The organism is Teichococcus oryzae, from assembly GCF_008386565.1.
In the GTDB taxonomy this organism is placed as follows: Bacteria; Pseudomonadota; Alphaproteobacteria; order Acetobacterales; family Acetobacteraceae; genus Pseudoroseomonas; species Pseudoroseomonas oryzae.
This window is the reverse complement of record NZ_VUKA01000001.1, coordinates 997,923-1,053,795: the sequence shown is the minus strand read 5'-3', so window position 1 is coordinate 1,053,795 and position 55,873 is coordinate 997,923. Positions and strand designations below refer to the sequence as shown.

Sequence of the window (55,873 nt, the reverse complement as noted above, 5' to 3'; positions counted from 1 at the left end):
TGCGACATGCTGTTCAACAATGCCGGGCGTGGCAGCCCATCCGTGGATATCGGCGAAACCAGCCTGGAGGACTGGTATGGCGTGGTTGCCGCCAATCTCCACGGCGCCTTCCTGTGCGCCCGCGAGGCATTCCGGATGATGAAGCAGCAATCGCCGCAGGGCGGCCGCATCATCAACAACGGCTCGATCAGCGCGCATGCTCCCCGGCCGGGCTCCGCGCCCTACACGGCGACCAAGCACGCCATCACCGGCCTGACCAAGTCGATCAGCCTGGATGGCCGGAAATGGGACATCTGCTGCGGCCAGATCGACATCGGCAACGCCGCCACCGAGATGACGGAGCGCATGACCGGCGGCGTGCCCCAGGCCAACGGAACCACCATGGTGGAGCCCCGCATGGATGCACGGCATGTGGGCGAGGCCGTGCTGCACATGGCATCCCTTCCCCTGGATGCCAATGTGCAGTTCATGACGGTCATGGCCACCAAGATGCCGTTCATCGGCCGGGGCTGAGGCCCCCTTCGGACCTGGCGCTCAGTCCACCTGGGCGCCGGATTTGCGCACCACCTCGCCCCACCGCTCGATGTCGCGGATCTGCACGGCGCGGAATTCCTCCGGCGTGCGGATGGTGCTGGGCGTGATGCCCTGGGTTTCGATCAGCCACTTGCGGAAATCCGGCGCGGTGATGATGCGCTGGATCTCGGCGTTCATGCGCGTTTGGATCGCTTCCGGCAATCCCGGCGGCGCGAAGATGCCGTACCAGGTGGAACTGTCGAAGCCGGGAAGACCGCAGGCCTCGGCCACGGTTGGAACATCCGGCAAGGCCGGCAGGCGCTGCGCCGTGGTCACGGCCAGGCCCTTCACCTGCCCCTGCTGGATATAGCCGATGGCAGGGCCGGACTGGTTGAAGAACACGTCCACATCGCCCGCGAGCAAGGCCGTCTGCGCCCCGGGCTGGCCGCGAAACGGCACATGCACCATGTCGAGGCCCGCCACCTGGATGAACTGCGCCCCGGCCAGATGGGTGGAGGCGCCATTGCCGGTGGAAGCATAGTTCAGCCTGCCCGGCGCCGCCTTCGCGGCCGCGACCACGGCGGCGCAACTGTTGAACTGCGGCCGCTTCTCGGGACTGACCGTCATCACGTTCGGCACATCCCCAAGATGGGTGATGGCCGTGCTGTCCTTCACCGGGTCGAAGGGCAGGTTCCGGTACAGCGTCGCGTTGATGGCATGGGTGCCGGCCGTGCCGAACAGGAAAGTGTAGCCATCCGGCCGCGCCTTGGCCACGAAGTCGCTGGCGATGTTGCCGCCGGCGCCGCTGCGGTTATCCACCACCACCGGCACGCCCAGCACCCTCGACAGGGGCTCCGCCAGCTTGCGGGCGTAAATGTCCACGCCAGAACCGTTGGGGAAACCGCCCATCAGCGTGATGGGACGGTTGGGCCAGGAAGCGTCCTGCGCAAGGGCGGACAAGGGCGACAGCAATCCAGCCAGTGCCAGGGCAAGCAGCGGTCGGCGCATCATCAAGGTTTCCTCTCAGGTCAAGCAAGGATTCCAGCTTGGCCGCACCCGTCAACACGCCGCAACCGGGTTGCGCATGTCGCGCCGCCCGATCCGCCTTCCTCAGCCCGGCGACCTGCCGCCTGTCAGCAGGACGCCGCGCCAAGCCGCGTTCCGCAGGCCGGCAGCGTCCATTCCGGGGCACCGGCCGGCCTGTCGCAATCTGTCACGGCCGGGATATCCCGCAGGCAATCCGGCAGCAGGCGGGCGAGGCCCAGGGCCTGTCCATCCAGGCTTTGCCGCAATTGCAGCGCGCGCAGCCGGCCGGCTTCATGTTCCAGATCGGCGGCCGACAGGGAGGCGGGCAAATGGCCGATCCGGTCGATCGCCCCCTGTGCCAGGGCCAGCTGGCCGCGCAGCGACTCGCCGAGGCGGCGCAGCGCGCCGGCCGCCACCGCAAGGCGCGGGATCATCCCGGCTTCGCCGCCGGCGAGGGCGGCCCCGGCCTGATCCAGGGAATGCAGCACGCCCGACAGGCCCGGCCGGTCCGTGAGTTGGGTGGAACACAGGGCCCAGGCGGCCCGCCAAAGGGCTAGCGCCTCCGCCATGGCATGACGGGCACGGGCGGGGTGGCTGGTCCGCGGCAGGGTATCGTGCTCTTCCAGCCGCTCCATGGCCTGGCTCAACAGCCCGGCGGCCAGATCGGACAGCCGGGCCGCTTCGCGCAGCCGGCCACATTGGCTGACCGCCTCCGTGAGGCGGGCCGCCCCAGCTTGGGCATGGCCAGAGGACATGGTGCCGGGTGCGAACTGGGATAGCATGGAATTCTTCCCCTTCTGCCGGAATGCTGCCCGGTCTGTGCCAGCACTTTGCGGCAAAGGGATGAAGATCCGGCTAACAAAAAGCCCCGGCGCCTCGCGGTGCCGGGGCATGCTGCCCACCAGAAGTCTCGCCGGCGGGCGGGTCCGTTATTCGCCCTTCAGCACCACGGCCTGCCGGCCGCGCTGACCGTCACGAACCTCAAGGCTCAGCTTCTCGCCCTGCTGCACGTCCTGCTTGCCGGCGCGCTGCAACACGGAGGAATGCAGAAACACATCCTGGCCGCCATCGTCCGGCGTCACGAAGCCGAAGCCACGGACCTGGTCGAACCACTTGACGGTGCCGCCCACGGCATAGGTCGGCCCACCCTCATCGCGGCCACCACCGAAGTCGCGGCGCGGCGGGCGGTCACCGAAGGAGCGAGGGGCGCCAAAGCCGCCACCGCCACCACCGAAGTCGCGACGGGGGGGGCGATCGCCGAAGCCGCCACCACCGAAGCCACCGCCGCCACCGAAGTCGCGGCGCGGGGGACGATCGCCAAAGCCACCGCCACCACCGAAGCCACCACGATCGCCAAAGTCACGGCGCGGCGGACGGTCACCGAAGTCGCGGCGCGGCGGGCGGTCGCCAAAGCCACCGCCACCAAAGTCGCGGCGCGGCGGGCGGTCACCACCGGCAGGCGCGCCCGGGCCGAGCTTGCGCTCATGAATCCGGGTCACCAGGCGGCGGCCTTGCCGGTCCGAGCCAATCTCGCAAACCAGCTTGTCGCCGGTCTCAGGCGGCTCGATTCCCGCTTCAGTCAGGGCCGAGGCGTGAAAGAACACGTCCTGGCCATCAGGGCCGAGCACGAAGCCGAAACCCTTGCGGCCGTTGTACCACTTGACCTCGGCCTCGATCGGCTCATTGCCGCCCTGCGAATCACTATCCGGAAACACTGCGTCTCAAACCTGTAAGTTTACGCGGCCCGACGGGATGCAGGGCCGGCATGTTTCATCCTCGCACCCCCGCGCCCTGATTGCTAGTCGAAACAGAGCAGCCAGGACGGGGGAAATGATGGCTTTTCCGGCGCCTCAGCCAGCATCCGCCACGGCGCGCTTGGCCATCACCGTCACCAGATTGGCGCGGTAGGCGGCGCTGCCATGGATGTCGCTGTTCAGATCATCCGGCGATTGCTTCACATTGGCCACGGCATCAACCGACCAGTTCGCGCTCAGCGCCGCCTCCATCTCCGCCTGCCGGAAGGCGCAGGGACCGGCGCCGTTGACGCCGACGCCGACGCCGTGCGGCCCCTTGGCCACGAAAACGCCGGTCATGGAATAGCGGCTGGCCGGGTTGCGCAGCTTGGCATAGCCGGCCTTCTCCGGGATCGGGAAGGAGATGCCGGTGACCAGTTCATCGGCTTCCAGCGCCGTGGTGAACATGCCGAGGAAGAACTCGTCGGCCGGGATGCGGCGCCGATCGGTGATGATGGTGGCCCGCAGCGCCAGCGCCGCCGCCGGGTAGTCGGCCGCCGGATCGTTGTTGGCCAGGCTGCCGCCGATGGTGCCGCGGTTACGCACCTGGGTGTCGCCGATGGTGGCTGCCATGCGCGCCAGGGCCGGAATGGCGGCCAGGATCTGCGGATGGGTGGCGACCTCATAATGCGTGGTCATGCCGCCGATCACGATGGCATCCCCTTCGCGCCGCACACCGCGCAGCTCGGCGATTCCCGACAGGTCGATCAGCGAGGTGGGCTTGTTCAGCCGGTGCTTCAGGGCCGGCAGCAGAGTCATGCCGCCGGAAACCGGGCGGGCTTCCGGATCGGCGGCCAGCAGCTTCACCGCGTCCGCGATGGTGGCAGGCTTATGGTATTGGAAATCGTACATCGCGGCTCTCCCCTTATTCGGCGGCCTGGGGCAGCGCGTCGCCGCCCCCATGGATGATGGACCAGATCTTCAGCGGTGTCGCGGGCATCTCGACATGCCGCACGCCATAGTCGCGCAGCGCGTCCACCACGGCATTCATCACGGCGGGCGGAGAGCCGATGGCGCCGACCTCCCCGCAGCCCTTCACCCCCAACGGATTGTGGGTGCACAGCGTGGTGCTGGTCAGCACGGTGAAGTCCGGCACGGTGGCGGCGCGCGGCATGGCATAGTCGTTGAAGCTGGCGGTCAGCAGCTGCCCTTCCCCGTCATAAACGGTGTTCTCGATCAGCGCCTGGCCGATGCCCTGGGCGACGCCGCCCTGGATCTGGCCTTCAACGATCATCGGATTGATGACGCGGCCGACATCGTCGCAGGCGGTGAACTTCACCACCTCGACCCCGCCGGTTTCCGGGTCGATTTCCACCTCGCAGATGTGGCAACCGCCCGGATAGGTGAAGTTCTTGGGGTCGTAGAAGGCGGTTTCCTCCAGCCCCGGCTCCAGCTCCTCGATCGGGTAATCATGCGGGACATAGGCCGCCATGCTGATCTCGGCGAAGGCTTTGCTGCGGTCGGTGCCGGCGACGCGGAAGCGGCCATCGGCGAACTCGATGTCCTCCACCGAGGCTTCCATCAGATGCGCGGCGATCTTCTTGCCCTTGGCAATGATCTTGTCCATCGCGCGGACCATGGCGGAGCCGCCCACCGCGAGGGAGCGCGAGCCATAGGTTCCCATGCCGAACGGGATCTTGCCGGTGTCGCCATGGACGATCTCCACCATGTCGATCGGCACGCCGAGCTGCTCCGCCACAAGCTGCGCGAAGCTGGTCTCATGGCCCTGGCCATGGCTGTGGGTGCCGGTGAACACCGTCACGCTGCCGGTCGGATGCACGCGGATATTGGCGACCTCGTACAACCCCGCCCGGGCGCCGAGCTGGCCCACCAGCTTGGAAGGCGCGATGCCACAGGCTTCCAGATAGGTGGAAACACCGATACCGCGCAGCATCCCCCTCCCCTTCGCCTCGGCGCGGCGGGCCTCGAAGCCGGCATAGTCCGCCGCCTCCAGCGCCTGCCGCAGCGTCGCCTCGTAGTCGCCGCTGTCATATTGCAGGGCCACCGGCGTCTGGTACGGGAACTGGTCGGGCTGGATGAAATTGCGCCGGCGGATCTCCAGCCGGTCCATGCCCATCTCGCGGGCCGCGACATCCACCAGCCGCTCCAGCAGGTAGGTGGTTTCCGGACGGCCGGCCCCCCGATAGGCATCCACCGGCACGGTGGAGGTGAACACCGCCTTCACCTGCCCGTGGATCGCCGGCGTGGTATAGACCCCGGCCAACAGCGTGGCGGACAGATAGGTCGGCACGGCCGGCGCGAAGGTGGAGAGATAGGCGCCCATATTGGCCAGCGTCTCGACCCGCAGGCCCAGGAAGCGGCCATCCGAATCGAGCGCCAGCTCGGCCGTGGTGACGTGGTCCCGGCCATGCGCATCGGACAGGAAGCTTTCGCTCCGCTCGCAGGTCCAGCGCACCGGGCGCTTCAGCTGCGCCGCGGCCCAGGTGACGAGGGCCTCCTCCGCGTAATGGTAGATCTTGCTGCCGAAGCCACCGCCGACATCCGGCGCCACAACGCGCAGCTTGTGTTCCGGCACCTTCAGCACGAAGGCGCCCATCAGCAGCCGGATGACATGCGGGTTCTGGCTGGTGGTGAACAGCGTGTGCTCGCCGCTGTTCGGATCATAGTCGCCGATCGCCGCGCGCGGCTCCATGGCGTTGGGCACCAGGCGGTTGTTGGTGGTCTCGAACCGGACCACCTTGTGCGCCCGGGCGAAGGCGGCGTCGGTCGCCGCCTTGTCGCCGATCTCCCAGTCGAAGCAGATATTGTCCGGCGCCTCGTCATGCAGCGACGGAGCGCCCGGCGCCGTCGCCGCGCGAAGATCCGGCAGCGCGGGCAAGGACGTATAGCCGACTTCCACCGCTTCCGCCGCGTCCCGCGCCTGCGCCCGGGTTTCCGCCACGATAAAGGCGACCGGATCGCCCACATGGCGGACCTTGCCGCTGGCGAGCACCGGATGCGCGGGCTCGGCCATCACCTTGCCGCCCTTGCCCGTTACCTGCCAGCCGCAGGGAACGCCGCCCAGCCCAGCCGCCTCGATGTCGCGCGCCGTGTAGATGGCGACAACACCGGGCATGGCCATGGCGGCGGCGGTGTCGATCGAGTTGATGCGGGCATGCGCATGCGGGCTGCGCAGGATCCAGGAATGGAGCTGGTTCGGTCGCACCAGGTCATCGGTGTACTGGCCGCGCCCGGACAGGAAGCGAAGATCCTCCTTGCGGCGGACCCGCGCGCCGATGCCCCCGGAGGACACCGCAGAGGGTAGCGTGACGTTCATGGATGCTCGCCTCCCCGGCGACATTCTGCTTGTTGCGCCGGCCTGTTCCGGCCGGTCGTCCGTCAGCCTCCGGCCTTATTCGGCCGCGCGCGCCAGCTCAGTGCGCTTGCCGTTCATCACATCCGCCGCGGCGGCGATGGCCTTCACGATGTTGTGGTAGCCGGTGCAGCGGCAGATGTTGCCTTCCAGCCCTTCCCGGATCTCCTGCTCGGACAGGCCGGAAGGATGCTTCTTCACCAGGTCGATGGCGCTCATCACCATGCCCGGCGTGCAGAAGCCGCATTGCAGCGCGTGATATTCCCGGAAGGCTTCCTGCATCGGGTGCAGCGTGCCGTCGGCGGCGGCGATTCCCTCGATCGTGGTGATCTGCGCCCCGTCCGCCTGCACCGCCAGGATGGTGCAGGACTTCACGCTGTTCTCACCGATATGCACCACGCAGGCGCCGCACTGGCTGGTATCGCAGCCGACATGCGTGCCGGTCAGGCGCAGCTTTTCACGCAGCACTTCGACCAGCAGGGTGCGCCCTTCGACATCCACCGTGTGGGACTTGCCATTCACCGTCAGGCTGACTTGCGGCATGCCGTCTCTCCCCCATGCGCAGGAGGCGGCGCGCTGAAAACGGCCGCCCTTTGAGGAGCAAGCGTCATCCAAGCAAGCAGGAGCCGTCAAGCGGCGGAATGCAGGAGATTTTACGCAATTGAGAGGCATTTGCAAGTAACGGACTGAAGTGCCCCCTGTTTTCGGACGCGAAAGTCACAGAACCGGGCGATCCCCGCGGTCGGTGAAAAGACAAGGGCGCCCAGGGGAGCATTCCTCCCCTGGGCAGATCGGGAAGCGGCGCCTTTCCTCAGGCTGCCGCCGGCAGGCTCCGCGCCAGCGGATTGCTGGCTTCCGGCAGGTCATGCAGGTGGCAGGCCGCCCATTGACCTGGCTGGGTCTGCTTGAGTTCCGGCTCGTCCGTGCGGCAGCGATCAAAGGCGTAGGGGCAGCGCGTGTGGAAACGGCAGCCCTTGGGCGGATTGATCGGGCTTGGCACATCGCCCTTCAGCACGATGCGCTGGCGGCTTGCCCCCGGCTCCGGCACCGGCACGGCCGACAGCAGCGCCTCGGTGTAGGGATGCTTCGGCGCGCCGAACAGGGAGCGCCGCGGCGCGATCTCGACGATCTTGCCGAGATACATCACCGCCACGCGGTGCGTCATGTGCTCCACGATGGCGAGGTCATGGCTGATGAACAGCATCGCCAGGCCCAGCTGCGTCTGGAGGTCCTGCAGCAGGTTGACGATCTGCGCCTTCACCGAAACGTCGAGCGCCGAGACGGCCTCGTCGCAGATGATCAGGTCGGGCTCGCCGGCCAGAGCGCGGGCGATGCAGATTCGCTGCCGCTGGCCGCCGGAGAATTCATGCGGCCAGCGCGTCACGGCATCGCGCGGCAGCCGCACCAGATCCATCAGCTTGGCCAGCCGCTCATCCAGCTCGGCGCCGTTCTTCGCCAGCCCATAGTTCCGAATCGGCTCCGCCAGCAGATCCTTGACCCGCATGCGCGGATTGAGGCTGCTGAATGGGTCCTGGAACACCACGCCGACGCGGCGGCGGATGGGGCGCAACTGCCCCTGGGAAAGGTCGTCGATGCGCTTGCCATCCAGCACCACCTGCCCGGCGGTCGGCGGGAACAACCGCAGCAGGGCCTTGCCGACCGTGGACTTTCCGCAGCCGGATTCGCCCACCAGCGACAGGGTCTCGCCCTTCTCGATGTGGAAGGACACGCCGTCCACGGCATAAACATGGCCGGTGGTGTTGCCGAAGAAGCCGGCCTTGATGGGGAAGTGCTTCTTGAGGTCGTTCACCTCCAGAAGCGGTGGCAGGCCGCGATGGGCGGATCTGTCCGTCATGCTCGTGCTCATGCCGCGATAGCCTCCCGCTCCGCATAGTGGCAGGCCGCGACATGGCGCGGGGCCTTCTCCTCCAGGGCTGGCGCCACCTCGCGGCACAGCTCGGTCACCTTGGGGCAGCGACTGGCGAACACGCAGCCCTGGATCTTCTGCTTCAGGCTCGGGACAAGGCCCGGGATCTCGGCCAGCCGCTCGGTCTCGCCTTCCAGCGAGGAGCCGAGCTTCGGCACCGCGCCCAGCAGGCCCTGGGTGTAGGGATGCCTGGGGTTGCGGAACAGGTCAGCCACATTGGCTTCCTCGACCTTGCGGCCGGCATACATGACGATCACCCGCTCCGCGACCTCGGCCACCACGCCGAGGTCATGGGTGATCAGCACGATGGCGGCGCCGACGCGGTGCTTCAGGTCCCGCATCAGGTCCAGGATCTGCGCCTGGATCGTCACGTCGAGCGCGGTGGTCGGCTCGTCGGCGATCAGCAGCTTCGGGTTGCAGGCCAGCGCGATGGCGATCATGACGCGCTGCCGCATGCCGCCGGAAAGCTGGTGCGGGTATTCCTTCACCCGCTTGTCCGGCGCCGGGATGCCGACGAGTGTCAGCATCTCGACCGCTTTGGCTTCCGCCTGCTGCTTGGACAGACCCTGATGCAGCCGCAGCGCCTCGCCGATCTGCTGGCCAATGGACAGCACCGGGTTCAACGAGGTCATCGGCTCCTGGAAGATCATGCTGATCTCGTTGCCGCGGATAGCGCGCATCTCGCGCTCCGTCAGCTTCAGCAGGTCCTTGCCCTGGAACCGGATGGAGCCGGCCAGCTGCCCGGGCGGCTCGGGGATCAGCCGCAGGATCGACATGGAGGTGACCGACTTGCCGCAGCCGGACTCCCCCACGATGGCGACGGTCTCGCCCGCCTCGACGCTGAAGCTCAGGCCATCGACGGCGCGGTTCACGCCGCCATCCGGGGTGCGGAAATGCGTTTGCAGGTTTTCGACTTCGAGCAATGCCATGCGCTTACACCCGCTTCGCGGCGCGCGGGTCGAGCGAATCCCGCAGGCCGTCGCCCAGCAGGTTCACCGCCAGCACGGTGATGGAAAGAAAGATCGCCGGGAAGAAGACGATATAGGGCTTCACCTGCCACAGCGCCCGCCCCTCGGCCATGATGTTGCCCCAGGACGGAATGATCGGCGGGGTGCCCGCGCCGATGAAGCTCAGGCCGGCCTCGATCAGCATGGCGGCGGCGCAGATATAGGTCGCCTGCACGGTCATTGGCGCGAGGGTGTTGGGCAGGATGTGGCGCCAGATGATCACCGGGGTGCTCGTGCCGGAGGCGATGGCCGCATCCACATAGGGCTGCTCGCGCAGCGACAGCACGACGCCGCGCACCAGGCGCGACACGCGCGGGATCTCGGCGATGGTGATGGCCAGGATGACGTTGCCGACGGAGCCGCGGGTCAGCGCCATGAGGGCGATGGCCAGCAGGATCGACGGGATCGACATCAGCCCGTCCATGATGCGCATGATGATGCTGTCAGCCCAGCGCACGAAGCCGGACACCAGCCCGATCGCCAGGCCAATGACGGAGGCGAAGAAGGCGACGCCGAAGCCCACCATCAGCGAAACGCGGGTACCATACAGCACGCGCGAATACACGTCGCGCCCCAGCATGTCCGTGCCGAACCAGGCGGCGGCGGACGGGTTGCGCGTGCGCATGACCGGAGCCAGGGCCGTCGGGTCCTTGGTCCAGAGAAAAGGCGCGAAGATGGCGATGGCGAAGATGATCAGCAGCAGGAAGCCGCCGATCGCGATCGTCGGATGACGGAGCATGTAGCCGATGGCGCCCTTGCGGCGTGTCTTGGGCTGCATGACATCCGGCAAGGGCGCCGCCGCAGCGACGTCCTTTGCGGTGAGCGCGGCGCGCCCAGCCAGGGGGGCTGTGGTGGAGCTCAATACCGGATCCTCGGGTCGAACAGTGTGTAGCTGAGATCAATCAGGAGGTTGACCAGCACGTAAACGAAGGAGAACAGCAGCACGACGCCCTGGATCACCGGGTAGTCGCGCCGCAGGATGGCATCGATGGTCAGGCGGCCCAGGCCGGGAATGGCGAAGACGCTTTCGGTGATCACCGCGCCGCCGATCAGCAGTGCGATGCCGATGCCGATCACCGTCACGATGGGAACCGCCGCGTTCTTCAGCGCATGCAGGAACAGGATGGTGCGCTGCCCGGCGCCCTTGGCGCGTGCGGTGCGGATGTAATCCTGCTGCAGCACCTCCAGCATGGTGGCGCGGGTGATGCGGGCGATCAGCGCAATATAGGCGGAGGACAGCGCCACGGCCGGCAGGACCAGGTTGGACAGCCACGGCCCGAAGCCCTGCGACAGCGGCGTGTAACCCTGCACCGGAAACCAATCGAGACCCAGCGCGAAGTAATAGGCCAGCACATAGCCCACCACGAAGACGGGCACGGAGAAGCCGAGAACGGCGAAGGCCATTACCGCCCGGTCAATCCAGGAACCGGCCTTCCACGCCGCCACCACGCCCATCGGCACGGCGATGACCACCGCCAGCACCAGCGTGACCACCATCAGGGACAGGGTCGGCTCGATGCGCTGCGCGATCATTCGCGACACCGGCAGGTTGGTGAAGATGGATATGCCCAGGTCACCCCGGATGATGTGCCAGGCCCATTCGCTGAAGCGCACAACGAAGGGACGGTCCAGGCCGAGGCTGGCGCGGATGCGCTCCACATCGGCTGGCGTTGCCTGATCGCCCGCGATAACCGCCGCCGGATCGCCCGGTGCGAGATAAAGCAGACTGAACACGAAGAGGGCAACGACCACCATCACGGGGATCGTCGCCAGGACGCGGCGTATGATATAAGCGAACATAGATCTCGATCAGCTCTTGGTGACGTTCCAGAAGAACGGAATCGGCGCCTTGACAACGCCGTCCACGTTCTTCCGCCATGCCTGATAAGACATGAAAAATCCGGTCGGGCCCCAGATTGCATCTTCCATGGCGAGGCGGTTCATCTCTGCCATGGCAGCCCTTTCGGCGGCTAGGTCGGGGGCAGCAAACCACTTGTCGCGCGCTGCCTCCACCGCACTGTTGTTGGGCCAGCCGAACCACGCCTGATCACCATTGGTGCGCATCGCGGTGTAGCTGGCCGGGTTCACGCAGTCGGCGCCGGCATGCCAGCTGTGGAAGATGTGCCAGCCGCCTTGCGAGGGCGGCGCCTTGCTGGCGCGCCGGCTGCCCACCGTGCCCCAGTCCGTGGCCACGAAATCCACATTCATGCCGATCCGCTTCAGCAGATCCGCGCTGACATCGCCGAATGCCTTGGTGATGGCCTGGTCCTGCGCGACCACAAGGGTGATCGGCTCCCCGGCATAGCCGGCTTCCTTCAACAGGCGCTTGGCACCGTCATAGTCCCGCTTGCCCTTCAGGATGTCGCCGCCCTCCTCGGTGTAGAGCGGCGTGCCGGGCGTGAAGAAGGAAGGCAGCAGCTTGTACAGGTCGGCTTCATCGCCCACCAGCGCGCGCATGTAATCCTCCTGGCTCATCGCCATCAACACCGCGCGGCGGGCCCGCCGGTCGTTGAACGGCTTGTGCAGGTGGTTCATGCGGAAGGTGCCGATATTGCCCAGCGGATCGGCGATATCCACGTTCAGGTTGCGGTTCGACTTCAGGACCGGCACCAGATCGCTGATCGGGTTCTCCCACCAGTCAACCTCGCCATTCTGCAGCGCGGCGGCGGCGGTCGCGGGGTCGGGCATCACCACCCATTCGACGCGGTCCACCATCACGCGCTTGCCGCCCGACATCCAGTCGGGCTTCTCATCGCGGGACACATAGCCGTCGAACTTCGCGAAGACGGCGCGCGCGCCGGGGATCCACTCGTCGCGCACGAAGCGGAACGGTCCGGAGCCGACGAACTCGGTGATCTGGGTGAAGGGGTCGGTCTTGGCGATGCGCTCCGGCATGATGAAGGAGCAGGGCGAGTTGGTCTTCGCTAGCGCCAGCAGCATCTTCGAGTAAGGCTGCTTCAGGGACCAGCGGAAGGTGGCGTCGTCCACGGCCACCAGCTCGTTCTGGATGGCGCGGATCATCTGGCCCATCGGGTCGCGCACGGCCCAGCGATTGAGGCTGGCAACCACATCCTTCGCGAGGACGGGGCTGTTGTCATGAAACTTCAGGCCCGGCCGCAGCTTGAAGGTCCAAACTAATCCGTCGCTTGATACCTCTTCGCTTTCAACCATCTGGCGCCGAGGCTCGAATTTCGAATCCACGCCATAAAGCGTGTCCCACACCAGCATCCCGGCGTTGCGGACCACGTACTGGGTGCCCCAGATCGGGTCGAAATTGGCCAGGTTCGCCTGCGGCACGAAGCGCAGCGTGCGTGCCGCGCCCTGCGCGAGGGCCGGCCGGCCAAGGGCGGGCAATGAAAGAACTCCGCCAGCGGTGCCGGCGGCGAGCGTCAACAAGGAACGGCGGTGCAGCATGGTCACCCTTTCTCCTCATCCGGCGCTGGGCCGGCCCTGCCTGAAACCGGCCTGTGCCGGCATTCAAGGAACATGCCCCCGAATACCGGCCATTTTGGCCGTCAGCGGTGGCGATGAAGGCAAAGCCTAAGCACGGAATGTGCCAATGCCGGTCGGGCGACGGTTGTCGCCCGATCGGTCACCGGCCGCTGATCCGGCCTGCTCATTTCAGCAGCATTCGCTGGTTTCATCGCCACTGCAAGCAGGAACCCGCAACCGGACGTCAGCTGCGTTGAACGTTCCAGAAGATCGGCAGTCCCTTGACGATGCCGGTCAGGCCCCGCCGATAAGCCCAAGCCTGGAAATACTGGCCGAGCGGCAGGTAGGGAACGTCCTGGAAAGCCTGCAACTGGATCTGCTTCGCGATCTCCTGCTGCGCTGCCAGATCCGGCGCCGAGAACCAGGCATTGCGCAGTTCCTCCAGCTTCGGCGCGGTGGGCCAGCCGAACCATGCAGCCTGACCATGCCCGCGGAGCGCCTGCTGCACCCCCGGATTGACCATGTCCACGCCGGCAAAGAACGTGAAGAACATGCTCCAGCCGCCCTTCTCCGGCGCTTCCTTGCTGGCGCGGCGCTGTACCACGGTCCCCCAGTCGGCCGACACGAACTCAACGTTCAGGCCGCATTTCCGCAGCATGTCATGCCCGACCTGCGCCAGCGCGTTCAGGTTGGCGAAGTCGGAGGCGGCGATCAGCACCACCTTCTCGCCCTTGTAGCCGGCGGCCTGCAGGTCTCGCTTGACCTTGTCGTAATCGCGCGGAGAGGTCAGCACCTCCATCCCCGCTTCATTCGCCAGCGGCGTCTCGGGCGTGAAGATGCCGACCCGGTCGCGCCACAGGCTCTTGTCGGTGCCAATCACCGCGGTCATGAAGTCGGACTGGTTGATGGCGCCGAGCAGGGCGCGGCGGATCGCCGGGTTGTTGAAGGGCGGATGCAGGTGGTTGAACCGGGCCATCGCCACCAGCCCGGTCGGGTCCTGGATTTCCAGCGTCAGGTTGCGGTTGCGGCGCAGCAGGTCCTGCAGGTCGCCGGGCGGCTGCTCATACCAGTCGGCCTCGCCATTCTGCATGGCATTCGCCGCCGTGGCGGCATCGGGCATGACGTTCCACTCGATCCGGTCGAAATGCACCCGCTTCGGACCGGCGGTCCAGCTCACCGGGCCATCGGCGCGCGGCACGTAATCGGCGTTGCGCTCGTAAACGAGGCGGGCTCCGGGAACGCGCTCATCCGCCTTCCAGCGGAACGGGCCGGAGCCGATCATCTCCTTCACCGCGACGGCAGGATCGGTTTTCGCAAGCCGTTCCGGCATGATGAAGCAGACCGGCGTGGCCGGCTTGCCCAGCGCCTCGAACAGCAGTGGGAAAGGCTGCTTGAAACGGAACAGGATCGTCTTGTCGTCGGGCGCGGACAATTCGTCCACCACCGTCATCATCACCTGGCCAAGCGCGTCCCGTGTCGCCCAGCGGCGGATCGAGGCCACGCAATCCAGCGCCCGCACCGGCTCACCATCGTGGAATTTCAGGCCATCGCGCAGCACCAGAGTGACGCGCCGGCCATCCTCCTCAACACGATGGCCTTCCACCATCTGCGGCTGCGGCCGGTAATCCTGGTCGAAGCCGTAGAGCGTGTCCCAGATCATGTAGCCATGGTTGCGGCTGACATAGGCCGTGGTGATGATCGGGTCGGCAACGGCGAGGTCGGCTTGCGGGATGAATTTCAGCACGCGCGAGGAGCTGCCGCCCGTCCCCTGGGCGATGGCGAAACGCGGCAACGCGGCGGCACCGGCGATGCCCGCGGCACCCCCGAGCCATTGACGGCGGTTGATCATGCTTGGTCTCCCGTAGAGGCCTTCCTGGTGCGCAGAGGGAAGCCGAGCCTTCGGCATAGCGCAAGGGGGCAGCCGGGGATTGGCAGCAGGCAGGCCGCGGCCTATTGCCTCCCGCATGCTGTCCCATGCCCGTCATTGTTCCGGACCGTTAACAAACCAACGGCCCCTGCTGGGCCAGCTGATGCGGTTCGGCACCGTTGGCGGCATCGGCTTCCTGGTGGACACTGCGGTGCTTTACACCGCGCTGGGGCTGGGCAGCGGCCTTTATGCCGGGCGCGTGCTGTCCTATCTGGTGGCGGCGAGCGGCAACTGGTTCCTGAACCGCCTCTGGACCTTCCGCGACGCCAGCCCGGAACGCCCCGGCCGGCAATGGGCACTGTTTCTCGTGGTAAATATTTGTGGCTTCGTCATCAACTATGGGGTTTATGCCGCGTTGGTATCAAGCGTTGCCATTGTTGCAGCCCACCCGGTTCTGGGGGTCGCGGCAGGAGCATTGGCCGGCATGACCGGGAACTTCTTCTTGAACCGCTCACTGGTATTTCGGCAAGACAACAGAACAGATACGACCACGCTGTAATCAACTTCAAGTCGGGCCATCAGGGGCGATGAATTCTGCTGGCCTCCAGCTCGGCCGTGATGCCCGCGTCAAATCGACGAATACGTATCAAAAGACTGAACGGTAAATTTCCTGTGCTTTCTTTCGTCAGATCATTATGGTGCGGAGCCACAACCTTCGCTTTCGTCATCGTTCATGGAGTTTCGGCCATTATGACCGCAACGCCCGTTCCGAGGCTTCCGGCGCCGCCATGTGCCTGGCCGGCGCTGTTCGGCGATGCCGATTGCATTTCTTCGGCCCGGCGCCCCCAGCCCGGCCCGAACCGTCCTTCCCCGAAACTTCCGGGCTGATCGTCTATGTTCTTCACATCGCGCGTCCCAGGTGCCGAGCGGGCCTCTGACACCCCCCTTGCCCGCGCCATGGCCACCTGCCGCCGCGACTTTGTCGCCGTTGGTTTGTTTTCCGGCGTGGTCAACCTGCTTCAGCTGACCGTCTCGCTGTACATGATGCAGGTGTTCGACCGGGTGCTCGCCACCCGCAGCACCGACACGCTGTTGTTCCTGACCCTGATCGCCGTCAGCGCCCTCCTGCTTCTCGCCATCCTGGAGGCGGTCCGCGGCAGCGTGATGCAGCGCGCCGCGGGCTGGATCGAGGCGCGCGTGGCGCCCGAAGGGTTCGAGCGCGCCCTGGAAGCGCAGCTGCGCGGCCGCCCTTACCGCATGGAAGCGCTGCGGGACCTCGGTTTCTGCCGCTCCTGGCTTGGCTCCCCGGGGGCCCTCGCCGTTTACGACGTGCCTTGGGTGCCGATCTATCTCGCCGCGATCTTCCTGCTGCATCCGGTGATGGGCTTCATCGCCCTTGGCGGCGCGGTGCTGCTGTTCATCCTGACCATGCTGAACGAGTACACCACCTCCGCCCTGCTGAAGCAGGCCAGCAACGCGGTGATGATGAGCCAGCGGCGTGCCGATGCGGTGGCCCGCAATGCCGAGGTCATCGACAGCATGGGCATGACGCCGGCTGTTATGACCCGCTGGCGCCGCAGCGTGGCCGAAACGATGGTGCCGCAGGAAAAGGCTGCGGCGCGCGCCGCGGTGCTGCTTTCGCTCACCAAGTTCCTGCGCCTCGTGGTGCAGATCGCCATTCTCGGCGCCGGCGCCTATCTGGTGCTGAACCAGCAGTTGACCGCCGGCGCCTCCATTGCCGGCTCCATCATCATGGGCCGCGCCCTGGCCCCGGTGGAACAGCTGATCGGCGGCTGGAAGGGGCTGGTGCAGGCGCGCCAGGCGCTGAAGCGGCTGCAGGTGTTCCTGGCGCTGCCGCGGCTGCGCCCCCCTGGCCTTCCGCTGCCGACGCCGACCGGCCTCCTGACCGCCGAGCGCGTGTCCTACGCCCTCCCCGGCCAGAACGTGCCGATCATCAAGGGCGTCGCCTTTGGCCTCAAGCCCGGCGAAAGCCTGGCCGTCATTGGCCCCTCGGCCGCCGGCAAGACCACGCTGATCCGGCTGCTGATCGGCACGCTGCAGCCCACCGCCGGCTCCGTCCGGCTCGATGGGGCGGATGTCTATACCTGGAAGCGCGACGATTTCGGCCGCCATGTCGGCTACCTGCCGCAGGATGTGGAATTGTTCGACGGCACCGTGTTCTCGAACATCGCCCGCATGGGCGAGGCCGAACCGGAGGCGGTGTTCGCCGCCGCCAAGCTGGCCGGCTGCCATGACATGATCCTGCGGCTGCGGGATGGCTACGACACCGAGATCGGCGATGGCGGCCAGCACCTGTCCGGCGGCCAGCGCCAGATGATCGGCCTGGCGCGCGCCCTGTTCGGCGAGCCGAAGCTGGTTGTGCTGGATGAGCCCAACTCTAACCTGGACGGGGATTCCGAGGCCGCGCTGCAACGCGCCCTGGAGGGGCTGAAGGCGCGTGGCTGCACCGTGGTGCTGGTGTCGCACCGGCCACAACTGGTGCAGGGCGTGGACAAGGTGCTGTTGCTCAAGGACGGCGCGGTGGAAATGTTCGGCCCCCGCGCCGAGGTGCTGAAGCGGCTGATGGGTCCGCGCCCGGCGCCGGAACCGGCCAAGGTGGCTGCCGCGGCCGCGCCGCCACGACTTGACAACACCCAGCCGGGAGATGCGGCATGAGCGTTACGACCCTTTCTTCCGGCGGCGCCCTCGACAAGATGCGCGATGCCGGCCTGCCGCCGCTGACCCCGCCCGAGGCGGCGCTCGACACGCCCCGGCCGCGCACCAGCCGGGCCCTCGCGCTGGGCATGATCTCGATCGGCGTTTTCTTCGGCGGCTTCACCGCGTGGTCGCTCATGGCCCCACTGGCGGAGGCGGCCATCGCGCCCGGCGAGATCCGCGCCGAAGGCCAGCGCCGCGTCATCCAGCACCTGGAAGGCGGCATCGTGAGCGAGATCGTGGCGCGGGACGGCGACAAGGTGAAGGCCGGGCAAGTCCTGATGCGCCTCGACGAGGTGCAGTCGGATGTCGGCCTGGGCACCATCCGCGCGCAGCGCTGGGCCTTGATGGCGCAGGATGCCCGGCTCGCGGCCGAGGCCAAGGGCGCCACCGGCATCACCTTCCCCGACGAGTTGCTGAACAGCGACGACCCGCGTGCCCTTGAGGCCATGACGGGGCAGCGCACCCTGTTCGCGGCGCGCCAGACCAGCCTGAACAGCCAGATCCAGGTTCTGGAAGCACGCATCGCCCAGCATGAGGCGACGGCGGCCTCCGCCCATGGTCAGATCGCCAGCCAGCAAAGGCAGCTGGAGCTGATCCAGCGCGAAGCGCGCGATGTCGAGACGCTGGTGCGCCAGGGCCTGGAACGCATGCCGCGCCTGCTCGGCCTGCAGCGCAACATGGCGTCGCTTGAAGGCAACATGGTCGATCTGCGCGGCCAAGTGGAGCGTGCCGAGGCCTCTGTGGCCGAGGCCCGCAACCAGATCCGCCAGACCCAGCACCAGCGCCTGGCGGAAATCTCCACCGAGGCGCGCGAGGTGCGCGGCCGCCTGAACGAGGCCGAGGAAAAGCTGCGCGGCGCCCGCGACATGGTGACGCGGCGCGAGATCCTGGCGCCCGAGGACGGCACGATCGTCGCCAGCAAGTTCTTCAACGTCGGCGCCGTGGTCCGGCCGGGCGAGCCGGTGATGGAACTGGTGCCCGCCGCCGACCGGCTGGTGGCCGAGGTGCATCTGGCGGCCCATGACATCGACGTGGTGTATCCGGGCCTGCAATCCGAGATCCGGCTGCCGGCCTTCAAGCAGCGGCTGGTGCCCTATGTGCATGGTCACGTCACCTATGTCGCCAGCGACGTGTCGATGGATGAGCGGACGCGGCAGAGCTATTACCGCGTGCAGATCCTGGTGGACCAGGACCAGCTGGCGAAGCTGGAGAATGTGCGGCTTGTTCCCGGCATGCCGGTGGAAGCCCAGATCCAGATCGGTGAGCGGTCCTTCTTCCACTACATGATGCAGCCGCTTATCGACAGCTTCCACCGCGCCTTCCGCGAACAATAAGACCTGCGCGCTTCAGGAGAATACCAAGCATGAGTCATTCCGTTCTGTTCGCCGATGGGGTGCTGGAGGCTGCGGTGCATGCGGGCGTCGCCCGCCTCACGCTGGGCCAGACCGGCGCCGACGGGCAGCCGGTGGCCGCGGGCCAGTTGGTCATTCCCGTGATGCAGCTTGCCGCCTTCACCAGGAGCCTGCATTCCCTGTTGCAGCAATTCGAGGCCAAGCGGCAGCAGGCGCAGCAGCAGGAGGCACCGGCCCAGCCCGCGGATGCGTTCCGCTTCTCCGGCTGAGGCGGGCCGCCCGGGTCCGCGCCGCCGCGCGGGCTCAGGCGCCCTGCCGCATCCGCAGCGCCAGGACCGGGTCGTCCGTGGCCATCATGTCCACGCGCAGGGAAAGCGCCTTGCCGATCTCCGCGGCATGGTTGGCGCCCCACACGCCGACCCGCAGGCCGGCCCGGCGCAGCCCGCCCAGCAACTCGGCATCCAGGGCGCCGATCTCGGTTTCCACGGTGTCGAGGCCATGCGCCTGCGCCACGCCCACGACGCCGGCGGCGCCGATCATGCGCAGCGTGTCGCGGCCGAACAGCCAGACCGTGCCGGCCAGCCCGCCCGCCGCCCTGGCAGCCGCCGCCAGATCGGCCTCGAAGGCGATGATGCGGGCCCGGCGGCGCAGGCCGGCCGCATCCAGCACGGCGAGGCTCCTTTCCAAGAGAACCGGGTCCGGCATCCGGCCCGGCGCCGCCTTCAGCTCGACCTGCAATTCCTGCGGCATGTCGCGCAGCAGCGCCGCCAGATCGGACAACAACGGCAGGCGCTGCTCCCCGGCCCCGCGCAGCCGCAGCCGCGCCAGCTCCGCCGCCTCCCGTTCAGCCACCGGCCCCTGTCCCTCGGTGGTGCGTTCGAGCCGCGCGTCATGGATCACCACTGGAACGCCATCGGCACTCAGGTGGACATCGCATTCCAGTTGCTCGATCGCCAGCTTGCCGCTGTTGCGGAAGGCCAGCAGGCTGTTTTCCGGCCACAGAAAGGCACCGCCGCGGTGGCTGACGATGGCGGTGTGCTGGGAAGCGGCATGCATGGCTCTTGCCTTGCCGTGGAAACGCCGCTGGCGCAAGCTGCGCCGAGGTTCCGTGCCGTCCCTGCCCCGGGGGCGACTTGCTTGATGAGGTTGCGACATGTCGTTGCTCTTGGTTTCCCACGACCAGGATACCCCGGGCGCCCAGCTTCTCGAGGATGCGGTCTGGCAACTGGCCGAATCCCACCTGACGCTGCCGGGCTCGCTGATCGTGGAAAGCGCGGTTTCCGCCCATTACCTGCTGGAGCACCTGCGGGGCGCGCTGCGCCGGGCCGGCCGCGAGGGCACGCTGCTGATCACGCCGATCGCCTCGGCCGAATGGGCAGGCTTGTCGGCCGAGGCGGAAGCCTGGATCCGCAGCCGCATCGCGTGACCCAGGCACATTGCGGCGGGGCTGGCCACGTGGCGGGGCCGGCCTGATGTTCCGGTCCCGGCCCAGCCCGAAAGCCCTGCTCCCCAAAGCCCTGCTTCCGCTGCTGGCCCTCTTGTTTTCCGGACCGGGGCTGGCCGGGAACACGGAAAGCCCGATCGAGTTGAAGGTGGTCGGCGGGCTTGGCGGCGTGTCCCAGTACACCCGCTACGAGGAACCCTTCTGGCGCCGCCGCGTCGGGGAGCTGACCGATGGGCGGGTCCGGGCCGAGATCGCACCCTTCGACCGCGCGGGGCTGCGGGCCGAGGAGATCCTGCCGCTGATGCGCCTGGGTGTCGTGCCCTTCGGGACCGCCCTGCTCGCCGTGGTGTCCAGCGAGGAGCCGGAGTTCAACGCCGTCGACCTGCCGGCCCTGAACCCCGATATCGGCACATTGCGCGACACGGTGCAGCGCTACCGGCCGCATCTGCGGAACCTCCTGCTGGAGCGCTACAATGTGGAGCTGCTGTCGGTGTACACCTATCCGGCGCAGGTGATCTGGTGCTCGCGGCCCTTCACCGGGCTGGGCGATCTGGCGGGCCGCCGGATCCGCACCTCCTCGGTCGGGCAGGCGGAGATGGTGGAGGCGTTGGGGGCAACCTCGGTGGTGATCCCCTTCGCGGAAATCGTCAATGCGATGCGCGCGGGCGTGGTGGAATGCGCCATCACCGGGACGATGTCCGGCAACAGCATCGGCCTGACCGCCGTCACCACCCATGTGCATGCCATGGCCATCACCTGGGGCGTGTCGGTGTTCGGCGCCAACGCCCAGGCCTGGCACGCCTTGCCGGAAGCGGTGCGGAGCGGCATCCGTTCCGGGCTGGCGGAGCTGGAAACGGCCATCTGGAACGGTGCCGACCGCGAAACCGGGGATGGCCTTCGCTGCAGCGCCGGCCATGCCGATTGCAGCGATGGCCGCCCCGGCCACATGACGGTGGTGCCGGTCAGTCCCGGCGACATCCAGCGGCGACGCCAGCTTCTGACCTCTACCGTGCTGCCACGCTGGGTCGAGCGCTGCGGCGATGAATGCGCCGATGCCTGGAATGCCTATCTGGGGCCCTCGCTTGGCATTTCGGCGCGGCATCCGTGAGATGACGCAGTTCCGCCGCATCCGCATCGCGATCCTGCTGGCCGCCGCGGCGCTGCTCGGCGCCCAGTGGCTGGCCATGTCAATGCTGCTGGGCCGCGCGCGGAGCGCCGCGCTTGAAACGGCGTCCGACACGGTGCAGCGGGCGGCACGGGCCGTGGAAGCATCGTTGAACCGCAATTTCGTCCAGCTGGACGCCATGCTGGTCGGCCTGCCGGGCATCCTCGCTCCCATGGCGGAGGGCGGGCCGATGTCGGCGGCGCAGATCAACCGGGTGCTGCGCGAGCTGAACAACCAGAACTTCACCTTCCGCGACGTCCTGTTGATCGGGGAAAACAACATGCCGGTTGCCACCGGCCTCCCCCTGTCACGCAGGCGGCCCTTCTCCGAGGCGGTGCTGCGGTCCTTCTTTGAGGGCACGCCGCAGGCCGGCGCCATGCTGATCGGTGGCCCGCTGCGCAACCCGGCCAGTGGCGAATGGTCGCTCTACGCGGCGCGCCGCATCTCCCTGCCCGGGTTCGGCGCGTTGCTGGCCGTGGCCGAAATGCCGATACCGGTGCTGTCCACGCTGCTGTCGGTGGGCGCGGACGGCGCCGGGCTGCGCATTTCCCTGGAACGCTCCGACGGCACGCTGCTGGCCAGCCAGCCGCATGACGAGGCCCGCATCGGCACCCGCTTCCCCGTCCTCGCCAGCGGACCGGCCAGCGGCACAGCCGGCGGCACAGCGGCAGGCACGGACGATTCGCAGAACCCGGTCAGCGTCTTCGACGGCAGGCCGGTGATCGCCTTCAAGCGGCCGCTGCTTTATCCGGCCCTGGCGCTGACGGCCAGCATGGACCGGGATCTCGCGCTGCGGGACTGGGAACAGGAACGTATCCGCGCCCTTGTGGTCTCCACCGGCTTCGCCCTTCTGGTGGCCGCCCTTGCCGGGGCGCTGATGCTGGCGATGCGACAGCGCGAGCGGGTGGAAACCGAGCGCAACCGGTGGCGCGCCATGCTGGAGAACGCGCTGGATTCCATGACGGATGGCTTCGTCATGTGGGATGCGCAGGACCGCCTCGTCGCCTGCAATGCGCGCTACAAGGATTTCTACCAGGTCAGCGCGCCCTTCATCCAGCCGGGCGCGCATTTCGACGACATCATGCGCGAAGGCTTCATCCGCGGGCAGTATCCGCAGGCCGGGACGGATCTGGACACGTTCCTCGCGGAGATGCGCCGCTGGCATCGGGGCAACAGCCCGCCGATGGAGCGGCTGCTGCCGGATGGCCGCTGGATGCTGGTGACGGAACGGGCGACGCCCGGCGGCGGCACCGTCGGCATCCGCACCGACATCACCGAGCTGAAGCGGACAATGGATGAGCTGGCGGAGGCGCGCGACGCCGCCGCCGCGGCGGCCGAGGCGAAAAGCCAGTTCCTGGCCCGCATGAGCCACGAGTTGCGCACCCCGCTGAACGGCATTCTGGGGTTTGCCCAGGTGCTGATGGATGACCAGCGCATGGCATCCGATCAGCGCGAGCAGCTGCGCATCCTGCACGAGGCGGCGCGCCACCTGCTGGAACTGGTGAACGGGCTGCTCGATCTGTCCAAGATCGCGGCCGGCCGGCTGGAGTTGCGCCCGGAGCCCGTCGCCCTAACCCCGCTGCTGGAACGCGCCGCGGCGCTGCTGGCGCCCGAGATCAGCCGCAAGGCCCTGCGCTTCACGCTGGATGTACAGCCCGGCACGCCGGATGCGGTGCAGGCTGACCCCACGCGGCTGCTGCAGCTGCTGCTCAACCTGTTGTCCAACGCGGTGAAGTTCACGCCTCCTGCCGGCCAGATTTCGCTGCGGGCGCAGCCGGCCCTGATCGGCCAGGGGCTGCGGCTGGAAGTGCAGGATAGCGGGCCCGGCATCGCGCCGGAGCAGCGCCACCTGTTGTTCCGCGATTTCGTCCAACTGGCCACGCCGGGCGGCGGGGGCGGGGAAATCCCCTTCGGGACCGGGCTCGGCCTGTCCATCGCCGCGCAGCTCGCGGAACTGATGGGGGGCCGCATCGGCTGCGAAAGCCATCCCGGCAATGGCGCGCTGTTCTGGGTCGAATTGCCGCTGCCGCTGGCAGGGCCGCAGACGCGGGCGGCCGCGCCAGGGCCGGATGCGGTGTCGGCCGCGGCGGTTCCGGCCAGGCCCATGCGCATCCTGGTCGCGGACGACGTGCCGGCCAACCGGCTGGTGGCCCGGGCGATGTTGACCAGCGCCGGGCATCACGTCACCTGCGTCGAGGATGGCGCCATGGCGTTGCAGGCCATGCGACAAGGCGATTTCGACCTGGTGCTGATGGATCTGCAGATGCCGGTGATGGATGGGCTGCAGGCGACCCGCGCGATCCGCGCCCTGGAGGCGCCGCGCAACAAGGTGCCGGTGATCGCCGTCACCGCCTCGGTCATGCCGGAACAGGTCGAGGCCTGCCGGGAGGCAGGGATGGATTCGCATCTGGCGAAGCCGATCGACCGCGACACGCTGTTGAACATGGTGGCGCATTTCGCCCACCTTTCGCATCCGGACCACGATGCCGCGCCGCCCCCTGCCCCAAAGGCCGATCCCGGCATGGCCCGCGAAGCCGAAATGCCGCTGCTTGACCGATCCGCCCTGCACGCCTTGCTCACCGATCTCGGCCAGTCCGCCCCTTCCGTGCTGGACGAGTTCTGCCGCGAGCTAGAGCAGGGAGCCGAGACGCTGTTGGCGCTGGAAGCCGGCTCCGCGGCGCCGATGGAGCCGTTGCGCGCCGTCACCCACCGGCTTCAGGGTGTCAGCCGCACCCTCGGCGCCCGCGCGCTGAGCGAGGCGCTGGAATGGCTGCAGGCCAGCCTCGCCCAGGGCGCCGATCCCATGCCGGCGCTGCGCGGCGTGCATGGGTGCCTGACGCAGACGCTTCCCCTGCTGCGCGCGGTGGCCGACGACACCCGCGACCTTTCGGCGAGCCTCCGCCACCCGAGCTGACTCCGGCGGGCAGCCCTGGCTGCGCCATGCCGCGGCAACTCCCGCCGATCCGGTGACGTTTGCCCGCCGAAGTTGCGCCGGCGAGGCCTTTTCTGCCCTTCGGCGTCCCATGAAGGGAGTGATGCCGGATGCCCAACGAACAACGCCAGGCGGAAAGGCGGGATGCGGATGCCGGCCCGCCTCCCGCGTCGAAGCGCTGGAAGATGGTCGGGCCTGGGATCGTGGTGGCGGTGACCGGCGTCGGGGCGGGAGATCTTGTCGCCACGCTGATCGCCGGCAACCGCTTCGGCTACACGCTGCTCTGGGCCGCCGTGCTCGGCTGCGTGGTGAAGATCGCGCTGTCGGAGGCGGTCGGGCGCTGGCACCTCGCCACCGGCCGGACGATGTTCGAGGGCTGGCGGGACCTGGGTTCGTGGACCTCGGTTTATTTCCTGATCTATGTCGTCATCTGGGGCTTCGTTTACGGCGCCACGGTGATGTCTTCCACCGGCCTCGCCATGTCGGCCCTGGTGCCGGTCATGGACACCACCGGCTGGGGCATCGTCGCGGGCCTGATCGGCTTTGTTTTCGTCGCCTTCAACCGCTACGCCCTGTTCGAGCGGGTGATGAAGTTCTTCATCGCCCTGATGTTCGTCACGGTGGTGACGCTGGCCTTCCTGGTGGCGCCCAATCTCGGCAATGCGATGGGCGGGCTGGTGCCCCGCCTGCCGGAAGGCTCGGCCATCTACACGCTGGGGCTGATCGGCGGCGTCGGCGGCACCATCACCCTCGCCTCCTATGGCTACTGGGTCAACGCCAAGGGCTGGCGCACCCCGGCCTGGATGCCGATGATGCGCTTCGACAACACGGTGGGTTATGTCACCACCGGCATCTTCGTCATCGCCATGATGATCGTGGGCGCCGAGCTGCTGTTCAACAGCGGCGTCGTGCTGGCTGGCGGTGATCGTGGCCTGCTCGACCTCGACGCCGTGCTGCGGGAGCGCCTGGGCGATTTCGTTGCCACCCTGTTCCTGGTGGGCTTCGCCGCCACCACCTTTTCCTCCCTCCTGGGCGTCTGGCACGGCGTCAGCATGCTGTTCGCCGATTTCGTCACCCGGATGCGGGGGCAGGACATCGACCGGGACGGCCTGGAAGGCAGCATGGCCTTCCGCTTCTACCTGTTCTGGCTCACCTTTCCGCCGATCTCCCTGTTGTTCCTGGGCCGCCCCTTCGCCCTGGTCGTGGCCTTCGGCGCGCTCGGGGCGCTGTTCATGCCCTTCCTGGCCATCACCCTGCTCTGGCTGCTGAACTCGAAGCGCGTGGCACAGGAATGGCGCAGCGGCTGGCTGAGCAACTGCCTGCTGATCGCTTCGGCGGCGATGTTCGCCGTGCTGGCCTTCAGCGAGCTGATGAACCTGCTCGGCTGATCCGCCCCGCCGGCATGGGCCGCTTGACGCCATCATGACGCACGGCCTAACTCGTCCTATGACCCGACGGCGCTGAGCGCGGAAGGCCGAGGGAGGACCCCGACTGATGGACGGACGCAATAGTGGCGCCATGCCGCACGGCATCGAACTGGCGCCACTCGCCCCGCCGGCCAACCTGACCGCCGAGCTGGTGCGCCGGCTGGCCGCCGAGATCCGGGCCGGCCGGCTGAAGCCCGGCGACCGCCTGCCCACCGAACAGGCGCTGATGCGGCAGGCCGGCGTTTCCCGGACCGTGGTGCGGGAAGCGGTGGCGGCGCTGCGGGCGGAAGGGCTGGTGCTGACACGCCAGGGGGTCGGTGCCTTCGTGGCGGACCCGTCGGGGCGTGGCCAGGTGCGCATCGACCCTGGCGAGATGCGCTCCCTGCAGGATGTGCTGCAGGTCATCGAGCTCCGTATCGCGCTGGAAACGGAAGCGGCGGGCCTTGCCGCCGAGCGACGCGACGCGGAAGCGCTGCAGCGCGTCCAGCAGGCGGCGGCGGATTTCGATGCCGCGGTGGAGGCCGGCGAAGCGGCCGTGACGCAGGATCTCGACTTCCACCGCGCCATCTTCGCCGCCACCGGCAACAGCTTCTTTCCCCGTTTCCTGGAATTCCTCGGGCCGATGCTGATCCCGCGGCAGACCGTGCGCCCGCCCCTGGAAGACCCCGAGGCGCGCACGGCCTATCTGCGCCGGGTGCGGGAAGAACATGCCCGCATCACCGCGGCGATCACCGCGGCGAACGCGGCTGCGGCGCGGGATGCGATGCGGCGGCATCTGAGCGCCAGCCGCGACCGTTATGCCGGGCTGGCCGGCAGGCTGGAAGCGCTCGACGCCGCAGCCTCCGCCTCCGGGCGCTGAACAACGATCCCCACCCCGGGGGAACATCGTTCCTCAGGTGTAGTCGGGGATCTGCGGCACATCGGCCAGATAGGCGAGGATGGCCCGCGAAAGGGCTTCCACATCCTCGACCGTGGTGTGCTCGTCCGGGCTGTGCAGGCGCTGGCCGCGCCGCAGCAGGCCGCCCGCCAGGATCTCGCGGATGCCCGCCTGCTGCATGAAGCCGATGGCCGAGCCGCCGGCGCCGCCCCAGCGGCGGAAGCTGGTGGGGGCGAATCCGAAGCCCCAGCTCAAGGCCCGCAGCCAGCGTGACCAGTTCGGGCCATGGTCGGGGTCCACCACCGGCTCCAGCCGCCGCGCCACGCAGCTTTCCACCTTGCAGCCCGGCACCTCCCCCGCCGCGCTGGCCACGGCCGCGCGCAGTTCCGCCAAGGCCGAGGCATAGCCTTCCTCCGCCGTGAAGCTGCGCTGGAGCAGCAGGGTGCAGCCCGGCAACTCGTCGCCCTCGGCCGGGGCACGCACCGACACCACGGACAGGCGCGGCCGCAACATGCCGCCGCCCGCTTCCGGCGGCGCCGGCAGGCGGGACGTGCGGCGGCGCAGATCCGTCTGCAGCCGGGCAAGGGAGGACAGGATCGGCTTGGCCACGGCGGCGGCGTTGGCGCCGCACTGGCCGGAGCAACCGGTGACCCGGACCTCCAGCTCGAAGCTGCCCAGGCTGCCGGCCCAGATGCGGGGTGCCACCGGTCCGTTCAGCCAAAGGACATGCCCTTCGGCCACGCGCTGCTCCGCAAGGTGGCGCAGGCCTGGCCAACGGCGCGCCGCGCCGTCGGTGGTGAACAACAGCAGCGGGTCGAAACGCAGCTTCAGCCCCACCGCGTCCGCCGCGCGCAGCGCGGCCCAGACGGCGGCGATGGCGCCCTTCATGCTGACCGTGCCGAGGCCGTACAAACGGTTGCCCTGCCGCGTCAGCGTCAGCGGCGGGCGGGTCCAGTGCGGGTTGGCGGGGGCCGTGTCCATCAACAGAGGAATGGTGCAGACGGGCCGGCCATTGCGGCGCGCCGCGATCAGGTGCAGGCGCGGCCCATCCACCGGGCCAGCTTCCAGCGGAATGCGGCGCATGTCGAAGCCAAGGGGGGCGAACTGATCCTGCAACAGCGCCGCCAGGGCGTCGCACCCCTTCACTTCTGGCCCCGATGTGTCCACCGCGACCAGTTGCGCCAGCTCATCGATCCAGCCGGTCGCCCCCAAGAGAGGGCCTGCCATGCTCAGCCGGTCGATCGACGCCTCCGCATAGGGCGCCAACGCTTCCTGCTCATCCCATGGCATGACAACCAACCCCTCCGCCCGTGCTGATCGGGCCGCCTTTTTCTCGGCCACCATTCGCACCTTCAAGCTTGCAAAGGGGCCATAACAGTCAATGTCATGGCCCGCAGCGCACGAGCGCGCTGCCCACAGCATCTTGAAGGCGGCGGGACGGAGAGGTCGAGGAAGCCGCCCTCGTTTCACGCCATGCGTTGGCGGGGCGCTTCCCGTCGGGGGCGCGCGCCGGGAGGCGGCCCGGAACGGCCACCGCCCGTGACCGGCTCCACCCGGATGTTCGGATCATCCGCGTCGGGGCGCCGGGCGGCGACGGCGAAGCGGCTGGCGGCGCCGGGCGCAACCTCGAACTGGGTTTCACGGCCCAGGATGCGGATGCGGCCGATCTCGTCCCGCCGCACCTGGCCCCGCCGGCACAGCAAAGGCAGGATCCAGCGCGGGTCCGCGCGGCCGTCACGGCCGACATTGATGCGGAACCACACGCCCTCGCCCTCGCCGGACGCCCGCTCATAGGTTGGGCGACGCGGCGGCGCGGCCTCGACCGGCGCCAGATCCTCCGGCGCCGGCAGGGGCGCGCGCAGCACCTTCACCAGAACCGCGGCCAGGTCCTCGGCACCATGGCTGGCGGCCAGGATGCGCGCCACGGCGCGGTCCTCGGCTTCCGGGTCCTCCTCCAGCAGCGCCCTGGCCTGGGCGGCGAGGCGCTCGGCATCGCGGGCGCGAATCGCATCGGCGGTGGGCGGCACACCCCATTCCGCCTGCACGCGGGCGCCCATCAGCAAGCGCTCCGCCATGCGACGGCGGTTCATCGGCACCACCAGCACCGACACGCCCTTGCGGCCCGCGCGGCCGGTGCGGCCGGAACGGTGCAGCATCACCTCCGGCTCCTTCGGCAGCTCGGCATGGATGACGAGGCCGAGGTCGGGCAGGTCGATGCCGCGCGCTGCCACATCGGTGGCGACGCAGACCTGGGCGCGGCCATCGCGCAATGCCTGCAAGGCGCGGGAACGCTCGGACTGCGTCAGCTCGCCCGAGATGGCGACGGCGGAGAAGCCGCGCTCCGTCAGGTTGCCATGCAGGCGCGCCACCGCCGCGCGGGTCGAACAGAACACAATGGCGCGCGGGCTGTCGGACGCACGCAGCAGGTTCACCACCGCGCGCTCGATTCCCTGCGGCGCGACCACCACGGCGCGATGCTCGATGTCGCCATGCTGCCCGCCCTCGCCCTTCGCCTCGATGCGCAGCGCATCGGTCTGGAAGGAACGCGCCAGGCGTTCGATCTCGCGCGGCACGGTGGCGGAGAACAGCAGGGTGCGGCGATCCTCGGGCGCGGCGCCGAGAATGGCTTCCAGCTCCTCGCGGAAGCCGAGGTCGAGCATCTCGTCCGCCTCGTCCAGCACCACGGCGCGCAGCGCCTCGGGGCGCAGGTTACCACGCTCCAGATGATCCCGCAGGCGTCCGGGGGTGCCCACCACGATATGCGCGCCGCCGCCCAGGGCGCGGCGCTCGGCCAGCGGGTCCATGCCGCCGACACAGCTGACGACACGGCCGCCGATCTGCGCGTAAAGCCAAGACAATTCGGCCTTGACCTGCAGCGCCAGCTCGCGCGTGGGCGCCACCACCAGGGCGAGGGGCGCGCCGGCCTGCGGCAGCCGCTCGGCATCGCCCACCAGTTCCGGCGCGATCGCAAGGCCGAAGGCCACCGTCTTGCCGGAGCCGGTCTGGGCGGAGACCAGCAGGTCGCGGCCCCTCGTCTCGGGCTCCAGCACCGCCGCCTGCACAGCGGTCGGCTCGGTGTAGCCACGCTCGGTCAGGGCGCGCAGCAGGGCTTCGGGTATCATAGGAAAAGGCATGTGTCGGGAAAGTTCCGCCGTGTTCGGGTGGGGGGCGCCCATCATGCGGGCGTCGCCAAAGGCAGTTCGCCCTCACGACGGAGCATCCAGGCTCCAGGACGGCGGTTCTGCTGATCGGGGGTCCCTTTAGCTGATCTGTGGATGAATTGCACGAGATCCGCAGCGCTGGTGGGTAGCCATGCGCCAAGCGCATAGATCATGGGAAGGGAACGGTGGTTGCGGAAATGTTGTGGTTTGTCCATTCTCCGCTTCGGAAGGGGATAATGCCTTCCCGCGGGGATTTGACGGATGCAGCTTGCGCCGCGACACCAAGGGCTAAAGCGCCGGGAAGCCGGGCAGCGGAAGGGCTCAGTTCAGCCTGCGGGGCACAGCTCCGCCGCCGGTCGCTTCGTGGGTCATCCGACCATGTTGGGGATCTGCCGAGGACCGATGACCTGCCGAATGCGAAGCCGCTAAACCCATATTCCGTTCCGCCGCGTCCCGAGCGGCGTGCCCTTCCCGTTGTTGCACGGAACCGCCATGTCCCAGACCACCTCCCACCGGCCCGCTCCGGCCGCGCCCGATTGTGCCATCCGCCTGTCAGGCCTCCATCGCCGCTTTCCCGGACGTGGCGGGGTTTCCACGAAGGCCCTGGATGGCGTTTCGCTGGACGTGGCGGCGGGCGAGATCTTCGGGATTGTCGGCCGGTCGGGCGCCGGGAAGTCGACCCTGATCCGCTGCGTCAACCTGCTTGAACGGCCGGACAGCGGCGAGGTGTTCGTGCTGGGCGAGGACATGCTCATGCTGGGCGACCGCGCGCTGCGCGAGCGGCGGCGTGGCATCGGCATGGTGTTCCAGCACTTCAACCTGCTGTCTTCCCGCACCGTGGCCGACAACGTGGCCTATCCGCTGGAAATCGCGGGCATCCCCGCCGCCGAGCGCGCGCCGCGCGTGGCGGAGGCGCTGTCCCTGGTCGGGCTGTCGGAAAAGGCCGGCGCCTATCCGGCGCAGCTTTCGGGCGGGCAGAAGCAGCGCGTCGGCATCGCCCGCGCCCTCGCCCCCCGGCCCCGCATCCTGTTGTGCGACGAGGCGACCAGCGCGCTCGATCCCGAGACGACGCAGGAGATCCTCGGCCTGATCAAGCGCCTGCGCGACAAGCTGGACCTGACGGTGCTGCTGATCACCCATGAGATGGCGGTGGTGAAGGAGATCTGCGACCAGGTGGCGGTGATGGAGGCCGGCCAGGTCGTGGAACAGGGCCGGGTGTTCGAGGTGTTCACCCGCCCTCAGCATCCGACGACGCGCCGCTTCATCGCCGACACCATCGGCTATGCCGTGCCGCCCGGCACCGTGTCCCGCCTGCCCGCCGCCCGCCCGGGCGAGGAGCGGCGGCTGTTGCAGGTGCTGTTCGCCGGCCCCAACAGCACGCGCGCCGTGATCAGCGAGGCATCACGCCGCTTCGAGCTGGATCTCGACATCATCTCCGGCCGCATCGACGCCATCGGGGAGGAGCCTTTCGGCCTGATGGCGCTGGCGGCCTATGGCGCGACCGCGCAGATCGATGCCGCCATTGCCTGGTTCGGCGAGCTGGGCCTCACCGTGACGCCCGTGAATGAAGGGGCCTGAGCCATGATCCCCTGGATGACCCCGATGCTGCAGCAGCTTTTCATCGAATCGGCGCTCGAAACGCTGATGATGGTCAGCGGCGCCGCCGTGATCGCCATCGTGATCGGCCTGCCGCTGGCGGTGCTGCTGCACGCCACCGACCGTGGCGGGCTGGCGCAGAACGGCCTGGTGAACCGCCCGCTCGGGCTGCTGATCAACGCCGTGCGCTCGACGCCCTTCATCATCCTGATGGTGGCCATCGTGCCCTTCACGCGCCTCGTCGCGGGGACATCGATCGGCACGGGCGCCGCCATCGTGCCGCTGGCGCTGGCTTCCACCGCCTTCATCGCCCGCCTGTTCGAAACCGCCTTCCGCGAGGTGGATCGCGGCGTCGTGGAAGCGGCGCGCGCCATGGGCTCCACCCGCATGCAGATCCTGTGGAAGGTGATCGTGCCCGAGGCGTTGCCGGGGCTGATCGCCGCCGTCACCGTGACCCTGGTCAGCCTGGTCGGCTATTCCGCCATGGCCGGCGCCGTGGGCGGCGGCGGGCTGGGCGACCTCGGCATCCGCTTCGGCTACCAGCGCTTCATGCCCGAGGTGATGGCCAGCGTCGTCATCGTGCTGATCCTGTTCGTGCAGGGGCTGCAATCCTTCGGCGACTGGCTGGTCCGCCGCGTCCGCCGCCGCTGATCCCGATCCGAACCCACGCCAAGCAAGGGAACATGCCAATGTCCGCCAATCGCCGCCTGCTGCTGGGCAGCATCCTCGCCCTGCCCTTCGCCGCCACCCTGCCCGCCATCCCCGCCGCCCTGGCGCAGGATGCCGCCATCGGCACGGAAGCGCGCCCGATCACCGTCGGCGCCACGGCCGGCCCGCACAGCGAGGTGATGGAGAAGGTCCAGGAGATCGCCCGCAAGAACGGGCTGTTCATCCGCGTCGTGCCCTTCACCGACTACATCACGCCCAACGCCGCCCTGGCGGCGAAGGATCTCGACGCCAATTCCTACCAGCACCTGCCCTTCCTGGAGCAGACGCTGAAGGATCGCGGCTACAAGCTCGCCGTGGCGGGCAAGACGCTGGTCTTCCCGATGGGCGTGTATTCGCGCAAGCACAAGGCGATCGGCGACATCCCGAACGGCGCCCGGATCGCCATCCCCAACGATCCCACCAATGGCGGCCGCGCGCTGGCGCTGCTGGCGGCGAACGGCGCCTTCAAGCTGACCGAGGGGGCCGATTTCCGCGCCACCATCGCCGATGTGGTTGAGAACCCGAAGCGGCTGCGCATCCTGGAACTGGAAGCGCCTCAGATCCCCCGCGTGCTGGACGAGGTCGAGGCCGCGGCGATCAACACCAACTTCGCCATTCCCGCCGGGCTGAACCCGGTGCGCGACGCCATCGCGCTGGAAAGCGCCGACAGCCCCTACGCCAACCTGATCGTGGTCCACCAGGACAACAAGGACGCGCCCTGGGTGAAGCGCCTTGTCGCCGCCTACCAGAATGACGAGATCAAGGCCTTCGTGAAGGAGACCTTCCAGGGCTCCGTCGTTCCCGCCTTCTGAGGAGCAAGCGCACCATGCTGACGCGGCGTTCCCTGATCCTGGCCGGCGGCGCCCTGCTGGTTCCGGCGATGCTCCGCTCCCCCGCCCTGGCGCAGGGCGCGGAGATCGGCACGGCGGCGCGGCCCTTGCGCGCCGGCGTCACCTCGGGCGTGCACGCCCAGGTGCTGGAGGTGGTCCGCGACGTGCTGGCGAAGGAGAACTTCGCCGTGCGCATCACGGAATTCGCCGATTTCATCCAGCCCAACGCGGCACTGGCGGCGGGTGAGATCGACATCAACACCTACCAGCACCTGCCCTTCCTGGAGACGCAGAAGCAGCAGCGGGGCTACGACTTCGTGCCTGTCGGCAAGACGGTGCTGACGGTGATGGGCGTGTTCAGCCGCAAGCACAAATCGCTGTCGGACCTGCCGAATGGCGCCCGGATCGCCATCCCCAACGACCCGACCAATGGCGGCCGCGCCTTGCTGCTGCTCGCCAAGGCCGGGGTGATCGGGCTGACGCCGGGCGCCGACTACCGCGCCACCGTCGCCGACATCACGGAGAACCCGAAGCGCATCCGCATCATCGAGCTGGAAGCGGCCTCCATCGCGCGCGGCCTCGATGACGTGGACGCGGCGGCGATCACCGGCAACTACGCCGTGCCGGCCGGGCTCAATCCCCTGAAGGACGGCATCGCGGTGGAAGGCACCGACAGCGCCTACACCGTGCTGGTGGTGGCGCGGCGCGGCGACGAGAACAAGCCCTGGGCGCGGAAGCTGGCGCGCGCCTATGCCGACCCGTCGGTGAAGGCCTTTGTCGAGCAGACCTTCGGCGGCGCGGTGATCGTCGGCGCCTGAGGCGGGGTCAACCCGCCGCGGGCAGGACGCCGAACGCGGTCCAGGCGTGCCGCGTGTCGCGCGACCAAGCCGCCACCGCCGGGCGAAGCGCCTCGGGCATGGCGGCCAGCAGCGCGTCGTCCCGCAGGTCCGGGGCACGCAGCACGGCGCGGGCGGCCAGCATGCCCGCTTCGTCCGCGGCCACCGCGCTGCCCAGCGCCGGCGCGGCGAGCCAGCCCGGCGTGCAGGCTTCCGCCAGATGCCGGTTCAGCGCCCATGACGTTTGCGGCGCCGCCGGGGCCGCCGCGACCGGATGCGCGCATGCGCTCCAGATCAGCATCTGCACCGCCTGGTTCAGCATGGCCGGATGCGGCGCGCCGCCATGCAGGGCAGCCAGTTCGGCCACGCGGCGGGGCCGGCCACGCAATCCCCGCAACAACGGATCGAACAGCGCGGCGTCGCCTTCCACCTCGCCACCCGGGGTGCCGAAGCGCAGCCCGCCCGAGGCCGGCGCGCCCGGCAGCGCGGCCAGCCGCAGGGCAGCCACCGCGTCCCGGTGCGCGGATGGCGGCAGGGCGGGAACGCCGCGGCCATAAAGATCGCGCCGGAGGGACTGGTTGCGCGCCAGGTCGCGAACCGTCTCGGCCTCGGCCGGGTCGTCGAGGCCTTCCAGCAGCGGGCGCACCCCGGCGGGCAACGAAACGGCATCGATGTTGTCGATCGGCGTGGCGCTGCCGAGATAGCCACATCCAGCGCCGGCGAAATCCCGCATCATCTCGCCGACATGGAAGGGCTGCCAATGCGCCGGCAGCAGCTCATGCGCCAACGCGGCCGGTGCTTGGCGCGACGCCCATTCGAGCCGCTGGCGCTCCTGCGGATGCGCCACGAACACCCCCGCGCCCCCTTCCGCCAGCTGCCGCAGGAAGCCCAGCGCCTCGCTCGCCCGCCGCGCCGCGTCGCCCTGCCCCCTCGCCGCGCGGCGGCGCAGCAATTGCTGGCTGGCGGCCGCGGCGGAAAGGCCTGGATGCGTCATGTAATGGGCGTAGGCGATGCCGCCCGGCTTCAGGAAGCGGCGGATGAAATCCAGCATGGCGGCGCGCTGTTCGTCCGGCACCCAGGACAGCACGCCATGCGTCACGATGACGTCGAAGGGCTCCCACGCTTCCCCGTCAAGCGCCGCGAAATCCGCGCGCCGCAGGAGCAGGTTGCCGAGGCCGCCGGCGCTGGCCATGGCTCCCGCCTCGGCCAGATGCGCCGCGCTCAGGTCGATGCCGGTGAAGTGGCCCTGCGGATGCGTCGCCGCCGAGATGGCGAGGTTCAGCCCGGGACCGCAGCCCAGTTCGCACCACCGGAACGGCCGCGCGAAATCCGGCCCCTGGCGGCCCAGCCCGCGCAGCACGGCATCCAGCCAGGGCGGCGTCATCTCCCTGTGGAACACCGGCGGGTATGAAATGTCGGCTGGATACGGGTCCAGGGTCATGCGCGGCTTATCCGGATCAGGGCTGGCGCGCCGGATGCGATCCGGCGCGCTAGCAAAAGCGGCTGTTCAGAAGAACGCCGTCAGGCTGACAAAGTAGGCCCGGCCGGGCTCGTTATAGGTGTTGGCGCCGGCCTGGCTCGACACCGCCTCGCGGAACAGTTGCTCGTCGAACAGGTTGCTGATGCCGGCGGTCAGGCGCGTGTTCTCGTTGATGTCGTAGGTGGCGCTGATATCGACCACCGAATAAGGCTCGCGGTCCCACAGGGCGCGGCCGCTTTGCGGATTGCCAGTGATGGAGGTGCTGCGCGCCTCCTGCTTCCCGTAATGGGTCAGGCCCAGCAACACGGAAAGCTGCTCGGTCGGGAACCAGCTCAGGCTGGAGTTGATGGTGTATTCCGGGATGATCGACAGCGGCTCGCCGGTGGACTTGTCCTCGCTGGTGATCATGTAGGTGAAGTTGGTGTTCCACGACCAGCGCTCCGCCAGCGGCACCAGCAGGTTGCCCTCGATGCCTTCGACCAGCGCTTCCGGCGTGTTCTCCCAGCGGAAGACGCGGCCATTCGCGCCTGTCTGGCTGCGCTGGATCAGCCCAGCCTGGATCTTGTCCTTATAGTCGTTGTGGAAATAGGTCAGGCTGGCATTCCAGCCATTCTTGTCATAGACGACGCCGATTTCCTTGTTCAGGCTGGTTTCCGGCTTCAGGTCGGGGTTGCCCTGCACATAGCAGCCGGCACCGAGGCTCGGGAAACCGATCGGGCAGCCATTGCCCATGGTGAAGTACAGGTAGTTCGGGTTGGACTGGTACAGGTTCGGCGCCTTGTACGCCTTGGCGATGCCGCCCTTGATCGAGAAGCCGTCGAACAGCTCATAGGACGCGTTCAGCGACGGGCTGGCATTGCCGCCATACTTGCTGTGCTGGTCGAAGCGGATGCCGGGCGTCAGGGTGAAGCGGTCGGTGACGTAGATGTTGTCCTCGACAAAGGCGGCATAGGTTTCCGCCTGCGCCTTTCCGGTGCGGTTGCTCGGATCGAGGCCGGAGGGCACGCCCCCGATGCCTGTGCTCTGCGTCACCGCGAAGGGGTCGCTGAGGTTTTCCTTCAGGTACTCGGCACCCAGCGTGATGCGCTGCTGCGCCAGCCAGTCGAGCGGCACCGAGATCTCGCCGCTGACGGAATAATTGTTCAGCACCGAGGTGGAGCGTGCGCCCGCCGTGTTGATGCTGCCCTCGGTGCTGCCGGCCAGCCCCTCGTTCAGCCGCTTATTCTCCGTGCCCTCGTAGTAGAACAACAGGCTGGACTCGATCCCGTCCCATTCGCCGCGGTGCTGCAACGAGACGGTGTTGCGGTCGAGCACATTGGTTTCGGCGCCCTCATTCGCCAGCTGCTCCAGCAGGGCCGAGCCTTCGGAGGACACCGCGCGGTCGCCGGCATAGATGTTGCCCTGGCGGCTGTAGCCGAGTTCCAGCTCCAGCACCTGCTGCGGCGTCACGTCCCAGCGCAGCAGGCCGCTGATGTCGCGGTTCTCCACGCCTTCCCGGCCGGCCGGCGGAACAGCGTCCGGACCGCTGCCGGCAGCCTCCCGGTTCAGGTCCAGGCTGTCGGCATCGGTGCGGGCGAAGTTACCGTAAAGGCGGAAGGCGAAATCCTGCGCCAGCGGGCCGGACAGGGTGAAGCCCACGCGCTTGGTGTCGCCCTCGTCCCGGTCCTCGGGCTGGTTGGTGTAGAGGGTGACGGAGCCGCTGACCTCGTCGGTCGGCGCCTTGGTGATGATGTTCACCACGCCGCCCGCGGCACCCGAGCCGTAACGCGCGGCGGCCGGGCCCCGGATCACCTCGATGCGATCGATGGCGTTGGCCGGCACCCAGTTCGAATCGCCGCGCGTGTTGCGCTCGCCACTGCGGCCCATGCGAGTCGAGTTGCGGGAGCGCACCGGCTTGCCGTCGATCAGGATCAGCGTGTTCTCCGGCCCCATGCCGCGCAGGTCGATCTGCCGGTTGTTGCCATACTGGCCGGAGGAGGAATTGCCGGTGAGGTTCACGCCCGGCATCTGCCGCACGATCTCGGCGATGTCGTTGGCGGGCGGCTGGCGCTCGATATCCTGGCGCGTGATCACCGAAACGCCGGGTGCCTGCTTCAGTTCCTGCTCCGCCGTCGCCACCACGTTGACGTCGGGCAGCACGATGGCGTCCCCGCTCTGCGCCCGCAGCGGCGTGGGCATCAACCCGACCAGGGCACCACCCAGCAGAATGGCGAAGGGCGATGTGGTCGCGACAAGGAAAGAACGTCTGCTCACGGCATGTCTCGGATGATATTAAGAATAATTCGCATTCCTAGCGCGAAGTTACAGCTTGGCAACCCTTGGACAGGAATGTTCCTCCTCAGTTACGAAATGCCGTGCCCCCGGAACGCCGAACGCCCGGCGGTGGCCGGGCGTGGGGTCAGGGTGGGAAGCTTGTCAGCGTCTGCCCTAGTCGCGTCCGCGCCGCCTCAGGCGGCGTAGCGGGACAGCGCCAGGTCGGCATGCTCGATGTTGGGGCGGTTGCCGGTGACCAGGTCGGCGGCCAGCCGGCCGCTGCCGCAGGACATGGTCCAGCCCAGCGTGCCATGACCGGTGTTCAGGAACAGGCGCGGGAACTTCGTCGGGCCGATGATGGGCGGGCCGTCCGGCGTCATCGGCCGCAATCCGCACCAGAACACGGCGCGGGCTGGATCGCCGCCGCCAGGGTAAAGGTCCATCACCGAATGCAGCAGGGTCTGCCGGCGCTCCTCATGCAGGCGCGTGTCATAGCCGGCGATCTCCGCCGTGCCGCCAACCCGGATGCGGTCGCCGAGGCGCGTTATGGCGATCTTGTAGGTCTCGTCCATCACCGTCGAGACCGGGGCGGCGGCGTCATCCGTGACCGGCAGGGTGAGCGAATAGCCCTTCACCGGGAACACCGGGATGTTCAGGCCGAGCGGGCCCAGCAGCTTCGGCGAGTAGCTGCCCAGCGCCAGCAGGTAACGATCCGCCGTCAGGATGCCCGCGCTGGTGGCGACGCCGCTGATGTCGCCGCCCTCGGTCAGCACGCGGTCGATGCTGGTGTCGTAGCGGAAGGCGACGCCCATCGCCTCGCAGATGGCGGCCAGCCGCTGGGTGAACAGGTGCGCGTCGCCCGTCTCGTCCTGCGGCAGGCGCAGGCCGCCGACGAACTTTTCCCGCACGGCGGCAAGCGCCGGCTCGGCGGCGACGCAGCCCTCCCGGTCCAGCACCTCGAACGGCACCTCGTATTGGCGGAGCACCTTCAGGTCGCCTTCGATGCCGTCGAGCTGCGCCTGGGTGCGGAACAGCTGCAGCGTGCCGCGTTCCCGACCGTCATACTCGATGCCGGTTTCGGCGCGCAGGTCGGCCAGGGCGGTGCGGCTGTAATCGGCCACGCGCACCATGCGGGACTTGTTGATGCGGTAGGCATCCTCCGTGCAGTTCCGCAGCATCTGCCACATCCAGGACCATTGCACGGGGTCGAGGCGCGGCCGCACCACCAGCGGGCTGTGCTTCTGGAACATCCACTTGACGGCCTTGAGCGGAATGCCGGGGCCGGCCCAGGGCGAGGAATAGCCAAAGGAAACCTGGCCGGCATTGGCGAAGCTGGTTTCCAGCCCGGCGCCGTTCTGGCGGTCCACCACCTCCACCTCATGTCCGGCGCGGGCCAGATAATACGCCGAGGTGACGCCGACCACGCCGGCGCCGAGAATGAGGACCTTCATCGCAGCACGCACTCCGACAGGCCGCGGCAAAGGCGGCGGCACCGCTTGATGCTAGGCTGGATCGCGGCGCAGGTGCTTGCGATTGGCGCATGAACATAGGATTGATGGGCAGGATCCTCGAATTTCCTGCGAAAGCTTGGTTGATCATGCCGCTCGCCACCCTGGACGCGCTGGACCGCAAGATGCTGCGCCTGTTGCGGGCCGATGGCCGCATGAGCAACGCCGACCTGGCCGCCGCCATCGGCCTGTCGCCCTCCGCCTGCCTGCGCCGCCTGCGGCTGCTGGAAGCCAGCGGCGCCATCCGCGGCTACACCGCGATCCTGGCCGATCCAGGCCCGCAATCGCGCACGGTGGTGATCGTGCAGATCACCCTGGAGAAGCAGACCGAGGATGCCTTCAACCGGTTCGAGGCGGCGGTGCAGCAATGCCCGGAAGTCTGCGAATGCTACCTGATGACCGGCGCATCGGATTACCTGATCCGCGTGGAGGCGCGCGACGCGGCGGATTACGAGCGCATCCACAAGGAGCAGCTGTCCCGCATGCCGGGGGTCGCGCGCATCCACTCGGCCTTCGCCATCCGCACCGTGGTGCGGGGAACCTCACCGGCCTGGGTCGAGGAATAGGCCGTCCCGGCGACCGTGGCACGCCCGCGACAGGGTCAGCCCCGCCAGCCCGCCCACATCACCGCCAGCCGGTCGCCCAGCCCACGCTCCGGCGGCGGCTGCCCCGGATTCCAGCCAGGCGAGGCCATCCGTCGCAGGTCCCGCCGCGCCAGCACCGCCGGCAGCGCCGCCGCTCCGGTGCCGCGAGGCAGCCGGATGCTGCCCTGCCGCAGCAGCCCCTCCCCTTCCTCAGCCAGTTGCCGCGCCACCGCGGCAACGCCCGGCTGGCGTGGGTCATGCGCGGCATCGGCGGGCGCCAGCCCGTGCTCGCCCAGCAGGTCGGCGGGCAGCAGGGAGCGGCCCCGCCTCGCCTGAGCCGGGATGGAGCGGAGCAGCCCGGCCAGCCCATAGGCGGCGCCCAACGATTGCAGGGCCGGCAGCGCATCGGCCGGCGCACCCAGCGCGTGGCCGGCGGCCACGGCGAATCCGCCCGCCGTGCCGCGCAAATAGGCCAGCAGCGCGGCGCGGCTCGGGATTTCCTCCTCCGTTTCGACCTCGCGGGCATCCACCATGCCGAGCAGGTCGGCGGGATCGAGCCTGCCCGCGGTGATCGCCTCCGAGAGCGGGCCGGCCACCTCATGGCGGCGCGGTGGCTGCCCTGCGCGCGCTTCCTCCACCGTGTCGCGCCACCATTGCAGGCGGATCAGGGCCGCCATCGGGTTGCTGGCGGCTTCCCGCGCGCGGGCCAGTTCATGGTTGAAGGCGATCAGCAGGAACTGCGTTTCGCGCTTCGCGGGTGGGGCGAACAGCGCGCACAGGAAACGGTCGGGATCGTGCTGGCGGGCGATCCGGGCGATGGGTGAAAGGTCGGCCATGCGGCCGGTTATGGCGCCGCCGCCGGCAAAGCAAGAGAACGGCGGATTGCGCCGGGCCCCGGTTGACGCTCCAGGGGCACACGCCTAGCTCTGATCGGCCCGGCGCCATTCGGCGCCGCTGCTGAATCGATGACCACCGATTCTTATCCAACGGGAGTAAAGCCTCATGGCCTTCAGCCTTCCGCCGCTTCCCTATGACGCCTCCGCCCTGGCAGGTTCCGGCATGTGCCAGGAAACGCTGGAGCTGCACCACGGCAAGCACCATCAGGCCTATGTCACCGCGCTGAACGGCCTGGTGGAAAGCAAGGGCCTGGCCGGCAAGTCGCTGGAGCAGATCGTGGCCGAGGCCGGAAAGGCCGGCGCCGATGGCCTGCCGGTGCTCAACCAGGCCGGCCAGCACTGGAACCACATCCTGTTCTGGCAGGTGATGAAGCCGAATGGCGGCGGCGAGAGCCTGCCCGGTAAGATCGGCGCCAAGATCAACGAGGATTTCGGCGGTCTGGCGCAGTTCAAGGAAGCCTTCAAGCAGGCTGGCGTGACGCAGTTCGGCTCCGGCTGGGCCTGGCTGGTGATGGACCAGAGCGGCAAGCTGAAGGTCACCAAGACCCCGAACGGCGCCAACCCGCTCTCCACCGGCGAGGGCACGCCGATCCTGGGGGCCGATGTGTGGGAGCACGCCTACTACCTGGACTTCCGCAATGTGCGCCCGAACTACCTCGACAATTTCCTGAACAAGCTCGTCAACTGGGAAAAGGTCGAGGAGCTGATGCTGGCCGGTGGCCTGAAGTCCGGCCAGAGCGCCTGATTTCGGCGGATCGGGCGCGCCCCGGCGCGCCCGGAACAGAAAGGGCGCCGGGAAGTGTTCTTCCCGACGCCCTTTCCTTATGCCCGCATGACGTCGTCAGGCAGGCTTGCTGTCATTGGCCGCAACCGGCTTCACCAGGGTGGAGATGGTGCTGCGCACCACCGTGACGCGCACATTCGGCGCGATCTCGACCTCGACCTCCTCCGAGCCTTCCTTCACCTTGGTGACGGTGCCAAGGATGCCGCCCGAGGTGATCACGCGGTCATTGCGCTTCAGCTGGCCGAGCATGGTGCGGTGCTCCTTGGCGCGCTTCTGCTGCGGGCGGATCAGCAGGAAGTAGAACACCACGAAGATCAGGATCAGCGGCGCGAGCTGCATGATCATGGCGGTGGCGCCACCGGCCGCCGCGGCGTCCTGGGCATAGGCGGGGGAGATCAACATTGGATAGGGCTTCCGTCTTGCCGTGTCTTGCGCGCGAAACTAGCCTCCCCCACCCCGCCGTCAACCCGGCCTGCCGGAGCCCGCCTCTTGTCCTTCCCTGCCGACGACCATCCCTTGCTTCCCACCCTGAGCCGCATTGCCGCCGCCCTGGAAAGGCTGGCGCCGCCCCCGGCGGTCACCCCGGCCCCCAAAGGGGCCGATGCCTTCGTGTGGCATCCGGCCCAGGCTGGCCTGCCGGCCCGGCTCGCTCCGGTGGCCCGCGTCGCGGCGGTGGAGATCGGGCTGCTCCAGGGTGTCGAGCGGCAGAAATCCCTGCTGCTGGAGAACACGCTGCGCTTCGCCCGCGGCCTGCCGGCCAACAACGCCATGCTCTGGGGCGCCCGCGGCATGGGCAAATCCTCGCTGGTGAAGGCCGCGCATGCCGCCGCCAACGAGGCGCATCCCGGCAGCCTGGCGCTGATCGAGATCCACCGGGAGGACATCCGCACCCTGCCCGAGCTGCTGAACATCCTGCGCGCCGACGCCTCTGGCTCCGGTGGCGGCGGGCGCCGCTGCCTGGTGTTCTGCGACGACCTGTCCTTCGAGCGGGAGGATGCCGACTACAAGGCCCTGAAATCGGTGCTGGATGGCGGCATCGAGGGGCGCCCGGCCAATGTGCTGTTCTACGCCACCAGCAATCGCCGCCACCTGATGCCGCGCGACATGATCGAGAATGAGCGCGGCTCCGCCATCAATCCTGGCGAGGCGGTGGAGGAGAAGGTGTCCCTCTCCGACCGCTTCGGCCTGTGGATCGGCTTCCACAATGCCGACCAGTCCACCTTCTTCGCCATGGTGGAAGGCTATGCCCAGGCCCTGGGCCTGCCGATCGAGCCGGATGCGCTGCGGCGCGAGGCGGTGGAATGGTCCGTCACACGCGGCGGCCGCTCGGGCCGCGTCGCCTGGCAGTTCATCACCGATCTGGCGGGGCGGCTCGGCGTGGCGCTGCCGGGCTGAGGGGGGCCGGGGGCCGGGTGACGGACCTGCCGCCACCCAGGGGCGCGGCCCGCCGGGGGAAGGTGTTCCTGAACCCCGACGGATCGCTTCCGGGCCAGCCGCTTTCCGCCGTGTGGCGGATGATGCGGGAAGGCCGGGGCACGCCCTGGCCCGGCCGGGTCGAGAACCCGCCTTTCCCGCCGCCGCCCGAGCCGTCACCTGGAGAGGTCGTTGTCACCTTTATCGGTCATGCCAGCTTCCTGATCCGCTATCCCGGCGGCCCGGCGCTGCTGACCGACCCGATCTGGAGCGAGCGCTGCTCGCCCTTCCGCTTCGCCGGGCCGAAGCGGGTGCGGGCCCCCGGCCTGGCCTTCGAGGCGCTGCCGAAGATCGACACGGTTCTGCTCAGCCACAACCACTACGACCATTGCGACATCCCGACGCTGAAGCGGTTGCAGCAGCGGGATGCGCCGCGCATCGTCACGGGGCTCGGCAATGGCCGGCTCCTGGCGCGGCACGGCATGCGCGACGTGGTGGAATTGGATTGGTGGCAGGAGGCGCGGCTGCCCGGCGGCGTCACCGCATGCTTCACCCCGGCCCGGCATTTCGCGGCGCGCGGGCTGCATGACCGGGCACATGCGCTATGGGGCGGATTCGCGCTGCGCGACGCGGCCGGAACCTCGCTCTGCTTCACGGGCGATTCCGGCTGGGGTGCCCATTTCGAGGAAATCGGCCAGCGCCGTGGCCCCTTCGACATGGCGCTGATCCCGATCGGCGCCTATGAGCCACGCTGGTTCATGCAGGCGGTCCACATCAACCCGGAGGAAGCGGTGCGCGCCTTCCAGGACCTGCGCGCCAAGCGGGCGCTGGCGATGCATTTCGGCACCTTCAAGCTGACGCAGGAAGCCATCGACGCGCCGGCCGAAGCGCTGTCATCGGCACTGCGCGCGGCCGGCTTGGCCCCGGAGGCCTTCCGCGTGCCCGGCCATGGCGAAAGCGTCCTCATCAGGCCGGCACCGGGCTGAAGGCGCCATCGCCCGAGGGGCTCCGGTTGAACTCCCGCTCCATGGCGCCTTCTTCAGGGCGTCCCGCGCGGGGCCTGGCCGAAGATGCGGTTCTCGACGCGGTCGCCCACGCGCAGGCCCAGCCGTTCCGCGGTGCCGGCCGCCAGTTCCAGCGTCGCGCGCACCGGGCCGCGGCTTTCCACCGTGGCGAGGCTCAGCGGCACGGTGCGCTCAGCGATGCGGTGGATGCGGCCATCGGCGGCGATGAACACCATGTCGAGCGATACCAGGGTGTTGCGCATCCACATGGCGCTGTCGCGTGGCGTGCCCCAGTCGAACAGCATGCCCTCATCCGGCTTCACCTCCCGGCGGAACATCAGGCCGACCGTCTGCTGCTCCGGCGTCAAGGCCATCTCCACGGTGAAGGCGTGGCGCCGGCCATCGCGCGTGGTGATGAACAGGGGCTCGGTCGGCAGGCGGGGCTGCGCGGCATCCTGCGCAGCGGCTGGGGGGATCATGATGGCGAGGGCCGGCAGGGCCAGCAGGGTTCGGCGATGCATGGCGGCGTTTATGCCACGGCGGCCGGGGGTTCGGGCAGGCCTTCCAGCGTGGCGGCGGCGAGGTGGCGGATCTCCCCGCGCACCGGGCCGGGGCGCGGTGCGTCGGCTAGGGTGGTGAACCAGTGCTCCGGTGGGTTGCGGCCGGCGGCACGGTGGAAGGTAAGGCCGCGCAGCACCGCCTCCGCCTCTGGCGGCAGCCGCTCAGGCGGCCGCAAACCGTTCAGGACGCCCCAGATGCCAGCCCAGCACCGCCCCACCGACCAGGGATTGTAGCCGCCGCCGCCCAACACGATCAGCCGGGGCGCCTGAAACATCACGCTGCGCACCGCCTCCCAATAGGCGTTGTTGGACAGCGACAGCCGCGCCAAAGGGTCTTCCTCCAGCGCGTCGGCGCCGCATTGCAGCATGATCGCCTGCGGCCGCAGGTGGCGCACCACCGGCAGCACGGCCTGCCGCCAGAGATAGGCGAATTCATGGTCGTTCAGCCCCTGGGGCACCGGGATGTTGCGGGCATGGCCGCCCGCCCGGTCCTCCAGCGCGCCGGTGAAGGGCCAGCGATTCGCCTCATGGACCGACAGGGTGAAGACGCGCGGATCGTCATGAAAGGCGTCCTGCACCCCATCGCCATGATGCGCGTCGATGTCGAGGTACAGGATGTTGTCCAGGCCGAGGTCGAGCCAGGTCAGCAGGCCCAGCACGGCATCGTTCAGGTAGCAGAAGCCGCTGGCGCGATCCGCCCGCCCGTGATGCGTGCCGCCGCCCGGCACATGGACGATGCCGCCTTCCGCCGCCGTCAGCCGTGCCGCCAGCATGGTTCCGCCGGCGCCGGTGGCGGGGCGGCGGAACACCTCCCGGTAAACAGGGTTGCCATGGGCGCCGATATGGAAGCGGGCGCGCACCGCATCCGGCACGGCCTGCTCCGCCTCGGCGGCGATCAGCGCGGCGATGTAGTCAGGGTGGTGGAAGCGGGCGAGCTGTTCCGGTGTGGCACGCGGGCTGTCGCGGTAGCGGGCGAGGTCGAGCCAGCCCAGGGCACGGATCAGGTCCAGAGCGGTGGAGACGCGCGGGATGGCGAGAGGGTGCTTGGGGCCGTAGGTGGAACGGCGGTAGATCTCGGAGCCGATGAGGAGAGGCTGAAGCATCACAACTCCGCAACGATCCTGAAGCGCCGCAGATGCCACCGGGCATCGCGGACCGCTCCGGGAAACCCTCGGCCACCTTGCTCCGTACCCGTAAGGGCAGGCCCGCTGCTCCTACGGCCTCACAGGCCCCTTAGCCAGTTGGACAGGTTGGGGCTGCGCGCCCAGTCGACCTTTCGGGCGAAAAACGCGCCGGAGCCATGCTGGAGCCGCTCCAGCCAGGAATCGTCGATCTGCTGGGCGGTGCCATCCGCGAGATGCAGGCTGCGATCGGCCGTTTCCTGGCGGTGGGGGCAGGCCGGGTGGAAGCAGGCCGTCTGGAAAAAAGCTTCGTCGGCCACGAAGACATGCTGCATGACCTGCCAGATGCCGTGCGCCAGATCGGAGGACACAAGCCACTCGCACATGCTCCGGTGCAGCATCACCCATTGCCGCCCATGCCGGTATCCTCCGGCCTGGAAAAAGGCCTGCCGGTCCGATCGCTCCCCGGGGGAAAGCGTGCGGAAGCGGAGTTCCGCCTTGTCGCCATCCTCATCGAGAAACAATCCAGGGCGCAGTGCCGCGATACCGAGCGGCGATTTCTCCCAGTTCGCGAACAGATCCTTCAGCACCGGCTGCACGAAGATCCGCACGTCGTTGCGCCAGTAGACGGGGTGGCTCGCCGCCTCGCCGCTCTGCTGCGGCGGGAATTCCGGAGCCTTTTCCCCGTAGTTGAAGACGAAGTTGCGGACGTTCCGGGCCGCCGAGGCGCGGAGAAACGCCTGCAGGTCCGGGATCGGGCGGATCACGGCATCGGTGAAGGACAGGTTCGCCAGGTATTCCCAGCTGGAACTGCTGGCGAGGGCATGCCGGATGCCGCGCAGCAGGCACTCGACCTGGCTGGCGCCGCTCCAGGTGATGGGACGGCTGCCCGGCACGATTTGCGCCGGCAGGTCAGCCAGGATGGCCTGGCGCTCGGCGTCCAGGCTCAGCTTGGCGTCGAGGTTCAGGCCCACCTCGCAGCCATTCTTGGCCAGCATCCCGCACAGGAAGGGCAAGCGGGCGAAGTCGGGCGCGCCCTGGAGATGGAAGTAGATCATCGCGGTCCCTCGACCCCATGCGGCTCCGTCACTGCGCCTTGGGCATGCGGACGTGCGGACGTGCGGACGTGCGGACGTGCGGGAAGTAGTTCTTGATGCTGTGTTCGTAAATGGCCGCGTTCTTGCCGTAGGAATTGTCCATCAGCTCGCAGGTCTTGTTGAGGATGGCGGCCACGATGCCGATATGGAGCCGGTCCGTCCGCACCGCCCTGGCCAGCCGGATGGCGTGGATGAAGCACCAGGTCGCGCGCTCGGCATTGCCCGGACCGCAGCCATAGGCATAGGCGTCGGAGATGTCGATGGTTCCGTCCTGGAGCTGGCCGGTGCTTTCCCCGTCCCGCCGGGCGAAAACGGCGACCTCCGGATCGGTGATCCGGTTGCGCGTCACCTTGTAGTCCAGCAGGCGCTTGTTGAAGGTATCCTCCAGGGCCCTGACGTCGCTGATGCTGCGCGTGATCTCCTCGGGGTCGAGGTGGAAGGCCATGTCATGGCCCAGCGCGACATTGCAGCGGGCGGTGTTCTGGACCATGTGCCGGTAGCTCTCGATCTCGCGGCAGATGATGGTCACGTTGGATCCGAGCTTCCCCAGGATGTCCTCGTTCCCGCGTACGATGTGCGGCAGCAGGATCACTTCCTTCGCGCGCTGGTGCACGTCGCCCATGGCCCATTGCATGCCGGTATAAAGGGGAATGAAGTTGCCGCCACCGCCGAGGAAGACCACCTCGCCATCTACCGGCGAGTCGCTCTTCATTTCCTCGAAGGTGATGCCGTTGCGGCGGAAGGCCTGCATCGTTGCAGCAGCGATAACTGAATCGCCAGCATTCCCAGGATTGGGGAAGTAAAAGACCCGCTTGTTCTGGTAAGGGCGCAGCAGTTCATCAATCAACATAGTCTGCATGCGGTGCAAGGGCTGTACTCCGGTCACAAGGCTCCACAAAGAAAAACATTTACTGGCATCCCTGTCGGGTGGTTGTGAATTTCTGACTCTGCACACCCGACGCGTGTCCGGCCGAGCCTTGCCAGAACCGTTGATCTGCTGCATGCTTCGCCCATCCGTGGGGGAGCCCTTTGCTTGGGCTGAGAGGCAGGGATGGGCCCTGCGACCCCTTGAACCTGATCCGGGTCATGCCGGCGAAGGGATCGGTGGTTTCGCATGGCGTCCTCAATCGGCCTGCTTCTACCTGGAATGCGCCTTGGCGGGCGTGATGTCCTGGGCGCGGCCCATTTCCATTTTCCCATAGGGCGGATCACCGCCCTGCTCGGCCCCTCCGGCGTTGGCAAGTCCACGCTGCTGCGGCTCCTGGCCGGCCTGTTGCCGCTGCCGCCGGGGGCCCGGCTGGACGCGCCGCCCGGCGCCCGCATCGCCTGGATGGGCCAGCAGGACCTGCTGCTGCCATGGCTCGACCTGCTCGGCAATGTCACGCTCGGCGCCCGCCTGCGCGGCGCGCGGCCCGACATGGCCCGCGCCCGGGCCCTGATCGCCGAGGTGGGGCTGAAGGGCCATGAAGCGGCGCGTCCGGCCGAGTTGTCCGGTGGCATGCGGCAGCGCGCCGCCCTCGCCCGCACCTTAATGGAAGACCGCCCGCTGGTGCTGATGGACGAGCCCTTCTCGGCCGTTGACGCGCCGACGCGGCACCGCCTGCAAACCCTGGCCGCCACCCTGCTGCGCGGCCGCACCGTGGTGCTGGTGACGCATGATCCGCTGGAAGCGCTGCGTCTGGCCGATCAGGTCCTGGTGCTGCGCCCTGCCCCCGGTGGCGCCCTTCCGGAAGCCCATCCTGTGCCGGCGGCGCCGGTTCCTCGCCCCGCCCAGGACCCGGCCGTGATGGCGGCGCAGGCCGCTCTGCTGGAACGCCTGGCGGAGGCCGCATGAGGCCGCTGCTGGCCGCCTTCGGCCTGATCCTGCTGTGGGAAGGCTTTGTCCGCCTGAGCGGCGTGCCGCCCTTTCTGCTACCCGCCCCCCTGCGCGTCGCCGAGGTGCTGTGGCTGCGCTGGCACATCCTGTGGGGCCACGCGCTGACCACGGGGGCGGAGATCCTGCTGGGCCTCCTGCTCGGCACGCTGCTGGGCGTCGCCGTGGCCCTCGCCCTGGCGTTGTGGCGCGGCGGGCGGCGCTGGCTGCTGCCCCTGCTGGTGGCCAGCCAGGCGATCCCGGTTTTCGCCATTGCGCCGCTGCTGACGCTGTGGCTCGGCTTCGGGCTGGCCAGCAAGATCGCCATGGCCACCATCATCATCTTCTTTCCGGTGGCCACCGCCTTCTATGACGGGCTGCGGCGGACCGAGCCCGGCTGGCTCGACCTCGCCGCCACCATGGGCGCGTCGCGCTTCGCGGTGCTGTGGCGCATCCGGGTGCCGGCGGCGCTGCCCGGCCTTGCCTCCGGCCTGCGCGTCGCGGCCGCCGTGGCGCCGATCGGCGCGGTGGTGGGCGAATGGGTCGGCGCCTCGGCGGGGCTCGGCTATGTGATGCTGCAGGCCAATGGCCGCAGCCAGACCGACATGATGTTCGCCGCCCTGGCGGTGCTGGCGGCCATGGCCATGGCGCTGTGGTTCGCCACCGACCGCCTGTTGCGGGCCCTGCTGCCCTGGCAGCCCGACGCGCTGCGCGACGATGACATTCCCAAGGCTCTCCCTGGAGGAACCGCATGACCGAGATCAGCCGCCGCACCCTGCCGGCGCTTGCCGCTCCCTTGTTGTCGGCCTTGGCCATGCCGGGCGCCGCCCGCGCCCAGGCACCCGCCGCCGCGCCGACCACCCCGGCGGCGCCCGGCACGCCCACCGCCCTGACCCTGATGCTCGACTGGTTCGTCAATCCGGACCACGCGCCGATCATCGTGGCGCGGGAAGGCGGGCATTTCGCCCAGGCCGGGCTGGATGTGCGCATCATCGCGCCCGCCGACCCGAACGACCCGCCCCGCCTGGTGGCGGCGAAGCAGGCGGATCTCGGCGTGTATTACCAGAAGAACCTGTATCTCGCCGTGGATCAGGGACTGCCGCTGGCCCGCGTCGGCACGCTGGTGGCGACGCCCCTTTCCACGCTTTCCGTGCTGCGCGACGGCCCGATCCGGCAGCTTGCCGACCTGAAGGGGCAGAAGATCGGCTTCTCCACCGCGGGCTTCGAGGAACTGGCGATCGACACCATCCTCGGCTCCGCCGGGCTGTCGTCCAGGGACGTGACGCTGGTGAACGTCAATTTCGGCCTGTCCTCGGCGCTGATGTCGGGCCAGGTGCAGGCGATCCTCGGCGGCTTCCGCAACTTCGAGCTGCATCAGCTGGAGCTGGAAGGCCGTCCCGGCCGCGCCTTCTTCCCCGAGCAGCACGGCATCCCGATCTATGACGAGCTGATCTATGTCGCCCATTCGGAGCGCGTGAAGGACTCCGCTCTGCGCCGCTTCATGGATGCGGTGGAAACCGCCACCGCCTTCCTGGTGAACAACCCGGAGGAATCCTGGCGCATGTTCATCGATGGTCCGCGCAAGGAACTGGACAACGAGCTGAACCGGCGTGCCTTCCGCGACACGCTGAACCGTTTCGCGCTGAGCCCCGCGGCGCTGGATGCCAACCGCTACGCCCGGTTCGCGCGCTTCCTGCATGAGCGGAAGATGATCCGCGCCGTGCCGCCCCTGGCGCGCTACGCGGTGGAATTGCCTGCGGCGGTCTGACCGTCAAACACGAAAGGAATAAAATCCTTTTCTTTCTAATACATCATGGATATAGGATCAAAAGCCTATATCCATGATGGAGCCGCACATGCTCACCTTGTCCCAACTCCGCCAGCTCTACCCCTCGGCGCGGCATGACCATGTGCAGGCTTTCACCGACCAGTCCGGCCCGCTGTTCCGCCGCGCGGGGCTGGATGCGACGGCGCTGCGCTGCCATTTCTTTCTTGCCCAGACAGGGCATGAATCGGATGGGCTGCGTGCCCGGGCCGAGAACCTGTCCTATTCGGCGGCCCGCCTGATGCAGGTCTGGCCCGGCCGCTTCCCCAGCCTGCAAGCGGCCCTCCCCTTCGCCGGCGACCCGGAGAAGCTCGCCGAGAAGGTTTATGGCGGCCGGATGGGCAATGACCGCCCCGGCGATGGCTTCCGCTTCCGCGGGCGCGGCTACATCCAGATCACCGGGCGGGACGCCTACCGGGAAATCGGCCTGCGGACCGGCCTGGACCTGGAAGCGGAGCCCGATCTCGCCAATGAGCCGGCGCACGCCCTGGCCGTGGCCTGCGGCTACTGGGCATGGAAGCGCCTCAACGCGGTGGCCGATGCCGGCGACTATGCGGGGCTGACGCGGCGGATCAATGGCGGACTGGTTGGGCTACAGGACCGTTTCGCCTGGCTGGAGCGGGTGCAGCGCTGCATGCCCTGGCCGGCCCCCGCCGCTTTGTCCATCGCCACGCTGAAGGCCGTGCAATCGGCGCTGAAGGCGCGTGGCCTGTATGATGGCTCGGTTGATGGGGTGATCGGCCGCCGCAGCCTCGCTGCGATCGCCACCTTCCGGGCCGAGGCCGCGTTGGCTCCGGGCACGGAGCTGGATGACAGGGTTCTGGAGGCCCTCGGGGTGGTGCAAGCGGTGCCGCTTCCGGGACACTGACGATTCCTTGAAGAAAGCCGGCAAAACGGCGCCTGCCTTTGTGCCGTTCCTCCAGCAGGCGCCGGCCGTGCCGTCGCGCCGGATGTTCCGCCGAAAACCCGCTGAACCGCCACATGAAGGTGCCACCCGATGCAGGAAAGCCGCCGCGATCTTTATGTCACCGGCCTCGTCAATGCCCGTGCGCTGGAAACCCAGGCCATCGAATTGCTGTCCCGGCAGGTGGAGCGGGTGCAGAGCTATCCCGAGGTCGAGGAGGCGCTGCGCCGCCACCTGACCGAAAGCGAGCGGCAGCGCGAGCGGCTGGACGAATTGCTCAACCGGCTGGGCACCTCGCATTCCGGCGTGAAGGACTTCATCACTGGCATGATGGGCAACATGGCCGCCATGGCGCATGTGCCGATGCAGGACGAGATCCTGAAGAATGCCCTGTCCAACTATGCTTTCGAGCATTTCGAGATCGCGTCCTACAAGTCGCTGCTGACGCTGGCGGACCTGGCCGGCGACGCCGGCGCACCGCCCGTGCTGCAGGAATCGCTGCGCGAGGAGGAGCGCATGGCGCAGTGGTGCGCCGACAACCTCGATCCGCTGGTGCGCAAATTCGCGCGGCTGAAGGAAGAAGGCGCGAAGGCCGGCATCTGAAGGACGCACCGCCATGATCCCCACCCGCCTGCACGGCATGATCGATTACGGCGTCGCCGCGCTGCTGGGCGCGCTTGCCGCTTCCCGCGCCCTGCCGCAGCCGGTGCGCGCCGTGCTGGGCGGGGCGGGAGCCTTCCACGCCAGCTATTCGGTTGCCACCGACTACGAGGCGGGCCTCACCCCCGCCATCACCATGCGCCAGCACCTGATGCTGGATGCAGCAGGCGGCGCGGCCCTGGTGGTGGCCGGCCTCTCCATGCGCCGCCAGTCCGATGAAGCCCGCGCCCTGCTCGTGGGGCTGGGCCTGGCGGAACTGGCCGTGGTGGCCCTGAGCAGCAGCCAGCCCGTGCGCGGCCCCGGCCAGGGCTCCACCGCGCAGCGCCTGCTCGGCCATGGCCACGCGGCATCGCCGGACACCGGCTATCCGCCGCTGGACACGCCGAAGCCGGTGGCCGAGGACGTCTTCGTGGTGGACAGCATCATGTCCGCCCCCCTGGATGTTCCGCTGCCGGTGCGCATGACGGTGTTCCGCCTGCCGGATGGCGACCTGCTGCTGCATTCGCCCACGCGCTTCGGCTTCCCCCTTCTTGATTCGCTGCGGCGGATCGGCCGCATCCGGCATCTGGTGGCACCCAACATCGCGCACTGGACCTTTCTGCGGGAATGGCAGCGCCATTGCCCCGACGCCGTCACCTGGGCCGCGCCCGGCCTGCGCGACCGCGGGCAGGTGCGGCGCAGCGGTGTCCGCCTGGACCATGACCTGAGCGAAACGGCGCCTCCCGACTGGGGCGGCGCGATTCAGGTGGTGGAGGTGCGCGGCGGCGCCGGCTTCTGCGAGATGGCCTTGTTCCACCAACCCTCGCGCACCCTGGCGCTCACGGATCTGGCGATGAACCTGGAAGCGCCGCGCCTGCCGGCACTGCTGCGCGGTGTCGCCCGGCTGTTCGGCACCACCGCGCCGGACGGCATGCCGCCACCCTATCTGCGCGCGGCCGTGCGGCTGCGCCACCGGGAAGCCGCCGCCGCGGCGGAGCGCCTGGTCGCGTTGCGGCCCGAGCGCGTCATTTTCGCCCATGGCCGGTGGTTCGAGCGGGACGGCACCGCCGCGCTGCGGCATTCGCTGCGCTGGCTGCTCGGCTGAGCCGCAACCTTCCGGCCCTCCCGCCCTTTCCCGTTTCCGTCATGCGTCCTAGCTTGCAGCTTCGGGCTTGGCCGTAAGGCTTCATCAGACAGGCAGGGGCCGGACAGGCCCTCCAGGGGATCCCGCCACTTCGGGATCGGGCAGAGAAAGGGAGACGCACCATGGAAATGACGGGTGAGCGCACAATCGCCGCGTCGCGGCAGGTCGTTTGGGAAGGGCTGAACGACCCCGAGGTGCTGCGGGCCTCGATCCCGGGATGCGAATCCATCGAGAAGACGGGCGATGATTCGATGCAGGCCCGCGTTGCCATCAAGATCGGCCCCATGGCCGCCCGCTTCAATGGCAAGGTGAAGCTGGAGAACCTCAATCCGCCCGCTTCCTACACCATCAGCGGCGAAGGCAATGGCGGCGCCATGGGCTTCGCCAAGGGCGGTGCCGATGTGAGCCTGGAGGAGTTGGGCCCGCAATCCACCCTGCTGAAATACGCGGTGAAGGCGCAGGTGGGCGGCAAGATGGCGCAGCTCGGCGCACGCCTGATCGACAGCACCGCCAAGCAGATGGCCGACCAGTTCTTCAACCGTTTCGCGGCCACGGTCGCGCCGGAGGCCGCCCCGGAGGCCACCGCCGAGGCGCCCCGGGGCCCGGCCGGCGAGCCCGCCGCGCCCCGTCCCTCCGGACCCGACCTGCCGGAAGGCACCGCGCCGACGCCGGCGCCCGGCACGGAGATCGGCGACACCTCCACCACCGAGCGCCTGGGCGCCGCCACGCTGATCGGCGCCGGCCTGGCGGAGCATGCCGGGGAAACCCCGCCGGGCGGCCGCCCCGCCCCCGTGACAACGCCCGGCGCCCCCACGCGGCACCGCCCCGCCCCGCCGCCGCCGCAGCCGATTTCGATCTTCGCGCTGATGCCGGACGAGATCATGGGCTTCCCGATCGTGTTCTGGATCGGCTCGGCCGTCTGGCTGGTGATCCTGTTCCTGTTGTTCGTGCTGGGCTGAGCCATGTCCCCGCTTCCGGCCCCTTCAATGCCCAGCAGCGTCGCGGAAACCGAGGCGCTGCTGGCGGCCGGCGGCTATGTGGCCGACCGCGCACTGGCCACCACCGTGCATCTGGCGCTCGCCATGGGCCGGCCGCTTTTCCTGGAAGGCGAGCCCGGCACCGGCAAGACGGAAATCGCCAAGGTGCTGGCCAAGGGCCTGGATCGGCGGCTGGTGCGGTTGCAATGCTATGACGGGCTCGACCTTTCCGCCGCCGCCTATGAGTGGAACCATGCGCGCCAGCTGATGGCGATCCGCCTGGCGGAGGCCGCGGGCGAGGCCGGCAGCGAAGCCGGCCGCGCCGCGCTGGAGGACGGCATCTATGACCGCCGCTTCCTGCAGGAGCGGCCCTTGCTGTCGGCCCTGTCCGGCTCCCCCGCCGTGCTGCTGATCGACGAGCTGGACCGCGCGGACGAGCCGTTCGAGGCGTTCCTGCTGGAGATCCTGGCCGATTTCCAGCTTTCCATCCCCGAGATCGGCACGATCCGCGCCGAGACACCACCCGTGGTGGTGCTGACCAGCAACCGCACGCGGGAGGTGCATGACGCGATCCGCCGCCGCTGCCTCTACCAATGGGTGGATTATCCCGACGCGGCGCGCGAGCGTGCCATCCTGCGCTCCCGCCTGCCGGACCTGCCGGAGCAGTTGTCGGCGCAGGTGGTGGCCTTCGTGCAGGCGGTGCGGGCGGGGGATTTCTTTAAATATCCCGGAGTCGCCGAGACCATCGACTGGGCGGCCGCCCTGAACGCCCTCGACGCGCGCGAGTTGGAGCCGGTGCTGGTGGAGGAAACCCTTGGCGCCCTGCTGAAATACCAGGACGACATCGCCAAGCTGCGCGGCGAGGAAGCGGCGAAGCTGGTCGAAACGGCCCGGGACGCCGCCACGCCGCGGCCCGCCCTGCCCTTCTGACCATGGCTTCTTCCTGGACATGAGCGAAGGGCGGCAACTAGCGGAGAACCTGCTCGGCTTCGGGCGACTCCTGCGCCGTGCCGGGCTGCCGGTCGGACCCGCCGAGTTGCTGGCCGGCGCCGAGGCTTTGCGCCGCATCGAGATCGGCGACCGCAAGCAACTTCGCGCCGCGCTACGCGCCACCATGGTGCACCGGCACGAGCATGCGGAGATCTTCGACCATGCCTTCCTGCTCTGGTGGCGCGACCCGGAGGCCGGTCGCCATGCCGCCGCCATGGATGCCCTGTCCGGGGGCAAGCCGCCGCCCAAACCCGGCCCCGGCGCCCGGCGCCTGGCGGAAGCGCTGACCGCCAACCGCCCCATCCCGCCGCCGCCACCGCGCGAGCAGCAGGAGATCGACGCGACGCTGACCGTCAGCGCCACCGAAACGCTGCGGAGGATGGATTTCGACGCCATGGACGCGGCGCAGATCGCCGCCGCCAAGACCGAGATCCGCAAGCTGACCCTGCCGCTGGACGAGCGCCCGACCCGCCGCTTCCGCCCCCATCCGGCCGGCAGCCGCGCCGACCTCCGGGCCACGATGAAGCACAGCCTGCGCCAGGGCGGGGAGATCCTGGAACTGCGCCGCATGCAGCGGGTGGTGCGCCCGCCACCGCTGGTGGTGCTGTGCGACATCTCGGGCAGCATGGGCCGCTACGCCCAGGTGCTGATGCATTTCCTGCACGCCGTCACCAATGACCGCGACCGCGTTTCCTGCTTCCTGTTCGGCACCCGGCTGACCAACATCACCAGGCAACTGCGCCACCGGGACCCGGAGGCGGCGTTCCAGATGGTAAGCCACATCGTGCCCGACTGGTCCGGCGGCACCCGCATCGGGGAGGCGCTGGAATTGTTCAACAAGCACTGGTCGCGCCGCGTGCTCGGCCAGGGCGCCGTGGTGCTGCTGATCACCGACGGGCTGGAGCGCGGTGGGCCGGA

Annotated in this window: 51 protein-coding genes, 1 pseudogene and 1 riboswitch (2 of these 53 only partly in view); of the genes and pseudogenes, 28 read left to right on the top strand and 24 right to left on the bottom strand. The window is 68.7% G+C overall.

The features are described from left to right. Positions 1–513, top strand: partial view of an SDR family oxidoreductase gene (locus F0Q34_RS04875; RefSeq protein ID WP_149810965.1) — the 3' portion only. Its footprint begins 237 nt before the window's first position; 513 of the gene's 750 nt are visible here — the last part of the coding sequence; the start codon falls outside the window, past its left edge; it ends in the stop codon at positions 511–513. Between the two features lie 21 nt (positions 514–534). Here the strand turns inward: F0Q34_RS04875 and F0Q34_RS04870 are convergent, their stop codons facing one another. The 12 genes from F0Q34_RS04870 to F0Q34_RS04815 form a co-directional block, all read right to left on the bottom strand. Next, positions 535–1,524, bottom strand: coding sequence for a Bug family tripartite tricarboxylate transporter substrate binding protein (locus tag F0Q34_RS04870; RefSeq protein ID WP_149810964.1), 990 nt, complete (start codon positions 1,522–1,524; stop codon positions 535–537). A gap of 122 nt (positions 1,525–1,646) precedes the next feature. Next, on the bottom strand, positions 1,647–2,321 hold the full coding sequence (locus F0Q34_RS04865; RefSeq protein ID WP_149810963.1) for a hypothetical protein: 675 nt from the start codon (positions 2,319–2,321) through the stop codon (positions 1,647–1,649). 147 nt (positions 2,322–2,468) lie between these two features. Continuing rightward, positions 2,469–3,254 carry a cold-shock protein gene (locus tag F0Q34_RS04860; RefSeq protein WP_149810962.1) on the bottom strand — a complete coding sequence of 262 codons (786 nt, stop codon included), beginning with the start codon at positions 3,252–3,254 and terminating at the stop codon, positions 2,469–2,471. Positions 3,255–3,389: 135 nt separating this feature from the next. Then, on the bottom strand, positions 3,390–4,184 hold the full coding sequence (locus F0Q34_RS04855; RefSeq protein WP_149810961.1) for an FAD binding domain-containing protein: 795 nt from the start codon (positions 4,182–4,184) through the stop codon (positions 3,390–3,392). Positions 4,185–4,197: 13 nt separating this feature from the next. Then, entirely contained in the window at positions 4,198–6,609 is a 2,412-nt protein-coding gene (locus tag F0Q34_RS04850; protein ID WP_149810960.1) for a xanthine dehydrogenase family protein molybdopterin-binding subunit, read from the bottom strand. A 75-nt stretch (positions 6,610–6,684) separates the two neighbouring features. Then, the gene (locus F0Q34_RS04845) at positions 6,685–7,188 is read right to left on the bottom strand and encodes a (2Fe-2S)-binding protein (protein ID WP_149810959.1); all 504 of its coding nucleotides are present in this window, start codon (positions 7,186–7,188) and stop codon (positions 6,685–6,687) included. A gap of 268 nt (positions 7,189–7,456) precedes the next feature. Then, positions 7,457–8,500, bottom strand: coding sequence for an ABC transporter ATP-binding protein (locus tag F0Q34_RS04840; protein ID WP_149810958.1), 1,044 nt, complete (start codon positions 8,498–8,500; stop codon positions 7,457–7,459). 8 nt (positions 8,501–8,508) lie between these two features. Then, complete coding sequence (locus F0Q34_RS04835; RefSeq protein WP_149810957.1) at positions 8,509–9,501, bottom strand: ABC transporter ATP-binding protein; 993 nt, start codon at positions 9,499–9,501, stop codon at positions 8,509–8,511. 4 nt (positions 9,502–9,505) lie between these two features. Beyond that, on the bottom strand, positions 9,506–10,441 hold the full coding sequence (locus tag F0Q34_RS04830) for an ABC transporter permease (RefSeq protein ID WP_456316229.1): 936 nt from the start codon (positions 10,439–10,441) through the stop codon (positions 9,506–9,508). Next, positions 10,438–11,379, bottom strand: coding sequence for an ABC transporter permease (locus F0Q34_RS04825; RefSeq protein ID WP_149810956.1), 942 nt, complete (start codon positions 11,377–11,379; stop codon positions 10,438–10,440). The genes F0Q34_RS04830 and F0Q34_RS04825 overlap by 4 nt, the downstream gene beginning before the upstream one ends. A 9-nt stretch (positions 11,380–11,388) precedes the next feature. After that, the gene (locus tag F0Q34_RS04820; RefSeq protein ID WP_206667949.1) at positions 11,389–12,993 is read right to left on the bottom strand and encodes an ABC transporter substrate-binding protein; all 1,605 of its coding nucleotides are present in this window, start codon (positions 12,991–12,993) and stop codon (positions 11,389–11,391) included. Between the two features lie 262 nt (positions 12,994–13,255). After that, the gene (locus tag F0Q34_RS04815; protein WP_149811276.1) at positions 13,256–14,857 is read right to left on the bottom strand and encodes an ABC transporter substrate-binding protein; all 1,602 of its coding nucleotides are present in this window, start codon (positions 14,855–14,857) and stop codon (positions 13,256–13,258) included. A 184-nt stretch (positions 14,858–15,041) separates the two neighbouring features. On the opposite strand from F0Q34_RS04815, the gene F0Q34_RS04810 reads away from it, so the two are divergent. From F0Q34_RS04810 to F0Q34_RS04795, 4 genes are all read left to right on the top strand, one after another. Then, positions 15,042–15,437 (top strand): GtrA family protein, encoded by a 396-nt coding sequence (locus tag F0Q34_RS04810; protein WP_241665317.1) that lies wholly within the window; start codon positions 15,042–15,044, stop codon positions 15,435–15,437. 335 nt (positions 15,438–15,772) lie between these two features. Then, positions 15,773–17,554, top strand: a complete 1,782-nt coding sequence (locus tag F0Q34_RS04805; protein ID WP_149810954.1) for a type I secretion system permease/ATPase — start codon at positions 15,773–15,775, stop codon at positions 17,552–17,554. Continuing rightward, a complete protein-coding gene (locus F0Q34_RS04800) occupies positions 17,551–18,930 on the top strand; it encodes an HlyD family type I secretion periplasmic adaptor subunit (RefSeq protein WP_149810953.1) in 1,380 nt (459 codons plus the stop codon). Before F0Q34_RS04805 ends, F0Q34_RS04800 begins: the two co-directional genes overlap by 4 nt. A gap of 29 nt (positions 18,931–18,959) precedes the next feature. Beyond that, entirely contained in the window at positions 18,960–19,217 is a 258-nt protein-coding gene (locus F0Q34_RS04795; protein ID WP_149810952.1) for a hypothetical protein, read from the top strand. 34 nt (positions 19,218–19,251) lie between these two features. Here the strand turns inward: F0Q34_RS04795 and F0Q34_RS04790 are convergent, their stop codons facing one another. Further along, positions 19,252–20,004 carry a glycerophosphodiester phosphodiesterase gene (locus F0Q34_RS04790; protein WP_149810951.1) on the bottom strand — a complete coding sequence of 251 codons (753 nt, stop codon included), beginning with the start codon at positions 20,002–20,004 and terminating at the stop codon, positions 19,252–19,254. A 97-nt stretch (positions 20,005–20,101) separates the two neighbouring features. On the opposite strand from F0Q34_RS04790, the gene F0Q34_RS04785 reads away from it, so the two are divergent. The 6 genes and pseudogenes from F0Q34_RS04785 to F0Q34_RS04765 all read left to right on the top strand — a co-directional run bounded on the left by F0Q34_RS04785 (position 20,102) and on the right by F0Q34_RS04765 (position 26,775). Continuing rightward, positions 20,102–20,374, top strand: a complete 273-nt coding sequence (locus F0Q34_RS04785) for a hypothetical protein (RefSeq protein WP_149810950.1) — start codon at positions 20,102–20,104, stop codon at positions 20,372–20,374. 46 nt (positions 20,375–20,420) lie between these two features. Continuing rightward, entirely contained in the window at positions 20,421–21,500 is a 1,080-nt protein-coding gene (locus F0Q34_RS04780; RefSeq protein WP_149810949.1) for a TRAP transporter substrate-binding protein, read from the top strand. Beyond that, positions 21,433–23,526, top strand: a pseudogene (locus F0Q34_RS04775) (PAS-domain containing protein); the annotation flags it as partial. The gene F0Q34_RS04780 and the pseudogene F0Q34_RS04775, both read left to right, overlap by 68 nt. A gap of 135 nt (positions 23,527–23,661) precedes the next feature. After that, positions 23,662–24,471 (top strand): response regulator, encoded by an 810-nt coding sequence (locus F0Q34_RS22620; RefSeq protein WP_370751028.1) that lies wholly within the window; start codon positions 23,662–23,664, stop codon positions 24,469–24,471. A 128-nt stretch (positions 24,472–24,599) separates the two neighbouring features. Then, on the top strand, positions 24,600–25,877 hold the full coding sequence (locus F0Q34_RS04770; protein WP_149810947.1) for an Nramp family divalent metal transporter: 1,278 nt from the start codon (positions 24,600–24,602) through the stop codon (positions 25,875–25,877). A gap of 106 nt (positions 25,878–25,983) precedes the next feature. After that, positions 25,984–26,775 (top strand): FadR/GntR family transcriptional regulator, encoded by a 792-nt coding sequence (locus F0Q34_RS04765; protein ID WP_149810946.1) that lies wholly within the window; start codon positions 25,984–25,986, stop codon positions 26,773–26,775. Between the two features lie 33 nt (positions 26,776–26,808). Here F0Q34_RS04765 and F0Q34_RS04760 read toward each other — a convergent pair whose 3' ends face one another. Further along, the gene (locus F0Q34_RS04760) at positions 26,809–28,083 is read right to left on the bottom strand and encodes a M20 family metallopeptidase (protein ID WP_161600776.1); all 1,275 of its coding nucleotides are present in this window, start codon (positions 28,081–28,083) and stop codon (positions 26,809–26,811) included. A 176-nt stretch (positions 28,084–28,259) separates the two neighbouring features. Continuing rightward, a complete protein-coding gene (locus F0Q34_RS04755) occupies positions 28,260–29,927 on the bottom strand; it encodes a DEAD/DEAH box helicase (RefSeq protein ID WP_149810944.1) in 1,668 nt (555 codons plus the stop codon). Between the two features lie 519 nt (positions 29,928–30,446). On the opposite strand from F0Q34_RS04755, the gene F0Q34_RS04750 reads away from it, so the two are divergent. The 4 genes from F0Q34_RS04750 to F0Q34_RS04735 are packed head-to-tail and all read left to right on the top strand — an operon-like array spanning position 30,447 to position 33,906. Beyond that, entirely contained in the window at positions 30,447–31,532 is a 1,086-nt protein-coding gene (locus F0Q34_RS04750; RefSeq protein WP_149810943.1) for a methionine ABC transporter ATP-binding protein, read from the top strand. Positions 31,533–31,547: 15 nt separating this feature from the next. After that, the gene (locus tag F0Q34_RS04745) at positions 31,548–32,201 is read left to right on the top strand and encodes a methionine ABC transporter permease (RefSeq protein ID WP_241665316.1); all 654 of its coding nucleotides are present in this window, start codon (positions 31,548–31,550) and stop codon (positions 32,199–32,201) included. Positions 32,202–32,239: 38 nt separating this feature from the next. After that, on the top strand, positions 32,240–33,070 hold the full coding sequence (locus F0Q34_RS04740; RefSeq protein ID WP_149810941.1) for a MetQ/NlpA family ABC transporter substrate-binding protein: 831 nt from the start codon (positions 32,240–32,242) through the stop codon (positions 33,068–33,070). A gap of 14 nt (positions 33,071–33,084) precedes the next feature. After that, complete coding sequence (locus tag F0Q34_RS04735; RefSeq protein WP_174241976.1) at positions 33,085–33,906, top strand: MetQ/NlpA family ABC transporter substrate-binding protein; 822 nt, start codon at positions 33,085–33,087, stop codon at positions 33,904–33,906. Between the two features lie 7 nt (positions 33,907–33,913). On the opposite strand, the gene F0Q34_RS04730 is transcribed toward F0Q34_RS04735, so the two are convergent. From F0Q34_RS04730 to F0Q34_RS04720, 3 genes are all read right to left on the bottom strand, one after another. Continuing rightward, complete coding sequence (locus F0Q34_RS04730; RefSeq protein ID WP_149810940.1) at positions 33,914–35,365, bottom strand: class I SAM-dependent methyltransferase; 1,452 nt, start codon at positions 35,363–35,365, stop codon at positions 33,914–33,916. Between the two features lie 66 nt (positions 35,366–35,431). Further along, positions 35,432–37,657: a TonB-dependent siderophore receptor gene (locus tag F0Q34_RS04725; protein ID WP_241665315.1), complete on the bottom strand. Its 2,226-nt coding sequence runs from the start codon at positions 37,655–37,657 to the stop codon at positions 35,432–35,434. 194 nt (positions 37,658–37,851) lie between these two features. After that, complete coding sequence (locus F0Q34_RS04720; RefSeq protein WP_149810939.1) at positions 37,852–39,108, bottom strand: D-amino acid dehydrogenase; 1,257 nt, start codon at positions 39,106–39,108, stop codon at positions 37,852–37,854. Positions 39,109–39,254: 146 nt separating this feature from the next. Here F0Q34_RS04720 and F0Q34_RS04715 point away from each other — a divergent pair, with 146 nt between their 5' ends. Next, the gene (locus F0Q34_RS04715; RefSeq protein ID WP_149810938.1) at positions 39,255–39,731 is read left to right on the top strand and encodes an Lrp/AsnC family transcriptional regulator; all 477 of its coding nucleotides are present in this window, start codon (positions 39,255–39,257) and stop codon (positions 39,729–39,731) included. A gap of 35 nt (positions 39,732–39,766) precedes the next feature. Here the strand turns inward: F0Q34_RS04715 and F0Q34_RS04710 are convergent, their stop codons facing one another. Next, complete coding sequence (locus F0Q34_RS04710; RefSeq protein WP_149810937.1) at positions 39,767–40,585, bottom strand: phytoene/squalene synthase family protein; 819 nt, start codon at positions 40,583–40,585, stop codon at positions 39,767–39,769. 166 nt (positions 40,586–40,751) lie between these two features. Between F0Q34_RS04710 and F0Q34_RS04705 the strand changes: the two genes are divergently transcribed. After that, positions 40,752–41,390: a superoxide dismutase gene (locus F0Q34_RS04705; protein WP_149810936.1), complete on the top strand. Its 639-nt coding sequence runs from the start codon at positions 40,752–40,754 to the stop codon at positions 41,388–41,390. A 96-nt stretch (positions 41,391–41,486) separates the two neighbouring features. Here the strand turns inward: F0Q34_RS04705 and yajC are convergent, their stop codons facing one another. Further along, positions 41,487–41,831, bottom strand: coding sequence for a preprotein translocase subunit YajC (yajC, locus tag F0Q34_RS04700; RefSeq protein WP_149810935.1), 345 nt, complete (start codon positions 41,829–41,831; stop codon positions 41,487–41,489). 87 nt (positions 41,832–41,918) lie between these two features. Here yajC and F0Q34_RS04695 point away from each other — a divergent pair, with 87 nt between their 5' ends. Both F0Q34_RS04695 and F0Q34_RS04690 read left to right on the top strand, forming a co-directional pair. Continuing rightward, positions 41,919–42,824 (top strand): ATP-binding protein, encoded by a 906-nt coding sequence (locus F0Q34_RS04695; RefSeq protein ID WP_174241975.1) that lies wholly within the window; start codon positions 41,919–41,921, stop codon positions 42,822–42,824. Between the two features lie 17 nt (positions 42,825–42,841). Then, the gene (locus F0Q34_RS04690) at positions 42,842–43,828 is read left to right on the top strand and encodes an MBL fold metallo-hydrolase (protein ID WP_241665314.1); all 987 of its coding nucleotides are present in this window, start codon (positions 42,842–42,844) and stop codon (positions 43,826–43,828) included. Positions 43,829–43,881: 53 nt separating this feature from the next. Here F0Q34_RS04690 and F0Q34_RS04685 read toward each other — a convergent pair whose 3' ends face one another. From F0Q34_RS04685 to F0Q34_RS04670, 4 genes are all read right to left on the bottom strand, one after another. Next, positions 43,882–44,367, bottom strand: a complete 486-nt coding sequence (locus F0Q34_RS04685) for a DUF192 domain-containing protein (protein ID WP_149810933.1) — start codon at positions 44,365–44,367, stop codon at positions 43,882–43,884. A gap of 8 nt (positions 44,368–44,375) precedes the next feature. Then, positions 44,376–45,509, bottom strand: a complete 1,134-nt coding sequence (locus F0Q34_RS04680) for an acetoin utilization protein AcuC (protein WP_149810932.1) — start codon at positions 45,507–45,509, stop codon at positions 44,376–44,378. Positions 45,510–45,628: 119 nt separating this feature from the next. Continuing rightward, positions 45,629–46,585, bottom strand: coding sequence for a beta-1,6-N-acetylglucosaminyltransferase (locus F0Q34_RS04675; RefSeq protein WP_149810931.1), 957 nt, complete (start codon positions 46,583–46,585; stop codon positions 45,629–45,631). 28 nt (positions 46,586–46,613) lie between these two features. Then, positions 46,614–47,627, bottom strand: coding sequence for a polysaccharide pyruvyl transferase family protein (locus F0Q34_RS04670; protein ID WP_149810930.1), 1,014 nt, complete (start codon positions 47,625–47,627; stop codon positions 46,614–46,616). A 5-nt stretch (positions 47,628–47,632) separates the two neighbouring features. Continuing rightward, positions 47,633–47,742: riboswitch (TPP riboswitch) on the top strand. Here F0Q34_RS04670 and F0Q34_RS04665 point away from each other — a divergent pair. The 9 genes from F0Q34_RS04665 to F0Q34_RS04625 all read left to right on the top strand — a co-directional run. Then, positions 47,739–48,458 (top strand): ATP-binding cassette domain-containing protein, encoded by a 720-nt coding sequence (locus F0Q34_RS04665; protein WP_149810929.1) that lies wholly within the window; start codon positions 47,739–47,741, stop codon positions 48,456–48,458. Its footprint overlaps the riboswitch before it by 4 nt. After that, positions 48,455–49,231: an ABC transporter permease gene (locus tag F0Q34_RS04660; RefSeq protein WP_149810928.1), complete on the top strand. Its 777-nt coding sequence runs from the start codon at positions 48,455–48,457 to the stop codon at positions 49,229–49,231. Before F0Q34_RS04665 ends, F0Q34_RS04660 begins: the two co-directional genes overlap by 4 nt. After that, complete coding sequence (locus F0Q34_RS04655) at positions 49,228–50,244, top strand: ABC transporter substrate-binding protein (protein ID WP_149810927.1); 1,017 nt, start codon at positions 49,228–49,230, stop codon at positions 50,242–50,244. The genes F0Q34_RS04660 and F0Q34_RS04655 overlap by 4 nt, the downstream gene beginning before the upstream one ends. A gap of 88 nt (positions 50,245–50,332) precedes the next feature. Beyond that, positions 50,333–51,169: a peptidoglycan-binding protein gene (locus F0Q34_RS04650; protein ID WP_149810926.1), complete on the top strand. Its 837-nt coding sequence runs from the start codon at positions 50,333–50,335 to the stop codon at positions 51,167–51,169. 129 nt (positions 51,170–51,298) lie between these two features. Next, positions 51,299–51,808, top strand: coding sequence for a ferritin-like domain-containing protein (locus F0Q34_RS04645; protein ID WP_149810925.1), 510 nt, complete (start codon positions 51,299–51,301; stop codon positions 51,806–51,808). Positions 51,809–51,821: 13 nt separating this feature from the next. Next, positions 51,822–52,949, top strand: coding sequence for a DUF4336 domain-containing protein (locus tag F0Q34_RS04640; RefSeq protein WP_206667948.1), 1,128 nt, complete (start codon positions 51,822–51,824; stop codon positions 52,947–52,949). 161 nt (positions 52,950–53,110) lie between these two features. Continuing rightward, entirely contained in the window at positions 53,111–53,947 is an 837-nt protein-coding gene (locus tag F0Q34_RS04635) for an SRPBCC family protein (RefSeq protein ID WP_149810924.1), read from the top strand. 27 nt (positions 53,948–53,974) lie between these two features. Continuing rightward, positions 53,975–54,895, top strand: a complete 921-nt coding sequence (locus F0Q34_RS04630) for an AAA family ATPase (protein WP_241665313.1) — start codon at positions 53,975–53,977, stop codon at positions 54,893–54,895. A gap of 19 nt (positions 54,896–54,914) precedes the next feature. After that, on the top strand, positions 54,915–55,873 hold the 5' portion of the coding sequence (locus F0Q34_RS04625) for a vWA domain-containing protein (protein ID WP_174241974.1). 229 nt of this gene lie beyond the right edge of the window; only the first 959 of its 1,188 coding nucleotides appear in the window; the start codon lies at positions 54,915–54,917; its stop codon lies beyond the right edge, outside the window.

What these genes read in the sequence shown, in the direction of transcription:
- F0Q34_RS04870 (WP_149810964.1), bottom strand. Translation starts at nt 1,524, where the DNA reads ATGATGCGCCGACCGCTGCTTGCCCTGGCACTGGCTGGATTGCTGTCG.
- F0Q34_RS04865 (WP_149810963.1), bottom strand. Translation starts at nt 2,321, where the DNA reads ATGCTATCCCAGTTCGCACCCGGCACCATGTCCTCTGGCCATGCCCAA.
- F0Q34_RS04855 (WP_149810961.1), bottom strand. Translation starts at nt 4,184, where the DNA reads ATGTACGATTTCCAATACCATAAGCCTGCCACCATCGCGGACGCGGTG.
- F0Q34_RS04850 (WP_149810960.1), bottom strand. Translation starts at nt 6,609, where the DNA reads ATGAACGTCACGCTACCCTCTGCGGTGTCCTCCGGGGGCATCGGCGCG.
- F0Q34_RS04845 (WP_149810959.1), bottom strand. Translation starts at nt 7,188, where the DNA reads ATGCCGCAAGTCAGCCTGACGGTGAATGGCAAGTCCCACACGGTGGAT.
- F0Q34_RS04840 (WP_149810958.1), bottom strand. Translation starts at nt 8,500, where the DNA reads ATGACGGACAGATCCGCCCATCGCGGCCTGCCACCGCTTCTGGAGGTG.
- F0Q34_RS04835 (WP_149810957.1), bottom strand. Translation starts at nt 9,501, where the DNA reads ATGGCATTGCTCGAAGTCGAAAACCTGCAAACGCATTTCCGCACCCCG.
- F0Q34_RS04825 (WP_149810956.1), bottom strand. Translation starts at nt 11,379, where the DNA reads ATGTTCGCTTATATCATACGCCGCGTCCTGGCGACGATCCCCGTGATG.
- F0Q34_RS04820 (WP_206667949.1), bottom strand. Translation starts at nt 12,993, where the DNA reads ATGCTGCACCGCCGTTCCTTGTTGACGCTCGCCGCCGGCACCGCTGGC.
- F0Q34_RS04810 (WP_241665317.1), top strand. Translation starts at nt 15,042, where the DNA reads ATGCGGTTCGGCACCGTTGGCGGCATCGGCTTCCTGGTGGACACTGCG.
- F0Q34_RS04805 (WP_149810954.1), top strand. Translation starts at nt 15,773, where the DNA reads ATGTTCTTCACATCGCGCGTCCCAGGTGCCGAGCGGGCCTCTGACACC.
- F0Q34_RS04800 (WP_149810953.1), top strand. Translation starts at nt 17,551, where the DNA reads ATGAGCGTTACGACCCTTTCTTCCGGCGGCGCCCTCGACAAGATGCGC.
- F0Q34_RS04795 (WP_149810952.1), top strand. Translation starts at nt 18,960, where the DNA reads ATGAGTCATTCCGTTCTGTTCGCCGATGGGGTGCTGGAGGCTGCGGTG.
- F0Q34_RS04790 (WP_149810951.1), bottom strand. Translation starts at nt 20,004, where the DNA reads ATGCATGCCGCTTCCCAGCACACCGCCATCGTCAGCCACCGCGGCGGT.
- F0Q34_RS04785 (WP_149810950.1), top strand. Translation starts at nt 20,102, where the DNA reads ATGTCGTTGCTCTTGGTTTCCCACGACCAGGATACCCCGGGCGCCCAG.
- F0Q34_RS04780 (WP_149810949.1), top strand. Translation starts at nt 20,421, where the DNA reads ATGTTCCGGTCCCGGCCCAGCCCGAAAGCCCTGCTCCCCAAAGCCCTG.
- F0Q34_RS22620 (WP_370751028.1), top strand. Translation starts at nt 23,662, where the DNA reads ATGCGCATCCTGGTCGCGGACGACGTGCCGGCCAACCGGCTGGTGGCC.
- F0Q34_RS04770 (WP_149810947.1), top strand. Translation starts at nt 24,600, where the DNA reads ATGCCCAACGAACAACGCCAGGCGGAAAGGCGGGATGCGGATGCCGGC.
- F0Q34_RS04765 (WP_149810946.1), top strand. Translation starts at nt 25,984, where the DNA reads ATGGACGGACGCAATAGTGGCGCCATGCCGCACGGCATCGAACTGGCG.
- F0Q34_RS04760 (WP_161600776.1), bottom strand. Translation starts at nt 28,083, where the DNA reads ATGCCATGGGATGAGCAGGAAGCGTTGGCGCCCTATGCGGAGGCGTCG.
- F0Q34_RS04755 (WP_149810944.1), bottom strand. Translation starts at nt 29,927, where the DNA reads ATGCCTTTTCCTATGATACCCGAAGCCCTGCTGCGCGCCCTGACCGAG.
- F0Q34_RS04750 (WP_149810943.1), top strand. Translation starts at nt 30,447, where the DNA reads ATGTCCCAGACCACCTCCCACCGGCCCGCTCCGGCCGCGCCCGATTGT.
- F0Q34_RS04745 (WP_241665316.1), top strand. Translation starts at nt 31,548, where the DNA reads ATGACCCCGATGCTGCAGCAGCTTTTCATCGAATCGGCGCTCGAAACG.
- F0Q34_RS04740 (WP_149810941.1), top strand. Translation starts at nt 32,240, where the DNA reads ATGTCCGCCAATCGCCGCCTGCTGCTGGGCAGCATCCTCGCCCTGCCC.
- F0Q34_RS04735 (WP_174241976.1), top strand. Translation starts at nt 33,085, where the DNA reads ATGCTGACGCGGCGTTCCCTGATCCTGGCCGGCGGCGCCCTGCTGGTT.
- F0Q34_RS04730 (WP_149810940.1), bottom strand. Translation starts at nt 35,365, where the DNA reads ATGACCCTGGACCCGTATCCAGCCGACATTTCATACCCGCCGGTGTTC.
- F0Q34_RS04720 (WP_149810939.1), bottom strand. Translation starts at nt 39,108, where the DNA reads ATGAAGGTCCTCATTCTCGGCGCCGGCGTGGTCGGCGTCACCTCGGCG.
- F0Q34_RS04715 (WP_149810938.1), top strand. Translation starts at nt 39,255, where the DNA reads ATGCCGCTCGCCACCCTGGACGCGCTGGACCGCAAGATGCTGCGCCTG.
- F0Q34_RS04710 (WP_149810937.1), bottom strand. Translation starts at nt 40,585, where the DNA reads ATGGCCGACCTTTCACCCATCGCCCGGATCGCCCGCCAGCACGATCCC.
- F0Q34_RS04705 (WP_149810936.1), top strand. Translation starts at nt 40,752, where the DNA reads ATGGCCTTCAGCCTTCCGCCGCTTCCCTATGACGCCTCCGCCCTGGCA.
- yajC (WP_149810935.1), bottom strand. Translation starts at nt 41,831, where the DNA reads ATGTTGATCTCCCCCGCCTATGCCCAGGACGCCGCGGCGGCCGGTGGC.
- F0Q34_RS04685 (WP_149810933.1), bottom strand. Translation starts at nt 44,367, where the DNA reads ATGCATCGCCGAACCCTGCTGGCCCTGCCGGCCCTCGCCATCATGATC.
- F0Q34_RS04680 (WP_149810932.1), bottom strand. Translation starts at nt 45,509, where the DNA reads ATGCTTCAGCCTCTCCTCATCGGCTCCGAGATCTACCGCCGTTCCACC.
- F0Q34_RS04675 (WP_149810931.1), bottom strand. Translation starts at nt 46,585, where the DNA reads ATGATCTACTTCCATCTCCAGGGCGCGCCCGACTTCGCCCGCTTGCCC.
- F0Q34_RS04670 (WP_149810930.1), bottom strand. Translation starts at nt 47,627, where the DNA reads ATGCAGCAGATCAACGGTTCTGGCAAGGCTCGGCCGGACACGCGTCGG.
- F0Q34_RS04665 (WP_149810929.1), top strand. Translation starts at nt 47,739, where the DNA reads ATGGCGTCCTCAATCGGCCTGCTTCTACCTGGAATGCGCCTTGGCGGG.
- F0Q34_RS04660 (WP_149810928.1), top strand. Translation starts at nt 48,455, where the DNA reads ATGAGGCCGCTGCTGGCCGCCTTCGGCCTGATCCTGCTGTGGGAAGGC.
- F0Q34_RS04655 (WP_149810927.1), top strand. Translation starts at nt 49,228, where the DNA reads ATGACCGAGATCAGCCGCCGCACCCTGCCGGCGCTTGCCGCTCCCTTG.
- F0Q34_RS04650 (WP_149810926.1), top strand. Translation starts at nt 50,333, where the DNA reads ATGCTCACCTTGTCCCAACTCCGCCAGCTCTACCCCTCGGCGCGGCAT.
- F0Q34_RS04645 (WP_149810925.1), top strand. Translation starts at nt 51,299, where the DNA reads ATGCAGGAAAGCCGCCGCGATCTTTATGTCACCGGCCTCGTCAATGCC.
- F0Q34_RS04640 (WP_206667948.1), top strand. Translation starts at nt 51,822, where the DNA reads ATGATCCCCACCCGCCTGCACGGCATGATCGATTACGGCGTCGCCGCG.
- F0Q34_RS04635 (WP_149810924.1), top strand. Translation starts at nt 53,111, where the DNA reads ATGGAAATGACGGGTGAGCGCACAATCGCCGCGTCGCGGCAGGTCGTT.
- F0Q34_RS04630 (WP_241665313.1), top strand. Translation starts at nt 53,975, where the DNA reads ATGCCCAGCAGCGTCGCGGAAACCGAGGCGCTGCTGGCGGCCGGCGGC.